Origin of the sequence: Brucella sp. 22210, from assembly GCF_052045675.1 — a bacterium.
Taxonomy (GTDB): Bacteria; Pseudomonadota; Alphaproteobacteria; order Rhizobiales; family Rhizobiaceae; genus Brucella.
Genome location: NZ_JBQEPD010000026.1, coordinates 1 through 47,211 on the forward strand (window position 1 = coordinate 1; position 47,211 = coordinate 47,211).

Sequence of the window (47,211 nt, forward strand, 5' to 3'; positions counted from 1 at the left end):
AGTTCATAGCGGCGACGTGACATCAAAGACCTCCAAATCCGAGGCCTTTCAATAACCAATCCATTCAAATAGCTAGCCTATTTATGAGTGCACGGCCTAGAATTCGAGATCGCCTACTTGGGCCAGATCAAAATTTGTCAGAGGCAAATTGCTGTCTGAGCCACTTTGCGGCGGGACCATGCGGACGATGCTTGTTCCAGACGAGTTCAAGCGCCACGGGATGGGCTCCACCATCAAACTGTAGTTTTGGAATGACAAGCGCGCCAGCCAAAGGTGAATCCCGCAGGATATGCTCAGGAATGTAAGCCCAGCCGATGCCCTGTTTCAGGATTTGCAGAATGACCCAGTGGCTTTCCACCCACCAGACTTCTGCGGCCACCCTCAGCCGGTGTTTTTCATCTTCGTCGCTACGTTTGCGAACCATGATCTGTCGATGGGTTTTCAAATCTTCCCAACTGACGGGCATGCTGGCGAGCGGGTGGTTTCGTCCGCATACGAGCACAAGCGGTACCCAGCCTATAGTCTGGAATCCAAGCTCAGATGGCATCTGATCGAGACGCCACATGACGCCAAGATCAACCTTGCCATCTTTCAAAAGACCGGCGATCACGGATGAGTGCGGAAACTGCAATTCGAGTTCAACATGGGGATATTGCTGCGCAAACGCGGCGAAAAGTGCGGCAACTGCCGGTTCTGGATAAAGCTCGTCCAGAGCAACCACCAATCTTGATTCAACATGCGCGTCGAAATTTCGCGCGACTGAAATCAGATGCTCACGTCTGTCCAGCATGAGGCGCGCTTCAGGCAACAGCCTTGCGCCTGCTTCGGTGAGCGCCGGGCTGCGCGTTGCTCGGCTGAAAAGTTTGACATTGAGGTCGTCTTCCAGAGACGAAATCAACACGCTGACCGCTGATTGTGCTTTGCGCAAATGACGTGCTGCTGCCGAAAAGGAGCCGTGTTCGGCGGCTGCGACGAATGCTTCCAGTTGGTCCAGTTCGACATTCATCTATCGCAAATCCAGATAGTATCTAACTTTTCAAATCTAGAATAGTAGATAGAAAGGGCGCACCAATATCAAGGAATAAATCAAAGTGCGTAGTTTTATGGATCGTGTTCGCCACGCGGCGATGTTTGAAATTATTGGACTGGCAATCTTCATCCCGGGCTCGGCCATTCTCTTTAACAAGCCGGTAGAAGCCATGGGCGTTATCGGGATCATATCCGCGACAACCGCAACCATCTGGAATTTTCTCTTCAATCTTGGATTTGACCGAGCCATGTTGCGACTGAGAGGAACGGTGCGTAAAACCATGCCTCTGCGCGTTGCGCATACCATCCTGTTTGAAGCAGGACTTGTTGTGTTGCTGATACCATTCATTGCCTGGTATCTGGGTATTTCGATTATCGCTGCCCTGATGATGGACGTCGTGATTGTGTTCTTCTACCTGGCCTATGCGTTTCTTTTCAATATCGCGTATGACTGGTTGTTTCCAATTTCTGCCCATAGGTCGTTGAAAAGCGCTGCTTAAAAATTTCGGTGAGGCGGAAGACCGCCTCACCGAAAGCTTCATAATATGCGCGCGTTTCAGAGCTGCTAAACCGGCAATCTGTGGCGCACCAAAGTCGTCCAATAGGAACATCCCCAGGCAATGACTTCATCGTTGAAGTCATATTTCGGGTGATGCAGATTGGCGCTCGGACCGTTGCCGATATTGATCATTGCGCCCGGAACTTCATTCAGCATGAACGCGAAATCCTCGCCGCCCAGCGTCGCGGGCATGTCGCGCGTGACACGCTCGGAACCTGAGACCGCCTCGGCAGCGATGGCCGCGAGTTCGGTTTCCTGCTCGTGATTGACGGTCACGGGATAGTTGCGCTGATAATCGAGTGTCGCCTTGGCTTCAAATGCGTCGGCGATGCCCTGTACTGCACGGGCAAGCTTTTTCTCGATGTGGTCACGCACTTCCTCGCGAAGCGTGCGGACCGTGCCTGTCATCCGGATTTTCTGCGGAATGACATTGAATGCATCGCCGCCCTGAATGGTGGTGATCGAAATCACCGCAGAGTCCAGCGGGTCGAGCGTGCGGGCGGTCAGTGTTTGGATAGCCTGAATGAGTGCAGCCGTTACCGGAATGGGATCGATGGTCTGGTGCGGTGAGGCTGCATGCCCTCCAACGCCTTCAATGGTGATGTCGAGCACATCGACCGAGCCCATGATCGGGCCGGAATTGATGGTGAAATGTCCAACCTCGAGGTTTGGACGGTTGTGCATACCGTAGACTTCATTGACCGGCCAGCGCTTGAACAGGCCGTCATCGATCATTGCCTTGGCGCCAGCACCGCCTTCTTCTGCAGGCTGGAAAATAACGATGACGGTACCGTCGAAAGCCCGGCTTTGCGCCAGTTCGCGTGCGGCGCCTAGCAGCATTGTCGTATGGCCATCATGCCCACAGGCATGCATCTTGCCCGGCACTTTCGACGACCATTCTGCGCCGGTTTCTTCCAGAATAGGCAGCGCATCCATGTCGGCGCGCAAGGCAACAGTGCGACCGGAATTATTGGTCTGTCCACGAATAACACCGACAACACCGGTGCGCCCGATGCCTGTTGCGACCTCATCAACGCCTGCTGCGCGCAACGCTTCGGCAACCTTGTCCGCTGTCCGGTTTACATCGTAAAGCAGCTCAGGGTTTTCGTGCAGGTCGCGGCGGAACGCTACGAGTTCGTCAAGCTGGTTCGACGTCCAGTTTTCAACCGACATATCAGGCTTCCTTCGTCGTTTCTTCGGTGGCGTCGAGGGTGTAGCGGAAATCGCAGTGGCTTGCGCCCTTCATGATGGTCTGCGTGCGTTCCAGCTTCATGGCAGGATTGTAACCGATGCAGAAATCACCGTCGCGATTGCAGGATAGAAGATGGCCAATATGACCGAGGCCCATCTCGCGATACATTTCTGAATATCGGCAACGCGTAACGTTGAAATCGAAATGGCTTTCGTCTCGCGAAATCACGTCGATTTCGAGTGCGTTTTCCTTTGTCCAGAGCGGCTGGATATCGGCAAAATCCTGAAGCGTCGGCGTGCGGCCGAGATCCTCGGCAAAGCTCTTGCCCTGTTCAATAGCGGAGCGGCTGACGGCTTCGCCCACGACAGTCTGCGCTTCTTCTTCACCGGAGCGTTCGCGCACGACATCGTAGATGTTCTTGATGACCATCGCCTCAATGCGGCGGCGTTCGAGAATTGGCAATTGATTCATGGATCTGACCTTTCACATGAACGTTGAATGAGCTGGCTTAGAGATTGGGCTCGGAGAGGTCCTTGCGTCGAAGCCAGGCGAGATAGAAGGGCGCGATCTTCCGCGCGACTTTATGAAAGGGTAGCGGCACCGGTTCTGAGACCGGCAAGGCGAGTTCTTGTACCGGCTCTCCATCAAGCGCGCGTGCAAATTCGCGGCCAAGCGAAGTGCCAAGCGCTACGCCGCGCCCGTTGCAGCCAATCCATACCCAGCCATTGGCGCCAAGTTGATGAACGCGTGGAAAACGGTCCCACGTCATGCCGATATAGCCGCTCCACACATGGGTGATTTCTGGTTCGCCCAATGCCGGGAAAGATTCAGCCATGTTACGCGCGGTCTTGCGCTTGACGCGTTCCGCGACGTTGAAATCGCCCATCACAATGCCACCGGTGATCAGCCTGTTGCGGGCATCGTAGCGGAAGAAGCGCAGGTCGCCGCGCGTATCGGAGACGGCTTGTCGTCCGGGCAAAATTGTCGCGCGCAGATTGTCGCTCACAGGTGCGGTCGCCATCTGCCACGAGAGTACCGGCACGATTGTACGGGCCAGACGCGGGGCGAGCTTTTCGCGCAACTCGCCAGTATAGGCATTGGTGGCGAGCAGAAAGCCTCTGGCGCGGACTGTTGCGTTGTCGGTTCGCACTTCCCAGTGATCACCGATCTGTCGATAGGAGGTGACAGGGCTTTGCTCATGTATGATTGCGCCATGACGTTCCGCAGCGGCGGCAAGGCCGCGCGCGAAAGCCAGCGGATTAATGTGGCCGCCGGTCGGGTTGAACATGCCGCCATACCAGAAATCTGTGCCGAGCAATTGCGATGTGGCCGCTCGGTCAAGAAATTCTGCTGGAAAGCCGAACCGCTTCCACGCTTCCACGCGCGATTGCGAAAGCTTCACGCGACCGGGCGAGTGAGCAGGCTGGAACCAGCCCTTCTGTTCGGCTTCGGCTTCGATATTTTCATCGCGCACGATTGAAAAGAGAATATCGGCGCTGTTGCCAATGAGCCTTGCAAAGCGTTCACCTGAAGCGCCATAGCGCTTGGCAATAGCATCCGGTTCGGCAGACGTCATCGTCGGGATGACCTGACCATTGTTGCGTCCAGACGCGCCCCAGCCAACAGCATTGCCTTCCAGCAGGATGACGCGCCTGCCGCGTTTTGCCAGATGAAGCGCTGCCGACAGACCTGTAAAACCACCACCGACTATAACGATATCGGCTTCAGTGTCACTGTTAAGCGGCTTGGCCGGTGTGCGGGGTGGCGCAGTGGAGGCCCAAATGGAGGGTGGGAATTCTACTTTTTGCATGGCTTCACGCGTTTTCAAGACGAGGAGGCGTCCAGTTCTTGCCGGGGATGGAGGCAAGAAGGCGCTGTGTATATTCGTGGCGAGGATTAGCGAAAACTTCCGCCGTTGGGCCGGTTTCGGCGATTTCACCCTTGGACATGACGATGATGCGGTCGCAAAGCTGGGCTGCGACGCGAAGATCATGGGTGACGAAAAGCAGTGACAGATTCAGCCGTTCACGCAGATCGGCCAGAAGTCGCAGAACCTGCGCCTGCACCGAGACGTCTAGTGCCGAGACCGGTTCGTCCGCCACAATGATCCGTGGTTCAAGCGCCAAGGCGCGAGCAATGCCGATGCGCTGGCGCTGTCCGCCGGAAAATTCGTGCGGAAACCGGTCGGCGGCAGCGGGCGAAAGCTCGACCAGTTCCAGCAATTCCCGTGCTTTCGCATGGGCCTGTGCTTTCGGCACGCCATGGACGATAGGACCTTGCGCAATCAGGTCAACCACACGGCGGCGCGGGTTGAGAGACGCCATCGGGTCCTGAAAGACCATCTGGATATCCTTGCGCATGGCGCGTACCTCACGCGGGCTTGCGCCCAGAAAATCCTTGCCGTTGATGTCGACCATGCCGCTATCTGCTTCCAGCAGACGCGTGACGATGCGCGAAACGGTCGTCTTGCCCGACCCACTTTCGCCCACGACGCCAAGGGTTTCCCCCTGACGCAATTCAAACGACAGATCTTTCACGGCGGGTACTGCGCCGCGTTTGCCGGTAAGCAATCCGCCCCGCGCCTTGAATGTTTTGCGTAAAGCGCTCGCCTTGAGAATAATCGGCTGCACTTCAACGGATGGCTTCGGCTCGGGCGGTGTGAGTGCTGGAACCGAAGCAATCAGCGCTTTTGTGTAGGCGTGCTGGGGATGGTTCAGCACTTCATTTGCCGGGCCTTGCTCAACCAGCTCACCAAGCCGCAACACGGCGACGCGGTCGGCAATTTCTGCCACGACGCCAAAGTCGTGTGTGATGAAAAGGATGCCCGTGTCGTGTTCGCGTTGCAGATCACGGATCAGTTTCAGGATTTGGGCCTGTGTGGTGACGTCGAGCGCCGTGGTCGGCTCATCGGCGATGATGAGACGCGGCTTAAGGATCAGCGCCATGGCGATCATGACGCGCTGGCGCTGTCCGCCTGAAATCTGGTGCGGATAGGCGTTATAGGCAGATTCCGGGTCTGGGATTTTCACTTCTGCCAGCATATCGAGCACGGCAGCGCGACGTTCCTTGCGGCTTAGCTTGGTGTGCAGGCGCAACACTTCATCGATCTGCCAGCCAACCGTTTTCTGCGGGTTGAGCGCAGTCATCGGCTCCTGAAAGATCATGCCTATGCGATTGCCGCGCAGCTTTTTCATGTCGGCTTCGCTGAGCGAATAAAGATCGGTGCCTTCAAGCTTGATCGTGCCGTGGGTTACGCGAACATGCGGTTCCGGCAGAAGGCGCATGATCGCGCCCGCCGAAAGCGATTTACCGGAGCCGCTTTCGCCAACGAGGCAGACGATTTCGCCGGGATTGATGGTCAGCGTCAGGTCCTGCAAGGCATAGGGACGGTCGGCGCCCTTCGGCAGCGCGATTTGCAGGTTGCTGATTTCTAGAACAGGTGCGGCGGTCATTATTTCTTCTGCCTCGGATTAAGCGCGTCGTTCAGGCCTTCGCCGAGCAGACTGAAGGAAAGAACGGTGAGCAGAATGGCAATGCCGGGAATGACCGAGCAGAACCAGTCGGTGCGCAATACGGCGCGGCCCTGACCGATCATGTTGCCCCAGCTGGCATAGTTGGGATCGCCGAGACCGAGGAAGGCAAGTGCGCTTTCCATCAGGATGGATGTGGCCATAACCACGGACGCAAAAACGATCACTGGCGGCAAAGCGTTTGGCAGGATTTCGCGGAAGATGATCGACATGTTGCCGACACCGAGATTACGCGCCGCGTCGATGAATTCGCGCTTGCGCAACGCCAGAAACTCGGCGCGCACCATACGGGCAGGGGCTGTCCATGACACGATGCCGATGCAGATAATGATGTTCTCAATGGATGAGCCGAAAATGGCCACCAGCGTCAAAAGCAGCACGAAGCTGGGCACGGTCTGGAAAGCTTCGGTGATGCGCATCAGAACATCATCCACCCAGCCGCCATAATAACCGGCAAGCGCGCCGATCACGATGCCGATGATGATCGAGATCAGGGTCGCGACGACGCCAATCAGCAGCGAGATGCGCGCACCATGGAAAATGCCAGCCATGATATCGCGACCGAGCTGGTCGGTGCCGAGCGGTGTTGCACCATTGATGAAGGGCCAGACAAGCGGATCACCAGCGCGGCGCAGCGGATCGCCGGGGACAATGAAATCGGCCAGAAGCGCGATCAAGACCACGGCGATGAAAAGGACGAGGCCTAGCACAGCGGCGCGGTTGCGGCTGAAACGTTGCCACAGAACTTTCGTGCGGGACACAGGCGGGCGAGAGAGGGAGAGGTCCTGGGATGTCATGACAGTTCGATCCTGGAATCAAGCCGCGCATAGATGAGATCGGTGATGAAATTCACGATCACCACCAGCACCGAGCACAGGAAAATAATGCCCATCAGCGTGTTGAGGTCACGCTTGATCACCGATGTATAGGCAAGCTGGCCAAGGCCGGGCAGCGAGAATATTGTTTCGATCACGACCGAACCGCCGAGCACGGTGGAAAACTGAAGACCAAGCAACGTCACGACGGGGAGGAAAGCGTTGCGCATGATGTGATGGAACATCAGCCTTGCGCCGCTGGCTCCCTTGGCGCGGGCCGTACGGACATAATCGAGATCGGCTACTTCGAGCACGCTCGTGCGCATCAGGCGCATGTAAAATGCAAGGTAGATCAGTGAAAGCGCCGTCGTCGGCATGACGAGGTGAACCGCAATATCCCAGACATTCTTCCAGCCGGTATAGAAGCCGCCCAGCGTTTTGTAACCGCCGACGGGCAGCCAACCCAGCTTGACGGAAAAGATAAACATCAGGATGAGGCTGAGGAAGAAACTCGGCATAGCGTAGAACACGAGGCCAAGCGTTGAAATGACATTGTCGGTCAGCGAGTAGGCCTTGCGTGCCGCAAAAGCGCCGAGCGCTATGCCGAAAATAAAGGCGACCGACAGGGAGGAGAGCATAAGCAGGAGCGTCGGCACAAGACGAGCCTTGAGCACATCCAGCACGGGCAGTTCATAGACATAGGACCAGCCGAAATCGAACCGAGCCAGCTTGGTCATGTAAATCCACAGCTGCACCCAGACCGGTTGGTCGAGACCATATTCGGTACGCAGATTGGCAACGAATTGCGGGTCTGCGCCGCCCATGTCGCCAACAAGTGCGTCAACCGTGTCGCCGGGCGCAAGCTTGATGAGCAGAAACGCCCCGATCATGATGAGGAGAATGACGGGGATTGCCTGCAAGATGCGGCGCAGCGCAAAGGTCAGGATTGGGGGCAGGGACATTGCGGATTATCCTGCAAGATATTCATAGTCAGCATTCATAAATGTGGGGAACCGCTGCCGGGTGGTCCAGCAGCGGTCTTATATCGCTTATTGATCGATCCAGAGATCGTACCAGCTCGACGAATCCCACCGCGGTGTATTGTGGTGGTTCTTGAGAACCTTGTTGGTCACGCCGACGAAAGGATGTTCGATGGCGAAGATGACCGGCAGGTCCTTCATTTCAAGCTGCTGGATCTGGTGATAGAGATCAGCGCGCTTGGCAGGGTCGAGCTCGCTTGCAGCCTTGTCGATCAGGCTGTCCATTTCGTCAGACTTATAGTCGAACTGGTTGGACCATGCCGTGCCGACCGGAGCGCCGGAACGCAGCCAGACGGTGGTCGAGACAGCCGGGTCAGAACGGAACTGGTGCCAGCCGCTCGCCGTGTCGAAGTCGTGATCGCGATAGACACCGTTCAGGAAGCCCGGCGCATCATTCGTCAGGATTTCGACGTCGATGCCGACTTCTTTCATGGCCTGCGCATAATATTCAGCCCAAAGCTGCGTATACTCGCCCCATGGAGCCGGACGATGGCGCAGCTTGAAGCGGATACCATCCGGGCCTGCCGGGTAGCCGGCCTCATCGAGCAGCTTCTTGGCCTTTTCCACGTCATACGGATAGGTCTGGACCTGATCGGTATAATTTGCGCCACCGGTGCTCGGGATCGGGCCGCGGCCCGGCTTGGCGTAGCCGCGCATGATCGTCTTGATCGCAAAATCGATGTCGAGCGCGTGATAGATCGCCTGACGAACCTTCAGATTGGCAAGGATCGGATTGCGCAGGTTGAACTCGATGGTCGAGTGGGCGACGTTGTTTTCGAAGCCTTTGGTGCCGGTGTCGAAGCGGCCATCCTTCTGGAGGCGCTCGGTATCCGACATGGAAATGCCGTTGAAGGCGGTTTCCCTCATTTCACCAGCTTCAAGCGCTGCGGCAGCCGCGGCCTTGTCTGGCATGAAACGCCAGATGATACGGTCGAGATAAGGATATTCCTTACCACGCCAGTAATCGTCATTGCGTTCGGCAATGATGTGCTGGCCGCGCTCATATTCGACGAACTTGAACGGACCCGTGCCGACCGGCGCGGAATTGTACTTGTTCTTCAGAATATCGGTGCCTTCATAAAGATGCTTCGGCACCGGATGGCCGAGATCTGGCATGGCGGCGACCAGCAATTCCAGAGGCATCGGCTTGGAATAGCGGAACACAGCTGTGTGCGGATCGGTGCAGTCGACAGCTTCGAGATTGGCCTGAAGCGTGGTCGAATAGTTGAGCAGCTTCTTCCAGAGGTTCATCGCGCTGAACGAAACGTCATCGCAGGTGAAAGGCTGGCCATCATGCCAGCGTACATTCTCGCGCAGCTTGAAGGTGATGGCCTTGCCGTCTTCCGATGAAGACCAGCTCGTTGCCAGAACCGGTACATAGCCCTCATAGGTACGGTCGATCAACGGCTCCATAATGCGGCCAGTGATCTGGTAAACGCCGGTGGAAGCGCGCAGCGCAGGGTTGAGTACGCCCTGCTCGGTATTCATATGGACAATAACCGTACCGCCGCGCTTCACTTCTTCGGCGTGGGATGACGCCGTCGCAAGCGAAAAGGCTGCGAGAAACAGGCCAAGGCCAGCTTTTCTGATATGCATTCTATGTTCCCCTGAAGGACGTTGAGGAGGGCTTTCCGGCCTCTTTTCCCGCACGTCCCGATATTGTTCAACCCCCTGAAAACGCTCTTTAAAGCAGCTCTCAAGGGTCTTTTTCTTATGCAAGCACGGTTATGCTAGAATCCGCTATGATTTTGTCAAGATAAACTAATTTGAATGATAAAATTAGTATAATTTCTCGATAACCATGCGTTAATAAATGTCGATTTTCTATATTGGAGTTTGTTGATGAGCCAGATTTCTCACGAACAGAACGAAAATGCGGGCAAAACCAAGCCAGGTGCGGTGTGGATCACGGGTGCCGGGTCAGGCATCGGCGCCGCAATGGCGCGACGGTTTGCAAGCCAGGCTGGCCTGTCGCTCTGACCGGCCGGAAAGCGGATGCGCTGGCGTCTATCGCTGATGAGATCACGTCCGCTGGCGGTGAGGTTCGGACGTTTCCTGCTGACGTGCTTGACCGCAAAGCGATGGCAGATACTGCGGAAGCCATCGTCGGCTGGGCCGGACGTCTCGATATACTCTGCAACAATGCTGGTCTTAATATCCCGCGCCGCAGCTGGTCTGATATCGATTTCGATTCATGGGATGATGTCATCGATATCAATATCAAGGGGGCGATCAATGTGATCGCGGCCGCACTGACCCCGATGCGCAAGCAGGGCGCTGGCCTGATGATCCATACATCTTCATGGGCGGGGCGTTTTTCATCACCGGCTGGTGGCGTGCCCTATGGCGCATCCAAACATGCGCTCAACGATTTGAGCGCGAGCCTGAACGCGCAGGAGGGGCAAAACGGTATTCGTTCCACGGTTCTTTGCCCCGGCGAAGTGGCGACGCCGCTTCTGGCGCGTCGCCCGGGTTTTGATCCTGCACGCATGGATGACGTCATCCAGCCGGAAGACATGGCTGAAACCGCACTCTATGTTGCCAATATGAACCCGCGCGTCACAATCCATGAGATTGTATTGGCGCCGACAAAGAAATAAGCCTCAATTCCTAGCATCTGATTTTATGAAAAAAGGAAACTCCGCATGTCTCATCCGGTAAAAGGCGTCGATCACGTTTTTCTGCTGGTTAACGATCTGGAGAAAAGTGCCGAGCAGTACCGTCGCTTCGGTTTTACGCTGAGCCCACGCGGGCTGCACAGCAAGGAGAAAGGTACCGGCAACTATACGATCATGTTCCCGGAGGACTATTTCGAGCTTCTGGGCATCGTTGCCGAAACGCCGGGCAATTTGCACCAGCGTGAGAAACTGGCCGCGCAAGGCGAAGGACTACATGCAATTGCCTGCCGGATCGATAATGCACGCGAGGCAAAGGCGGAGCTTGCAGCGCTCGATATAGCGACGGGCGAAGTCGGCGCCTTTCAGCGCCCCGTGCAATTGCCGAGCGGTGGCGAAGGCGTTGCAGCGTTTGAAACCGTATCCTTCGCGAACAGCGAAGTCCCGCAAGGCATGGTGTTCATGTGTCAGCATAAGACCCGTGAAACCGTCTGGTTGCCGGAATTGATCGAACATGAAAATGGGGCAATCGGACTATCTGCCATCGTGACCATCTCGGATGAACCCGCACAGTCTGCGAAAGGCTTTGCCCGTCTTTTTAAAGCTGGGGAAGCTGTTGAGCATAATGGTGGCTGGAAGGTTCTAACCGGACCAGAGTCCGCCGATATACTGGTTGTGGATCGTGAGAAAGCGGCTTCACTTTACCCAGAAGTTGATCTGAGCAAGACACCCGCCAGCGCATTTGCGGCGCTTCGCATACGGGTCAGCTCATTGGATAAAGCGCGTGCAGCACTGTCCGCACACGGCGTTTCCTTCGTGCCAACGTCGGCAGGCGTGGCCGTGAAGCCTGAGAGCGCCAGCGGTACAGTTCTGGAATTCTTAGAGCGCTAGGACCGCTTCGACCCGAATAAAGGAGAGGCGCGGTTTAAAATCCGCGCCTCTGTTATTGATTGTCCTGGTCGACGGTTCAAACGTTACGACTATTTCTCGCCGTAAGTGGGTTTGCCGTTCTCGCCTTTCGTCCACTCATAGACAACATAGTCCGGCCGGGTAATGTCTCCCTTTGCGTCATAGCTGATCTGGCCGATAACCGTGGGCCACGCTCCGCCGGATTTGATGGTCTCGGCAACTTTTTGCGCATCGTCAGCAGATCCAAGTTTTTCGATGGCCTGTGTAATGATCTGCATCGCCGCATAGGAATAAAGCGTATAGGCTTCCGGCTCAAAGCCCTGCGCGCGATACTTCTCAACGAGTTCTTTTGCCGCCGGGTTTTTGCGTGGGTCGGGCGCGAATGTGTTCAACGTACCTATGACCGCATCGCCCGCGATCGAGGCAAGCTCATTGGAGACCATGCCGTCGCCGGAAAAGAGCGTGGCCTTCAGCCCCTGATCGGCAGACTGGCGCATGATCAGCCCGGCTTCCGTATGGAGGCCGCCGAAATAGATCAGCGAAACGCCTGACTCTTTCAACTTGCTGATGAGTGCTGAAAAGTCTTTATCACCCTGATTAATGCCCTCATAGAGCACTTCCTTGACGCCAGCGTCGTTCAGCACCTTCTTGGCGACATCGACCAACCCGACACCGTAGGGCGTCTTGTCGTGAACGATGGCGATTTTTGCGTCCTTGAAATGCTCGACGATATAGTCGCCTGCCACTTTGCCCTGTTGGTCATCGCGACCGCACGTGCGGAATGTGTTCCAAAGCTCGCGCTCGGTATATTGCGGATTGGTCGATGCTGGCGAAAATTCCAGCACACCGTTTTCAGCATAGACTTCAGAGGCAGGAATTGAAACGCCGGAATTATAGTGGCCGATGACGTATTTGACGCCGTCAGCAGCAAACTTGTTAGCGACCGAGATCCCTTGCTTGGGATCGGAAACATCGTCGCCGATCTCAACCTTGATTTTCTGGCCGAGTGTGCCGCCTTTTGCATTGATGTCGTTCGCCGCCTGTTCCGCACCCTTTTGAAACTGGGCGCCGAAAGCAGCATTGGGGCCGGTGATTGGGCCAGCTACGCCAACCACGATATCCGCGGAGGCAGCACCACCGAGGGCGAGCATGACTGACAAACTGATCGCCGGAAGCAGTATCGGTTTCATGATAGTCTCCCATTTTATTCGCGGGCACAAACAATGTCCCTGCCTGCGCTGCCCACACGCGCAGCTTTCCCTTGTTTTCAGGACCTCTTGGGCCGGGCGGCGCGTGTCAGCGCGTCCCCCGGTCAAACACTTCCGCAGTCACGCCCCTTTTTTTAAGTTCACTGCGGGCAATCTTTTCCGTTGGGGTTCGCGGCAGCGGCCCATCGGTGAGTTCGATGTAACGCGGGGTCATATGACGCGGTGCCTGAGCGCGAAAATGCTCCACCAGTTCGGCTGGTGTGAGGGACGATCCCGGTCGACGCATGGCCACCAGCATGATGTCTTCTTCGGTAAACTCCGAGGGAACACCAAAGGCGGCGCTTTCGACAATGTCGGTATGCGCCTCGGCAATTGTCTCGACCTCGAACGCGGAGATATTTTCTCCGCGTCGCCGAATTGCTTCGTTCAGGCGGTGTTTGAAATAAAACCAGCCTTCTTCATCCTGATAGCCGGCATCGCCGGAGTGGTACCAGAGATTGCGTAGCGTCTGGACGGTTCTGGCTTCGGCCCGATAGTAGCCGGAGAACATGTACCAGTTCTTTTTCGGGCGCGAGACGATTTCCCCCACCACGCCCGCTGCTACGGGTCGGTCGTGCTCATCAACGATTGTCACTTCCCAGTCCGGATGAGCTGTGCCGCATGAACCGTCGCGGGTTGTGCCGGGCGTATCAAGAGTCACGAAACTGGTTTCGGTCTGGCCGTAGCCGGTAACGAGTTTCATGGCAAAGCGGTGTTCAAACGCGGCTTTATCAGGAACCATGGGAATGCATTGACAAACCCGAAGAGGATTGTTGCCATCGTCCGCTTTTGGTTCTGCCCGAGCTAGGATGACACCCATGGCGCCGAGCAGGTTCGTGGCTGTCGCGCCGCTGGTGCGTACCTGTTCCCAGAAGCGCGATGCACTGAAACTTTCGACCAGAGTGGTTTGCGTTCCAAAGATGAGCGGCAGATAGACGCCAAACATCTGCGCGTCGGTATGAAAGAGGGGTAAGGTACAGAAATAGCTGTCGGCAGCGGTGTAGCCAAGATTGAGTGCCATCGCCATGGTCCAGCAATAGCAATGATGATGCGACATCAAAACGCCCTTGGCAGGGCCGGTGGTGCCAGACGTATAGAGGATCGCCATTGGATCAGAATAGTGGACCTCAACCGGGTCAAACTCATCCGATTGGGTCATGCATTCGTCAAAAGTGACGATTTGCTCGATGGTCACACCGGCTGCTCGCGCGGCAGTGGCAGTCGTATCGATCAGAACGAGCGTTTCGATAAGCGGTAACTGGTCCTGAATATTGGCAAGGTCGCTCAGCCTTTTCGCATCGGCAATCAGCACTTTCGCGCCGCAATTGTTCAGATTGTGGCTTAAAAGCTCGCCTTTAAGGTCTGGATTGTTCGGGGCTTCGATAGCACCCAGTTTTGCAACGGCAAACCAGATCGCGACAAATTCAAAACAATTGGGCAGCAAAAGTGCCACACGGTCCGATCTTTCGACGCCAAGAGCGTGCAGGCCATTGGCGAGCCGGTTCGAAATGCGGTGCATATCCCGGAAGCTGGCTTTGCGACCACAGATGTCGATAAAGGGCCTGTCGCCCAGTATCTCTGCCTGATGCGCGAGAATTTTGGGCAGTACCCGCATATCGATAGCACTGTCGCTTTGTCCGGGAAGAACCGTTTGCAGGGGGATTTGATCCATCGCCAGCCCCATCTGCTTAATAGTGCTTCGCGCGCATCTGCGCGTCAGGCGACAGAAAGCCGGAGACAGTGGCACGCGTTTCGCGCGCCATGGCCTGTTCGAGCGACGAATGGAAACCTTCGTTGATTGCTTCTTTGATTGCGGCTACCGACGCTGCCGGACGGTCGGCGATTTTTAGCGCAAGTGCTCGTGCTTCCTTCAACAATTCTTCGTCCGGAACCACTTTCCAGGCGATGCCAACTTGAAGTGCCTTGGCCGCATCGTGACGCTCGCCCAAAATAATGAGTTCCTTCGCAGCCTGCGGGCCGATGTGCTTGGTCAGCAAGGCGGTGACGCCGCCGGTAACAAAGAACCCATAAGTGACTTCAGGAAAAAACCAGCGTGCTGTTTTTGTGAAGATCCGGAAGTCGCAATTGATCGCCCATTCGAGCGCGCCGCCGACGCACCAGCCGTGAATGGCGGCAATGACGATCTTCTTCGACCCCATGATCTTCAAAGTGATGGCCTGAATGGATTCAACCCACGCCTGTGTGGCATCAGCCGACGTGGTCTGATTGTCGAGATCTTGCAGGTCATCGCCTGAGCAGAATGCACGCCCTTCGCCGTGCAAGATGACCGCGCGTATTTTCTCGTCAGCCTCAATATGATCCAGTGCAGCAGCAAGATCATTCACCAGAGCCTGGTTCATGGCATTCAACCGGTCGGGTCGGTTGAGCTTGACCCAGGCAATGACGCCATCCACATGAACGACAACAGTATTTCCCATTTTGTGTCTCATACGATCATTGGTTCGTCATAAGCGCCCCAGGTGTCGCGCAATGCGCGACATATCTCGCCGAGCGACGCCTTGGCTTTCACGAGTTCTATGGTTTTCGGTAAAAGGTTCACGTCGTCGGTCTGTGCTTGTGCAACCAGTTCCGCCATCAAGGTCTTGATATGTGCGTTATCGCGGCTCGTGCGCACGGCGTTGAGGCGGTCGATCTGAACCTGGGTGCATTCCTCGTCATAGGGATGGATGTCGACATCGGCGCTTGTGGCCGTCTCATCGACATAGCGATTGACGCCGACCGAAACCTTTTCTCCTGTTTCGATCTTCTTGAATGTCGCATAAGCGGAATCGGCCAGCTGTTGCTGGAACCAGCCTTCCTCAACAAGCTTGAATGCACCGCCGCGCTCGTCGACCTTGTTCAGGACCTTCCAGATTTCCTCTTCCATTTCGTGCGTCAGCCGCTCGACGAAAAAGGAACCGCCAAGAGGATCAACCACAGACGTTACATTGATCTCGTCACGAATGATCTGCTGGGTGCGGATGGCGAGTTTCATGGCTTCTTCGGTCGGAATAGCAAAAGCTTCATCCAGCCCGTTGGTATGCATGCTCTGACATCCACCCAGAACGGCACCGAGTGCCTGGATTGCCGTGCGTACCAGATTGTTCTGGTGCTCGACCTTGGTCAGGCTCATGGCAGCGGTCTGCACATGCACACGCAACCGCATCGACTCCGCCTTCTTTGCGCCGAAACGTTCAGCCATCAGCTTCGCATAGACCCGTCTTGCCGCACGAAACTTGCAAATCTGTTCGAAGAAATCCTGCTGGCTGATGAAGAAGAATGAGAGGCGTGGCGCAAAGTCGTCGATGTCCATGCCGGCGGCAATTACTTCTTCGCAATAGGCTGTGGTGAAGGCCATGATGAAGGCGATCTCCTGGATCGCATTGCCGCCGACGTCGGAAAGGTGATAGCCGCTGAGACTTATCGGATTGAGCTTTGGCGTGACCTTCGCGCTATACATGATCAGGTCGCGCAGCAACCGCACGGCAGGGCGAACGGGATAGATCCATTCCTTTTGCGCCACATATTCCTTCAGTGGGTCAGCCTGCAAAGTACCTGCAAGCTTTGTCAGATCGTAACCCCGGCTTTCTGCAACCGCCACATACATGGCATAGATGACCCAAGCCGACGGGTTGATTGTCAGTGATACCGAGATTTGTTCGAGATCGATCCCGTCGAACAGGCGGTCGACATCATCAATCGTATCAATGGCAACACCGCACCGGCCCACTTCGCCAAATGCCATCGGATCGTCTGAATCGAGGCCGAGCAATGTGGGCAGGTCGAAATCGGTGGAGAGGCCTGTCTGCCCGGTCTGAACCATATATTTGTAGCGCTGATTGGTCGCTTCAGGATTTCCGAATCCGGCAACCTGCCGGATCGTCCATGGACGTCCCCGATACATGGTGGGATATGGTCCACGCGTGAACGGATAGGCTCCGGGAAAACCGAGCGCATCGGCAGGGATATCGGCAACATCTGCCGCCGTATAGACACGCTTCAGCGGAATCCCGCATTCGGTTTCATATTCCGCTTTTTCCTCTGGCCGGTTGGCAAGTGTGGCCGCAAGTTCATTGGCTTCCCATGTGGCCTGTGCCGCACTGATGCTTCCGATTGCTTCTTCCCGATATAGTTTTGTCATTTCAAAGCCTCTCTGCGGCTGAGAAGGGTGCGTGCAGCCGTCTCCGGATCGTCTCGCCGCTCCAACACCGATTGCAGCAGGTTTTCGATCTCGGTTGCACCGGTTACGAAACGCTTGTGAAACAAGCGACGGGCGGCACCCAATATTCGTGTCATGCAAATTTTTCGTTGGCGGGCAGCAAGCTCGCCGGTTTCATTGAGATGGACCCAATGTTGCTGGATCAGATCTTTAAGTTTGTTCACCTTGTCACCTGTTACCGGGCTGACCGCGAAAACGGGAACAGTCCAGGATGTCTGTTCTGCCGGTCCCCCTAGGGTCATCATGGCTTTCAGCGCTGCGAGTGTCGCTGCTGCCTCGGGCTTGTCTGCCTTGCTGACCGTATGGATATCGGCGATTTCTAGAATGCCGGCCTTGATCGCCTGAACGTCATCGCCAAGACCTGGTGCGGAAAGCACTACAACCGTATGCGCCGCTGAAACGACCTCGACTTCATCCTGACCGACACCGACGGTCTCGATGATGATCGGTGAATAGCCTGCGGCATCGAGCACATCGACAGCCTGCAAGGTGGCGGGTGCAAGCCCCCCCAGATGGCCGCGTGTCGCCATGCTGCGGACGAATGCGTTGTTCGCCTGAGCATTGTCACTCATGCGCACGCGGTCACCAAGGATCGCGCCGCCCGAATAAGGACTGCTGGGGTCGACGGCAACCACGCCGACCTTGTGACCCTCAGCGGCAAATGCCTTTATGAGTGCCGAAACGAGCGTCGATTTTCCAGCGCCCGGTACACCGGTGATGCCGATGATATGGGCCTTACCCGCATGCCGGTAGATATCCGCCAATGCAGTACTTGCTTCGGCAATTCCTGTCTCGGCCCGCGAAATCATCCGGGCGATAGCCAGAATGTCTCCGGCAAGCACATCGGCGACGAATTCCTGCGATGGTTTGTAGGTGGCTTTCGTCCGTGTGGTGGCTTGAGCGACTGCTGTCATATGCGGCCACGGGACGTTACAAGATCGGTGATGGTTGTAACGATTGTCTCCACACGCGCTTCCGGTGGCACAATGGCGTCCACACCGCCATCGATCAAAGCTGCGTAGTCCTGCTCCGGGATCACGCCGCCAGCAACGACAAAGATGTGTCCCGCGCCCTGTTCCCTCAGGCAGCGGCCGAGTTCGCGAAACAATGGCACGTGTGAGCCTGAAAGCAGGCTGACGCCGATGACGTCAACGTCCTCCTGAATGGCAGCCTGAACGACTTGGAGCGGCGTTTTATAAAGTCCGGTATAGATCACTTCCATACCGGCATCGCGCAGAACACGCGCTACTACTTTTGCGCCGCGATCATGGCCGTCGAGGCCAAGTTTTGCTACCAACACGCGGATTGTCTGCGGCTGTTCTTGTTCCGCAGGAACTGGTGTCGCCGCGTTCATCATTCTGCTGCTGCCTTTTGATCTGTCATGAGTTCGTGTTCGATGGATTGGGCGATGATATCGAGGCCGAGATCGATTTCTTTTTCGGTGATGATCAATGGCGGTGCGATACGGAAGACGGCGCCCATGCCCGGCAGCTTGACGATGTTCATGTTCAAGCCGCGATTGAATGCTTCTTTCGCGATACGTGCGCCAAGTTCATGGTCCGGTTGCCGGCTCGTCCGGTCCTTGACAATCTCCATGCCCACAAAGAGGCCGCGCCCGCGAACATCGCCGACACATTCGTAACGCTGCTTGATGGTATTGAGGCCATCGATCAGCCTCTTGCCGAGGTGACGTGCGCGCTCGACCAAATCCTGTTCGGCGACGACATCCAATACCACCAGACCGACCGCTGCGGGCAGTGGGTCCGAGACGTGGGTCGTATAGAAGAGGAAGCCGCGCTCAAAGGCCTCCTGTTCGATCTTGGTTGTTGTCAGCACGGCTGACAGCGGCAACCCCGCACCGATTGTCTTGGAAATGGTCAAGATATCCGGTGTTACACCATCGCGCTGATAAGCGAACATTTCGCCGGTGCGGCCAATGCCCGTCTGGGCTTCGTCAAGGATAAGAAGCATGCCGCGTTCGTGGCATTTATCTCTGAGTGCGCGGAGATACCCTTCAGGCAGTTCCAGCATTCCGCCGCTGGAGAGGATCGGCTCTGCGATAAATGCGGCTAGGCTTCCGATTGACTGGGCATCGACCAGCGCAAAAGCGTCATCAAGTTCAGCATGCCAATCAATGGTGCCGTCGGCCTTTTTGAAGCGCGGGCGGAATGTGTTGGGCGCCGGAACAGTGATTGATCCGGCCATTGCGGGACCGTAGCCTTTGCGCCCGGCGGAATAGGTCGCAGAGGCGGCCGCACCCGTCATGCCATGCCAACTCTTGGAAAACGCTACAATTTCGTGTTTGCCAGTCACCAGCTTTGCCATGCGAATGGCAGCTTCGTTCGATTCCGCGCCGGTGGAGAGGAGCAGCACTTTGTCGAGACCGGGTGCCAGAAGTGCTAGCCTTCTTGCAAGCTCGACCACGGGTCGTGAAAGCATGCCGCTGAACAGATGTGCGACGGTCTCAACCTGTCCTTTTACTCTCTCGACGATTGCCGGGTGAGAATGGCCGAGCAAAGCGCTCATTTGCCCGGATGTGAAGTCGAGAATAGGTCTGTCGTCGGCATCGTAAACGAAGCAGCCTTCTGCCCGCTCGATGATCGCCGGGTCGAACACACCTCCATATCGGATCAAATGCTTGTCGACATTGGCCCAGAATTCAGGTTCGAGGTTGTTTGACATGACGGTTCTCCGGCCAGATTTTGATCAACCATTGCAGCTGGATAGTTCGAAGTAAATTTGATAATAATGCCGTTAAGTTATAAGGAAAATTGATATGCAGGCATCCTTGGACCCTCGCTTGTTGCAGACATTTGTTCGCGCCGCACAAACCGGCTCACTCAGCACGACCGCACTTCAGGTTGGGCGAACACAATCGGCTGTGACCATGCAGATGCAGCGGCTTGAAGAGGCGCTTGGGCAAACGCTTATGCACCGCAGCGGAAGTGGTGTTCGGTTGACGAGCGCTGGAGAAAAGTTTCTCACCTATGCCGAGCGCATTCTCAAAGCACATGATGAAGCGCTAGCGGCTTTCTCGGATCATGGTCTTAAGGGGTCCATCGTCTTTGGCTGCCCGGAAGACTATCTTCTGGCTTTTTTTCCAAAGATTTTCAGAAGTTTTGGCACCAATCACGGCAATGTCGACATCAAGGTTGTCGCTGCCCCGACAGTCGAATTGCGTGGTTTGCTGCATTCAGGGCAAGTCGATCTTGCCTTGATCTCGACACTCAACCCGAATGACGCCCAAGATATCATACGAACCGAGGCGATGGTCTGGGTCGGCGCTAAGGCGACGCTTGAAGAACATGAGTTTGGTGACAGGATACCGCTTGCACTACCAGCTTCCAACGCGATGGATCACCGCGCTGCCTGTGACGCCATGACGAAGGCCGGGCTGCAATATAGTATCTCTTACGCCAGCAACAGTATTGCCGGCCTGATCGCGGTGACGCGCTCGGGGCTCGCCATAAGTGTGATGACCAAGAATGCGGTGCCACCGGATTTGCATATCGTGCGCGAGCCGATGCCTTCATTGCCACTTCTTGGAATGAAACTGGCTCTCCCAAGTTCTGAAGTGTCAGCCGCAACGCAGGCATTCATGCATCATATCACGACGAGTCTCGGCAGCGGACGCTAGGCCCAGTCATGGATGCTGCTGATGGAGGGAGCATGGTCTCGCTTCCACGATACTGAAATAATCCCTTCGGCATTATTCAGCTGGCTATTTTTTAATCAAGCCTCAGGAAATATTACACTTTTAGGTGTGGTGATCTTGATCGATAGCGCGCTATACGTTGTCTGACGATGCCATTTCAGGACGGTCGTGCTTTAAAAGTGAGCGTATCCGTTCCTTTCGCACAATTAATGCTTAATACTTATTCAAATTGGTCAAATTTTATTCTAGAGAGTGACCGTTATGAGATTACATACCGACTCTGGAGATGAAATTTTGGTCAACGTTCATGAAAAGCTCGAGCCCATTCTCGAAGACGTCCTCCATCGCAACGCAGGTGAAATTGAGTTTCATCAGGCTGTTCGAGAGGTGCTGGAAAGTGTTGGGCGCGTCATTGCGAAACGACCATATTATGCCGACAATGCCCTGATTGAACGTATTTGTGAGCCGGAACGGCAGATTATTTTCCGCGTGCCGTGGGTCGATGATCAGGGGCGTGTACAGATTAATCGTGGCTTCCGTGTACAGTTCAACTCGGCGCTCGGACCCTATAAGGGCGGCATTCGCTTCCATCCATCTGTTAATGTCGGGATCATCAAGTTCCTCGGTTTCGAACAGACCTTTAAAAACGCGCTGACCGGCATGCCAATTGGTGGCGGCAAGGGCGGTTCGGATTTCAACCCGCGCGGTCGTTCCGATGCCGAAATCATGCGTTTCTGCCAGTCCTTCATGACCGAACTTCACCGCCATATCGGCGAATATGTCGACGTACCGGCTGGCGATATCGGTGTCGGTGGACGTGAGATCGGCTATATGTTTGGCCAGTACAAGCGCCTGACCAATCGCTATGAGGCTGGCGTACTGACGGGCAAGGCGCTGTTCTACGGCGGTTCGAGAGCGCGCAAGGAAGCAACTGGTTATGGCGCGACCTATTTCGTGCAGCGTATGCTTCAGGCGCGTAAGCAGGACTTCGACGGCAAGCGCGTCGTCGTGTCCGGTTCGGGCAATGTCGCCATCTACACGATGGAAAAGGTGATCGAGTTTGGCGGTAAGATCGTCGCCTGTTCGGATTCCAACGGCTACATCGTTGACGAAAACGGCATCGATCTTGATCTCGTCAAGGAAATCAAGGAAGTGCGCAGAGAGCGTATTTCCGAATATGCACGCCAGAAGGGCCAGTCGGTCCATTATATTGAGGGCGGCTCGATCTGGGATGTGCCTTGTGACGTGGCCATGCCATCGGCAACGCAGAACGAACTGACGGGCAAGGACGCCAAGACGCTTGTGAAAAATGGTGTCATTGCTGTGGGCGAAGGCGCGAATATGCCATCCACACCGGAAGCAGTGAAGATTTTCCAGGATGCGAAAGTTCTCTTCGCTCCCGGCAAAGCGGCCAATGCTGGCGGGGTGGCAACCTCGGCTCTCGAAATGCAGCAGAACGCATCGCGTGACAGCTGGACTTTCGAACAGACGGAAGCGCGGCTTGCCGAGATCATGCGCAATATCCATGATCTTTGCGCTGAAACGGCTGAAGAATATGGCACGCCGGGCGATTATGTTCTCGGCGCCAATGTTGCTGGTTTCGTGCGGGTGGCAGAAGCCATGGATGCTCTCGGCATCATTTGATCCTTTAAAAAGAGGGCGGGGCCATATGGCTCCGCCTTCAAATATTCCGCGCATCTGATGATCCGTGGCCGCTATTGCTCTTGAAGCGCAGCTCATTATTCCCATTCAAATTGTGTATCGCTCTTAGCCGGCTTTCAGTCTCGCCGGGCTGGGTAATTGCGCTTATAGTCGGTTTCGTCAAACCGTCGGCAAGTTCGTCACTTTGCTCAAGTTGCTCCCAAAAAATTTGTCAAATCCACGGCTTGAACGGTTGATACATCAGTGGAACTCTGCTCAATAGTTCTATGAAAGCGGTAACTTAGGGAGGGGATCGCTGAATGTCTGTAATGCCCGAAATGCGTGCTGATACCATAATTTATAACGGCACGATCTGGTGTGGATACGAAGAGGGCACAGTTGAAGCCCTGGCAATCTGGCAAGGCAAGGTGCTTGCCACGGGTACTAAAGATCAGCTCTGGGGCCTTAAGGGCGACAAGACACGGCTGATCGATCTGAAAGGTCGTTTCGCCACACCGGGATTGAACGATTCTCACCTCCATCTCATATCGGTCGGGCTTACGCTTAAATGGCTTGACGCAACCGCCCACGCCGCACCCACGCTCGAAAGCCTGCTCAGCGCAATCCGTGAAAAGGCGGCGACGGTTCCCCCTGGCACATGGATCAAGGCGCGTGGTTACGATCAGACCAAGCTTGATGTTGGTCGCCACCCGTATAAATCGGAACTCGATGCGGTTGCGCCAGACCATCCTGTCATGCTGGTGCGCGCCTGTGGCCACGTGTCGATCTTCAATTCGAAGGCTTTTGAGCTGGCCGGTATCGACGAAAACTCGCCCGTGCCGGATGGCGGTCTGATTGAGCAGCAGAACGGTGTTCTCACCGGTATGGTTGCCGAGAACGCACAAGGCGCAGTTCGCAAGGCTATCCCGACTGCGACCACTGAAGAAATGATCGAAGCTATTGAGGCTGCGGGCAATCTGCTGCTTTCCTATGGCATTACAAGCGTCATGGATGCGGCGGTCGGTCAGGTTGCGGGCTTTGACGAAATTCGCGCCTACAACATTGCAAAGCTGCAAAAGCGGCTGCCCGTGCGCACATGGCTTGTTCTGCTGGGCGACCCAGGCCCTTCAATCGTTGAAAAATGCTACGAAGCCGGACTGGTCTCTGGTGTCGGCGATGACATGTTGACCGTTGGCGCGGTCAAGATATTCCTCGATGGTTCTGCTGGCGGTCGCACCGCCTGGATGAGCAAGCCCTATCTCGGTGATGACAACAATATTGGCGTGCAGATTTTGCCGACTGCGGAATTGGAAGCACTGGTGCTGGATACCCATAAGAAGGGATATCAGCTGGCCTGCCACGCCATCGGCGATGCGGCTATCGGGCAGCTCATCACCGCTTATGAGAAAGCGCTTGCCGCCTATCCCGACCCGAACCGCCGTCATCGTATTGAACATTGCGGGTTTTCGACGCCAGAACAGCACGAGCGTATGAAGAAAGCCGGTATTTATCCATGCCCGCAGCAAGTCTTCATCTATGATTTTGGTGATGCCTATATTTCCGTTCTGGGTGAGGAGAGGGCGCTTTCAAGCTACCCGCTCAAGACGTGGAAAGACCTTGGCTTTAAACCGGCGACGGGAAGCGATGCGCCGGTCTGCCATCCAAATCCTTATCCCAACATCTATTCGATGCTGACGCGCGAAACGGGTAAGGGCACGGTCATGGATGCACGTGAACGCGTGACCATTGAAGAGGCTCTTCAGGTCTACACCGAATATGGCGCCTTTTCGCAGAAGCTTGAAAACGTCAAAGGCAAGCTGGTTGCGGGACAGGCGGCGGATATTGCGGTTTTCTCGCGCAACATGCTCACGGCAAAGCCGGAGGAAATTCTCAACGATACGCATTGCATGCTCACCATTCGCGAAGGCGACGTGGTGTTCGAACGTTCATAGGGAGAACAGGCAGCGACGCTTCGGTTGCGCTGCCTGAATACGTTCATTCATCGGGTCTACAAAAAACAAAAGGGGAAGATCATGAGGAAATTTGCGTTGCTTGCGGCGGTGTCCGTCGCATTGCTGTCGGGAACTGCGGCTTTTGCCGATGACGCGCCGCGCTCTGGCGGTGTCATCAACTTTGTCGCGCCATATGGCGATAGTTTCTCGACGCTGGATATCCAGTCCTCGCCTGCAACACAGGATGAATTTTACGCCAAAGCTATCCATCGTTCACTTTATGATTGGGATGCAAATCAGAGCAAACCCGTATTGGGTCTCGCAACGGATGTAAGCGTATCTGACGATAAACTCGTCTATACCTATAAGCTACGTCAGGACGCATTTTTTCATGATGGCAAGCCGCTGACGGCAGACGATATCATCTGGAGCTATACCCGGATGATGGACCCGAAGAAGGCCATGCCTCCGGCGCGTTACATTGCCGAAATCAAGGGTGCGGACGAATATGCGCAGGGCAAGGCCAAGGAAATCTCGGGCCTGAAAAAGATTGACGATCATACGCTGGAAATCACGCTCAAGCAGCCAATCGATCCCGGCTATCAGTTTATGTACAACAACACGGCGATTTATCCGGCCGGACGGGGCGACAGCGAGGAGTTTCAGCGTCACCCGATCGGGCTTGGACCTTACAAATTTGCCGAATATGTCCCCGGATCCCGTCTGACGGTTGAGAAGTGGGATAAGTACTACGACAAGGGCAAACCCTATGCCGACAAGATCAATATTATGATCATGGGTGATGCGGCTGCACGAGACGTTGCTTTCCGCAACAAGGAAATCGACGTGGCGGTGCTCGGACCAGCACAATACAGCACCTATCGCGCGGACCCGGAACTCGCGAAGAATATGCTGGAAGTGGCCGAAGCCTATACGCGCGCAGTCGGCTTCAATCCCGATTTCAAGCCGTTTCAGGATAAGCGCGTTCGTCAGGCGATCAATTACGCCATTGACAGCGATCTGATCATCAAGCGTCTCGTCAAGGACAAGGCCTACCGTGCGGTCGGCTGGCTTCCGAACTCGTCGCCTGCATTTGATAAGGATGCGAAGCCCTATCCTTATGACCCTGAAAAAGCAAAGGCGCTGCTCGCAGAGGCCGGTTATCCGGATGGCTTCGAATTTGAGCTGACTGCAACGCAGAATGAAAGCTGGGGCTTGACCATTGTTCAGGCGATCATCCCGATGCTGGCAAAAGTCGGCATCAAGGTGAAGGCAAAGCCTGTCGAAGCATCGGTGCTTGCAGATGTCGTCCCGGCAGGTAACTTCCAGGCCTATATGTGGTCACTGGAAAGCGGCCCGGACGCACTGACCGCGATGCAGTGCTTCTATTCCAAGACGCCGCAGTCGGCCTGCAACTATCAGAAGTTCTCCAATGCGGAATTCGACAAGATTGTCGATGAGGCGAAGGCTGCCAAGACTGAAGAAGAGAAGAATGAACTTCTGAAGAAGGCCAATAATCTGTTGCAGGAAGAAGCGCCGGTCTGGTTCTTCAACTACAACAAGGCCGTCCTTGCGCATCAGCCATGGTTGCATGGTCTACAGCCGAATGCGGCGGAAATTGCTGTTCAGTCCTATGAAAAGCTGTGGGTCGACGACACGGTTCCGTCCGGTCGCTAATTCCGGTTCACATTGATCGGCCCGCTCGTTAACGAGCGGGCCACATATCCCCTTTGCTCCAGCGTTTCGTCGCTGATCCGAAAGGAGGACTGCGTGCTCTATTTCATTGTGCGCCGCGTCTTGCAGATGATCCCGACAGTTCTGGCTGTGTCATTGCTGGTTTTCGTCATATTCAGTGTTGTTCCCGGCAGCATCGCGACCGGCCTTGTTGCCAGCGGCAAAGGCATGAGCGACCCGAAACTGGTCGAAAAAATCACGCAGGAATTCGGCCTCGACAAACCCGTTCACGTGCGCTTCGGCAACTATCTCGTTCAACTCGCCAAGTTCGATCTCGGCACGTCCTATCGCTCAAGACAGCCGGTCGTTACGCTCATTCAGGAGCGCATGTGGCCGACCTTGAAACTTGCCTTCGCAGCAATGGGATTTGCAATCTTGATCGGCGTGCCGCTGGGGTTTCTCGCCGCACTCAAGCCCGGAAGCATCCTTGATAGCACGACGATGATCGGTGCGGTTTCCGGGCTTTCAATGCCGCAATTCTGGCTCGGCCTGCTGGCGATGTACCTGTTTGCACTAACGCTCGGCTGGCTGCCCAGTTTCGGTTATGGCGACGGCGGCATACGCAATATCATTCTGCCCGCGCTGACTTTGGGTGTAGCACCCTTGGCTCTGCTGGCGCGAACAACGCGCGCTGCAGTGCTGGAAGTGATGGGCGCTGATTTCATGCGCACCGCACGCTCGAAGGGCATGAACAGCTTCAGGCTTGTGAAATGGCACGTGATGCGCAACGCGCTTGTGCTGATCATAACGACAATCGGTCTGCAATTCGGCTCGATGATGGGGCAGGCCGTCGTCGTTGAAAAGCTCTTCTCGTGGCCCGGCCTTGGCTCCTTGCTGATCGATAGCGTTTCACTGCGCGATATTCCTGTTGTGCAAGGCGCAATTCTCGTGATCGTCTTATGGTTCCTCGTCATCAACACGATCGTCGACATTCTTTACGCGGTCATCGACCCGCGCATCAGCCACGAGTAAGCCAATGAAGCTGCGTTTTAATCTCATATTCGGCGGGCTCGTATGCATCATCATTCTGACAGCGGCAGTCTTTGCGCCGCTGCTGGCCCATTATCATCCGGTTCTTGATGCCGATCTCATGAATGCCGAATTGCCGCCCGATGCCCAGTTCTGGTTCGGGACAGACGCGCAAGGTCGCGACGTTTACTCACGTATCCTTTACGGCGCGCAGGTGTCGCTGACAGTCGGCATTGTCTCGCAATGCATCAACACAGTGATCGGTCTTGGCTTCGGCATTTCGGCTGGCTATTTCGGTGGCTGGTGGGATGATTTCGTCAACGGCTTGACCAATCTCATGTTGGCAATCCCGTCACTGATCTTTGCGCTGGCCATTATGGCGGTTCTCGGCCCCGGCCTGCCCAGCCTCTTGCTGGCGCTTGGTCTGACAAACTGGTCCTGGACATGCCGCATCGCCCGCAGCTCAACGCTTTCACTCAAGAAGCAGGGTTACGTGCAGGCTGCAAAAATGCTGGGCTATAGTGATATCCGCATCATGATCACGCAAATCGTGCCCAATATGATCGGCCCGATCCTTGTCATTGGTACGCTTGGTATGGGCGACGCCATTCTCGCCGAGGCCGCACTGTCCTATCTCGGGCTTGGCATCAGTCCGCCTGACCCAAGCTGGGGCAATATGCTGACCGACGCGCGCGAGCTTATCGTCAACGCGCCATGGGCAGCTATTTTCCCCGGCGTGGCGATCTTCCTCACCGTGCTTGGCCTCAATCTCTTCGGCGATGGCCTGCGCGACTGGCTCGACCCGCATATGAGGACACGCAAGGTATGAGCGAAAAAGCACTTTTGGAGGTGGAAAACCTCCGTATCGATATCGTGTCCGGCTCCACCAGTCACAATGTGGTTGAAGATGTATCCTTCACCATTGGCGCGGGAGAAACCTTCGGTCTCGTCGGTGAATCCGGTTGCGGCAAGAGCATCACCGCGTTGTCGATGATCGGCTTGCTACGCAAACCTCTGTCGGTCACAGGCGGTGCCATCCGCTTCAACGGACAGGATTTGAACAGTCTGTCATCGCGCGAAATGCGCAAACTGCGCGGCAGTCGCATCGCGATGATTTTTCAGGAGCCAATGACCGCGCTCAATCCTCTGTCTCCTGTCGGGCGGCAGATTGCGGAAATGTTTGTACTGCATCAAGGCGCGACCTGGCATGAGGCCGAACGTAAAGCTGTTGAAGCGCTGGCAAATGTGCAGGTTCCTGCACCCGATCAACGCGTGAAGAACTATCCGCACCAGATGTCGGGCGGCATGCGCCAGCGCGTGATGATTGCGATTGCACTGGCTTGTGATCCTGATCTTTTGATTGCAGACGAGCCCACCACAGCGCTTGACGTGACCGTACAGGCCGAAATCCTGCGTCTGATGCAGGAGCTTTGCGCTGAGCGGGGCACGTCCGTGCTGATGATCAGCCATGACCTTGGTGTCATCGCCAAAATGTGCCGCCGTGTTGGTGTCATGTATGCGGGGCATCTGGTGGAGGAGCGCATAACTGCTGGTCTGTTCCAGCATCCGTCGCATCCTTATGCGCACGGCCTTCTGGCGTCGCTGCCTCGGCTCGGCTCGCGCCAGAAGGAAGGACAACGCCAGTTGCAGGAAATCGAGGGCGTTGTGCCATCCATCTCCGCCTTTCCAAAAGGATGCCGGTTTGAACCGCGCTGCACGCGCGCAACAGAACTATGTCGCGCCGAAAAGCCGGGATGGACGCCGCTGCAGGATGCGGGTGTGGTGAGGTGTTTCCATCATGAATAACATGCATTCGACCCGAACAACGCAACCGCTCGTCACCATAGACGATATATGCGTTTATTTTCCTGTCTCGGGTGGCGTCTTCAGCCGTTCCAGACAGCTGCTGCGCGCCGTCAACAATCTCAGCCTGACGCTCAACAAGGGTGAGTGCCTGTCGATTGTGGGTGAATCCGGCTGCGGTAAATCCACCCTCGCGCTTTCGATCGTGGGGTTACAGAAACCGACCAGCGGCGAGATTTACTTTGAAGGTCGCCCGATCACGGGCAGAAACGAACCATCGCGGCTTGAACGCGCGCAGATGGCGCAAATGGTGTTTCAGGATCCGTTTGCATCGCTCAATCCGCGTCAGACGGTATATACCTCGCTTGCCGCTCCGTTGCGGCTTCATGGCGTGGCATCGCGCAGCGAGGTGGATGGGCGGATCGAGGAGATATTGCGCCTCGTCGGTTTGAAGCCTGAGCATGCGAAACGTTTTCCGCATGAATTCTCCGGAGGCCAGCGTCAACGCATCGGGATTGCGCGGGCGCTTTTGCTCAATCCGAAGGTAATTGTTCTCGATGAACCTGTCTCTGCGCTCGACGTCTCTATTCGTGCACAGATCATCAATTTATTGCTGGAGCTGAAGGAAAGGCTGGGCCTATCCTACATCATGATCAGCCATGATCTGAGCGTCGTGGAACATATGAGCGACCGGGTGGCGGTCATGTATTTTGGACAGATCGTCGAAAGTGGCCCTTGGGACCGGATTTTCTCCAATCCAACCCATCCTTACACAAGACGATTGATTTCAGCCATTCCCGACCCAATGACCGAGCTTTCCGGAGGGCGTCTTCTGGATGACAGAACCGCTCCCGAAGCACCCGAAGGCTATGCTTTCTATCCGCAGAGTTTCGGCAAACATGATGTTCATGAGGTGCCGCCGCCCACGCAATTCATCGATATTGGCGGTGGACAGCATATTCGCGTTATTGAGAGGGGATAAGCTAATGACTGCGCGCCAATTCGCGATGCAGCTCTTATAACTGTCGTAAAATTGCCGGAATGGCCGGGCTAAGAATTCGAATTCTTCATGGCTGAAGGTTAAAATCTTGCGCGTCTTACTTGTTGAAGATGACATTATATTAGGGCGTTCTCTCTCTCAAGTACTTGAGAAACATGCTTATGGCGTCGATTGGGTTCAGGACGGCGAGGCGGCGGTCGAGGCCTTGGCGACGCTCGACTACAGTATTGTGGTGCTCGATGTTAATTTGCCGAAACTGAGTGGCATTGATGTTCTGCGGAAAGTCCGGCAAACCGGCAACAGCATACCGATCCTTTTATTGACGGCTCGAGATCTGCCACAGCAACGGGTCGAGGGGCTGGACAGTGGCGCCGACGACTATCTCACCAAACCATTCGATCTGGAAGAACTGCTCGCCCGTTTGCGTGCGGTGATGCGACGGCGCGACGGTCGTGCAGACAGTATTTTGAAAAGCGGTCCGATTGAAGTTGATCCGGCGGCAATGGTTGTTCGCGGAAGCGATGGTCCAATTCCCGTTACCGCGAAAGAGTTTCAGCTTCTGAAGTTGTTGATGGAACGCGCAGGTAAATATGTGACCAAGCGCGATATCGAATATGCGCTTTACAGTGCGGGAAGCGCGATTGAAAGCAACACGACCGAGGTGATTATCTACAATCTGCGCAAGAAATTGGGATCGGAATTCATCACCTCGATGCGCGGTGTCGGATATATGGTTGAACGATGAAACAGCCCACTTTGACGTGGAGCCTGTTCATCCGCGTTGTTCCGACAATACTGATCGCACTGGTTATTATCGGCGTGTTCGCTTTCCAGAGCGCGCTGCGCGAAATCAATCATATCTATGATGCGCAGCTGATCAACGATGCCAATGTGCTGTGGAATCTGCTGCAGAAGCCGCTGCAAAAGCACAATTTCAATGAGGCGCGTCAGTTCAAGGACCTCGATTTTGCCATGGGGGATCAGCTGGCGTTGAACGAAGACGTCGACGACTATGCGGATGCGCATATGTTTCGGGTCTGGAAGAACGGAGGGATCGCTGTCTATTCTACAACGGCATTTCGTCCCGAACAGCCCTTGTCGGGAAGCGGTTTGTCCGATGTCGTCTATGACGGGGAACTCTGGCGGATTTATACGCTCCAGATACCGGGGGACCAGTTTGTCGTTGAGGTTGGTGAGAAAACCGAACTGCGCAATACACTGGTCTCCAACATTCTGCTCAATCTCGTCATCCCGCTGCTGATCCTTGTTCCCTTGATCGGATTGTTGATGTGGTTCGGCATCCGGCGCGGATTGCGGACGATTTACGGACTCATCAATCAGATACGCAGCCGTTCATCGGACGATCTCTCGTTCATCCCAACGGATGGATTGCCGCGTGATCTCACGCCTCTTGGACGGTCCGTCAACCAGTTGATGAGCAAGCTGGATCGCTCTTTGACTGCCGAACGGCGTTTTGCTGACCATGCTGCGCATCAGCTCCGCACGCCTCATGCAGGTTTGAAGTTGTTGCTCCAGATGTTGCAACAATCGGATAATGAAGATGAGCGGAAAGCCATCGTCGCCAGCCTCGTGCAAAGCAACGAAAAGGCAATGCGTTTGATTGAACAGCTTCTGCAGGCCGGACGTGTCAGCTACCAACAGGTTCAGTATAGTCGGTTCAATCTCTATGACATGGCCGCATCCGTTCTGGCCGAACTGGGGCCGGTCATTCGACAAAAACGTCTCGAGATCACCCTGGATGGTAGGGAAGATGCATGGGTCGATACCGACGAACCACTGTTACGATTGCTTATTGAGAACCTGATCGAAAACGCCACCAAATATACGCCGGAGGAGGGCGACATTCACGTTTCGCTCCATGAAGCGAGTGAAACGGAATGGCTGTTGACGATCTGTGATACTGGATCTGGTATTCCATCGGAACAACGAGAAGCCGTGTTCCAACGGTTCTACCGTGTTGGCTCCCCGCAGGAGGAAGGAACGGGACTGGGGCTCGCCATCGTCGCGGATATTGCTGCGCGCCTTTCGGTGAAAGTGTCGCTGGATGTGCCTGCAAATGGCCGGGGTTTGCGCGTCGACCTCGTTATTGGTAAAGCGGCTGCGGCCTCGTCCCGGCGCTGAATTTCTTTGCATAAAATGCAGATTTTTTAAGAAAATAGGCGAGATTTCAGTTTCGCTTCATTTTCCCATCAGCATCGCCTCAGTTACGGCTGCTAGAAGCCCTGTCAATTAGCAGAGGCCGATTAGATGCATGTATATTGTGACTTTGACGGAACGATTTCGACGCATGATGCAACGGATTATGTTCTGTCTCGTCTTGCCGATCCATCATGGGAAGAAATCGAGGCACAGTGGGCTGCGGGCGAGATCGACTCCGGTGCCTGCATGCGCCAGCAGATTGCCCTGATCGATGCGCGTCGTGATGAACTCGATGCGGTCCTGGATGAAATCGAGATCGATCCCGGTTTCATTGCATTCGTCGCCTTCTGCCAATCGGAAAACTTAGCCGTTACCATTGTCAGCGATGGTGTGGACTACTTTATCCGGCGCATTCTTTCGCGGATTGGCCTCGACTCATTGCCCGTGATCGCCAACCGCTTTGTGGTAACCGAACATGTCGGACGTGATAGCTACGCGCTCCTTTCTCCTTACGCCGACAGTGGATGTCGGGCTGCATCAGGCGTCTGCAAATGCAGAGTTCTCGATGTTGCCGTCCCTCGCGTCTACGTTGGCGATGGTCGGTCGGACTTCTGCGTGTCCGACCGACCAGAACTAATCTTCGCCAAAAAAGCCCTGGCGGATCACTGCCGCAACCAGAATATCCCGTTCATAGCCTATGACGGCTTTCATGATGTCACGCGAAGTCTGCGCGGCCTGTTGCCCGCATTGCGGGAAGAGGAGTTCCCCCAGAGGTTTGCTGCTGCTTGAGTAATCACCTGTCTCGCTGAGTTCCCAGACCTATAAGTCCCAACCTTCGTAACGGCAAATCTGCTCACGAGCAGCAAGTCGACGCTCAAAATGCGCCTGTTGCAAAGACAATCACTATCATTCCCAGAAAGCACATCCATGAACAAGACTGTGACTTCCAATTCGTCCCAACCCTATTCGGTTGTTGCTGAAACTGAAAGCGATCTGCGTCTGCTTGAAGAGCTTTATTGCTCGCATGGTGACACGGTCCATTACTCGGAAAATCCCGCGTTTTTCACCGGTTGCGAAGGATCATTTCTGTTCAACGAGCAAGAGACGCCATTTCTCGATTTGCAGATGTGGTATTCGGCAGTCAACTTCGGCTATCGCAACCCGCGCTTGAATGCAGCTGCACATCGCCAGCTTGATACGCTGCCGCAGGTCGCCTCGCAGTATCTCCACCGCGAGAAGGTGGAACTCGCGGCCTTGATTGCGCAGGACGCGCAACGCAAGTTCGGCACTAAAGGCCGGGTACATTTCAATGTCGGCGGATCGCAGGCTGTCGAGGATTCACTCAAGCTGGTGCGCAATTTCAGCGGCGGCAAGAGCCTGATGTTTGCCTTTGAAGGCGGCTATCATGGACGTACGCTGGGTGCGTCGTCGATCACATCGAGCTATCGTTATCGCCGTCGTTACGGCCATTTCTCTGATCGCGCGCAGTTCATCGAGTTTCCGTACCATTTCCGTGGCCCCAAGGGTATGAGCAAGGAAGAGTACGGGCATTATTGCGTTCAGAAATTCGCTCGTTTGTTCGAAAGCGAGTATAATGGTGTTTGGGATCCGAAGGCTGGCAAGTCGGAATTCGCTGCCTTCTATGTGGAGCCGATACAGGGCACTGGTGGCTATGTTATTCCGCCGATGAACTTCTTCAAGGAACTGAAGAAAGTTCTCGATGAACACGGCATCTTGCTGGTGGTCGATGAAATTCAGATGGGGGTCTATCGCACCGGTAAACTGTGGTCGATTGAACATTTCGGTGTCAATCCGGATGTCTTGGTGTTCGGCAAGGCAATCACCAATGGCCTCAATCCGTTGTCAGGTATCTGGGCGCGTGAAGACATGATCCATCCGGGTGTTTTCCCTCCCGGTTCGACTCATTCCACATTTGCAAGCAACCCCATGGGCACGTCTATTGCGCTTGAGACGTTGCGGATGCTGGAAGAAGAGAAAGACTATGGCGCCACGATCATGGAGAAGGGCGCCTACTTCCTCGATGGACTGAAGCAGCTTCAGGCAAAACACAAGACAATCGGCGAAGTCGATGGTCTCGGCCTCGCGCTCCGGTTGGAAGTTTGTCAGGAAGACAGTTACACGCCAGACAAAGCCACGCTTGACTGGATGTGCGATGAAGGCATGAAGGGAGACCTTGCTGTTAATGGCAAGAACTATGGTCTCGTGCTCGACGTTGGCGGCTACCACAAGAATGTTATCACGTTGGCTCCCAACTTGCTGATTTCCCGCGAAGAGATCGATCTAGCGCTGACACTGCTCGATCAGCTCTTCGTGCGCGCAGCAAAGCGGTAACAAAAATGCAGCTCCATCTTCTTCATCTCGATGACGCGCTGGAGCTGCAGTCCGACTTTATGAGGACGTGCTGCGATGCTGGCGCGTCCGAAATCATGGCTAAGGCTGAAGGCGACTTGCTTCGCCTTTGGGCCCGCCCGGATGACTTGGCCAAGTTGAAGAAGCAGCTATCGGATGCTTTCTCAAAGCGGGGTGGAGAGGCTTCCCTGTTCTTCATGGGCTCTGGTGATTTTCATCACGTCACATCTCTGTTGCTTGAACTTGCGCTGGAACAATCGCGTCAGCCGATCACACTGATCCATTTCGACAATCACCCCGATTGGGTTCGTTTCAAAAATGGTGTGCATTGTGGGTCCTGGGTCAATCGGGCTGCTGCAAATCCTCTGGTGAAGAAGATCATTACCCTGGGTGTGTGCAGTAGCGACCTGAACCTACCGGAATGGAAAGGTGCCAATCTGTCACTTTTGAGGGACGAGCGGCTCGAACTTTATCCCTACGACCATGCACCCAGCCGTGTCTGGTACAATTATGGTGCTGGAGCGAGCCATTCCCACAGAGGGGGTTACATTGATTGGCGAACGATTGCCGATTGTGGAGAGACGGAATTCTTACCGCGTCTGATCTCGCGTGTTGGGACTGAGGCTGTCTACATCACCATAGACAAGGATGTTCTGGCCCGCGACGAGGCCGTTACGAACTGGGATCAGGGGCAGATGCGGTTGCCGTTTCTGTTGGAGGCTCTGCGGGTGATCAGCGGACGTCATCGCATCGTCGGGGCTGATGTGATTGGTGATTATTCGCGCCCCAATTATCGCGGATCGTTTGCCCACCGGATCGCGAAAAATATCGAGGTTATGCTTGATCAGCCCGCCGGGCCCGATGCCATGGAGCACACAATCGCGGTCAACAGCGCACTCAATCACCAACTTCTGCATGCATTGAGCGGGATGATGGTGCAATGACCGGAACGCTTTCCTTGTCGATGCTGGCACTGGTGATTTTCTGCATCCTTACGGAAGTGGGGCGTGAAGTCTGCTTCAAGTTTGCGGCGGATCGCGCGCCCGACATGTGGCGAACCCTTTTGCTGCCGGTCACGTGGCTGGGTGTGATTTTCTGGGCGGTGGAATTGTTCTGCTGGATGCTGGTGCTGGAACAGGTTCCTCTGTCAATCGCCTTTCCCTTGATGGCGTTGAGTTACGCGGCGATGGTCGCTGCCGGGTCCTTATTCTTTTCCGAAAAGATCAATCAGCGGCACGCCTTCGGAGTTTCTCTGATCACAATTGGCGTCGTTTGCGTCGGCTTCACAGGGCTTTGAGAAAGTAGAATTCATGAATCTCTCCGATCCGTTTTCATTCTTTATGCCGGGAACAAACGGGCAGGCCGTGTTACTGGTTCACGGCATGACGGGTGCTCCGGCGGAGATGCGCCTGGTCGGGCGCCTTCTCAATCGACGGGGCTTTATGGTCTATGCGCCTCTTCTTGCTGGACACGGAGAAAGCGAAGCGTCATTTCGCAAAAGCCATTGGCGCGACTGGCTTGATAGTGTCGATGAAGCGACGGAAAAGCTGAAAGCCTATGCGGACACCACCTATGCAGCTGGTATTTGTGTGGGGGGAAAGCTGGCGCTTTTGTCTGCGCATCGCAATCCAGATTCCATAAAGGCTGTCGCACTTTATTCTCCGTGCTTTCATTATGATGGCTGGGCGGTGCCCTTCTTCTATCCATTTCTATCCCGGCAAATCGGCTGGCTGGCGCATGTACCCTTTCTCAATCGCCTGAATTTTTCCGAAACTCCGGCAATGGGCATCAAGGATGATCGGTTGCGCCGCCTCATGACAGGCATGTCGGCAGAAGGTGTGCTGGAACATTTCCCCGGGACCGGGATCATTGAAATGTATCGTCTGGGACGAGCATTTCGACAGCAGCTTCCTGCCATTCGAACCCCGACACTCATTCTCCACGCGCGCGAAGATGATCTGAGCAATCCACGACAGGCAGAATATATCTCTCGGCATCTGGGAGCACCAAACAGTCTGCACTGGATTGAGGACAGCTATCACATGATTCATGTGGATCGGCAGCATCGCTCAGTCGCGGATTTCACCGCCAGCTATTTCGAGGGGCAGAATGCTTGCGAGCTTGTTTGACGGACTGCCAGCGTGCACGCCTGTACTCATCGGCAAGACTGCGCTTGCTGAAACGCGCGTTGTCGCCTCCATAGCCCATATCGGTCGCGAGGCCTGGAATGACTGTTTTCCCAACGAAATCGAAAACTATGACTATCTGCTAGCGGTCGAACAGGCTGGTATTGAGGGTTTCCACTGGCGATATGTCACGATTGTTCAAAACGAGCGCATTGTTGCCGCAATGCCCGCTTTTCTGACGGAGTATCAACTCGATACGACATTGGAGGAGGGGCGTATGCGCCGGCTGGTGCGCGGCGTCAGGCGGTGTTGGTCGAGCTTTCTCACATTGCGTCTCGCCTGTCTTGGCTCGCCCTGTACCGAAATTGGAACCCCCGGCTTTCATATGTCCGTCGTACCGGAGATGCAGCCGGTTTTGCTAAAGCAACTCCTCGAAGGCTTTAACCGAATGGCCGATGCTGAAGGCTGCGCCCTTCGTGGCATCAAGGATGTGCCTGAAACACTTCCCGTTGTCTTGCAAACGGTGTTTGCAGCGGGTGGTTATGCCGTCATGCCCGGTCTGGCAACCGCGTGGCTGGACATAGACTTTGCTTCGATCGAAGACTATCTGGCGCGGCTTTCACCTGGAACACGCAAGGATATGCGCCGCAAATTGCGCAGCCGTGATCCAGTTACTGTTGAGTATCACTCGGATATTACCGATTTTTTGCCACGTTTCATGGAGCTTTATAATCACACGCGGGAACGAAGCGAGTGGCAGTTTGAAGCGCTCACCAGCGCCTATTTCACGGGAATATTACGGCAGATGCGCGGACGGTCTTTCTGTGCCGTCTACAAGGTGGAAGAGCAAATTCTAGCAGCGAACATTTTCGTTTGCGATGAACAGGTGCTGATCGACAAGTTCTTCTGTATGGATGTAGAGGTTGGACGCAAATACAATCTCTATTATCTCAGCTGGTTCAACAATCTGGAATACTGCCTCAAGCACGGTATGCGCCGCTATCAAAGCGGGCAGGCGTACTATGAGAACAAGGTCAGGCTTGGCAGTCGTCTGACGCGCAATACGATGTTTTTCCGGCATCGCAATCCCATAATTCAGGCCGTGTTGAAACTGGTTTCACCGATGTTTGCCATCGATGAAACACAGGAGGCGAAGTCGTGAAAAGTCACGTCTCGCTCTGGATCGCCATTCCGGTCTTCAACACATTGGCGCAGATTTTCGTCAAGTTTGCAGCCGAACATCTAGATGAGATCACAACGGCAGGCTTTGGGTGGGTAATCGCTGCGGCAACTTCGCCATGGATGCTGGCGGCCGTGGCGGTGGAAATTGCGTGCTTCTTCTTCTGGATGAAAGTGCTTGCCGATTTCGATCTCAGCAAGGCTTTTCCGATTTCAGCCATCAGCTATGTGGCGGTGCTCGCCGTCAGCTGGCTTTGGTTTCAGGAACCGACCAATCTTTTGCAGATAGCGGGAACCATCCTCATTCTGTCAGGGGTCTGGCTGGTCTCCACCGCTGAACAGGTTGAAGAAGAACTATCAGAACCGGAGCTCAAATGACCGGCTCAATATGATGCCGATGGAATTTTGATTGGGTGATCCGCCTTGCGTGACAATTGGACTGTCGGCGGCATCGCTCACCAGCCGTTCAAACTTGTCATAAGCCTGAATGCTCATAGTATCGGTTAGCTGGTAAGTGACACTTGCCACAACGCCAACCGATTTCACACCTCCGCGTGCATCATAGGCGGGCAATAGAGCCCCATTTGCCACTTCATTAGCGCTCACGCCGAAATTGTTTTGCATATAGGTTGCGTTGGCAAAGGAAAGGCGAGGGCCCACCGAGAAAATCAAATCCTTGCCCGCGCGTTGAAACCAATCGGCCCCCAGATCGGCTACAAAGCCGTCATCATGCCGTAATCCCTGTCGGGCTTCGACACGAAAGCGCAGTTTGTCCTGAATGGCCCAATATTGTGCGAACGCGCCTGCATCCACGCTCCAGCGGATTTCGTGCAACCCTTGCAGGCTTGGGTCGTCAGAGGGTTTGCGATTGCCGCGAAGACTGACAACCGGTCCGATCTCGACGCCACCCAATTCAAACAGCGAATAGTCGATATTGTCGTCGGGAGCGCTGAGGTCTGCTGCTTCACCAAGGCGACGTATATCGAAGGAGGGCACAAAGCTGAACGACTTATCGTGCGCGCCTTCGTAAGACGGGCCATACTCGGTGCCAGCCCCGAGTGTAATGATCCAGCCGCGCGGTTCTAGCGGAGCGGAGGAAGTTGATTGATCGGCAGCCATGACATTGGAGGTCACAAACAGGCAGGCCAATGCTACCCCTCTGTACACACAACGATTGATCTGCCTCATCGGCCTGAAACTCCTTACGCCAAGCCGTCACAAATCTGCATCGGACCTTAATTCCTTGCAGTCTACCACAAATGGATAGGCAATCCACGAGGAGTTTTCTGCGGTAAGGTTGCCTTTCCACATCTCTGACGAACTGGTTAAAGGCATCGGCAGGTCGCCCGCTCCGTCTGTAGTGATGAAGCGGGCAACCATTTCTAGCTACTTTGGCGGAGCCACTGCAACATAGACGGCGGAATGTCCGTTATACTTCGGCTCGAACCAGTTTCCGTTGCAATCCTTGTAGTTTATTCCGTTGACAGCAACATTGGTGCAGTCTGGCGGAACATTGGCGATGACCGTGCCAATAGCGACGGCTGCGGCGGTGCCAACTATGGCCGCGGCTGCCGGATCCCAACCTCCATTCCAATAACCCGGCCAATATGGACCTGGCGGTGGGGGAGGCGGGGGCGGCAAAGGATGCGGCCCAGGTCCGGGTGGAACTGGCCCGGGACCCGGGTGTGGAGCAGGACCCGGCCCGGGATGTGGTTTCGGTGCCGGATGAGGTTTTGGATAGGGGCCGGGATGTGGAGCCGGCACCGGATGATGCGCTGGATGCAGGCCCGGCGCCGTTCTTGCATGCGGAACATTGCCACCGCGAGGGCGCGGCACCGATGGATTGAAGCGGGGCTCAAAATGTGCTGGCCCGTTAAAGCCGCCCATCCGGGGACCATGAAAGCCTCCGCCACCACCGAAGCCATGCATTCCGCCGCCGCCCAAATTCATGCGCGGCATGCGCCCGCCAAAGGTTCCACGAGCCTCGGCAATCTGGGGGGCAATCATAGCCGTGGCGAACAAAAGTCCTATCGTGATACGAAATAGTTTCATTGCGGATTCCCCTCTTCCAGGAAGCGGAGCTTTTGCGCGTTGGGCGGTGGCGTGAATTCAAAAACACTCGCCTGAATATCGGGCGTTTCGTTCCAATTGAGAACAGCTGTCATACGCGGGCGGGTCTGATCGTCACGATCCACAAGCGAGACCTTGAGGGGCAAAGGTGGGCCGTCTGAAGCAATCCAGACTTCGAAATCCTGATCACTGGTGCGGTAAGCCCAATGATCCGTTGGCTTGCCATTCACCGTTGCATTACCAGCGTGAAAGCCTTCGACAATCTCTTTGATAGGCGCGTCTGGTGTGCCCCAAGCAAATAAATCCGCCAATGGGAAAGTCAGATGATATTTCTGAGCGGCTTCTTCAAGCGTTTCCTTGATCGTCGCGGGTGCTGGAGCCTGAGCATAAGTATTGCTGTTTGGCGAAACGTAGGTGAACGTCGTTCCGTTATAAATGAACTCACCCTGCACCACATCGGTTTTCAGATCGATACGGAGTTTGTTCGGTCTTTCAACCTCATAAGTAATCTCGTCACCAATCTCCAGTTTCTGGTCGGTATCCAGAACGGCGTCCACACTGGTTTGAGATTCGAGGGAAAATTTCTGCAAGGATTGCAGATGCTTCCCCATATTCTCTAAGGCTTGAATCGAAGCGGGTTCGATCCTGTCGGAAGCAGCCTTGCCGTCTTGTGCGGCAGATATAGCAATCATGCCGAGCAAGAATAGCCCGCTGACTGTACATCGGAGAATGCGCCTGTTGATCGGCATTGGAGTCCTCCTTGAGTGTTTATGGACTGCAGATGATGGCACGTGGAATGAAAGGTCATTCGAAGGCATAGACCTTCTTCCAATCATTCTTCATGTCGACGATGACCCAATTTCGTTTCGGCGCTTCGGTCAGAGCCTTGTCCAGCTTGCCGAATGACGACTGCCGATCATAGGCATATTCCCGGTCTCCGTCGGTGTGATGGATGAGGATGCCGAGGCTGTTGGGAGAGGTGGTGCCCCAACGCAGCATTTCGTAATCACCATCGGAGTTGCCTGCGATAAAAATCGGTTTCTTGCCGATGATGCGATTGATGCCCACCGGTTTGCCGGGACCATCATCGATGAAATCGACCTCCGGCAAGCGTTTCAGGACGGGCTGTTCATTCTCGACAGCATATTGGGTTTTGATACTGCTGCCGATCACCTGCTCAGTGGGAATGCCATATGCCTTTTCGGTCATGGGACGCATGAACTCCACGCCACCGCCAGACACGATGAATGTCTTGAAGTCATGAGCACGCAAATAATCAAGCAGCTCGCGCATGGGCAGGAATGTCATTTCCGTAAAGGGCTTACCTGTCTTTGGGTGTTTTGCCGTTGCGTACCAATCCGTGACAATCTTGTTGAACTCGTCCGTTGTCATGCCGGCATGGGTTGCCATGCCAAGCTCCACCACGCCCTTCTCGCCACTTTTCGCGATGCCTGCCAGATCGCCGTTGAGGATGGATTTGAACGGCTCTGTCGTCTTCCATTCCGGATGATCGGGAGCCAGTGCCTTGACGCGGTCCAGCATGAAGGCCAGCTGAAAATAATAGGGTTGCTCCGTCCAGAGCGTACCGTCATTGTCGAACACGGCAATTCGGTCAGCAGGTGCTACATAATCTGTATTGCCTTCCTTCGTTACCTTCTCGACGAAGTCAACGATCTGCTGTCTGGATTTACTGTCATTCCAGTTGGAAAGCTCTGCGGCCCATGCTGATGTAGATATCTGCGATGTGACGATCAGCACTAACAGCGTAAGAAAACGCATGAACTTCCCCCTAGTTCGTTGGCCTTTTCACACACCGAAATCCGACATGGCTTGTGGATGTGTCTTCGGGTTCTGCATGGCGCGCAGCCGGACGATAGCGGCGGCAATAATCAGGTGAGCAGAGGTGAGAGCCGCCCTTCAGCACACGTCTGGCGATGCGGATATCGGGTTGTTGTGGGTCCAAACTCGCCAATGCTTCGCCCCCACGGGGGTTGCTGGGTATGCAGCAGGGACTTGCAGCCGGTTCCGCATGTCGCGTTGTCCAGTAATCATTGGTCCATTCCCAGACATTGCCGATCATGTCGTAAACGCCATAGCCGTTCGCGGGGAATGACCGGACTGGAGATGTTCGCTCACGCCCTGCTGGTTTCGTGCTTTTCACGGGAAATACGCCTTGCCACGTGTTGGCCATGGCAACGCCATCTGGCATCAATTCGTCGCCCCACGCATATTCCACGTCCTCTTGCCCGCCTTTGGCTGCGAACTCGAATTCTGCCTCGGTTGGCAGATCAAGCCCTGCCCATTGGGCATAGGCAAGCGCATCGCAATGGGCAATGTGAACGACAGGATGATCGAGCTTGCCGCGCAAATCGCTGAGCCCGCCCAATGGCTTGCGCCAGTTTGCTCCGAATTTGAATTTCCACCATTGGCCTATATCGCGACCTTCGATCCGCTTTGGCGGCGTGAACACAAGTGAGCCCGCGCGCAGCATTTCGGGCAGGGCGCCGGGATAGTCATCAGGATCGGGTGCTTTCTCTGCCATCGTGATATATCCCGTTTCTTCAACGAAGCGGGAAAACTGGCGATTGGTGACAGGTGTTGTGCTGATCCAAAATCCGTCCACCTTTACCGGGTGTCGCGGCGCTTCCTCGGGATAATGGTTGTCCGACCCCATCTGAAACGTCCCGCTTGGTATCCAGGCCATTTCATCTGAAGCCTGCTCGGAATAACGTTTGCTCGAAGCGTTCATACCCATCGTCATCCTCCGCGAAATTGTACAGAGGTTGCCTTTGTGCCTCTCTGACGGGAAGTACGTTACGGTAAATCAGGAAAGTGCATCAGGGGTTCAACGCGACGAGGGCAGGTGGCTTTGTGGTGCTTTTACACGATATACGGTTCTCAACGCCGCGAGCCAGGATACGGCGATCAATCTCTTCCGGGGCGCTATTTCCATAAAGCTGTCGTTGTAGGATCTCGACTTGCGCAACCAGTGACGTGTCACCTGCTGCCCGCGCCCAATCTTCAAGGGAGGCGTATCCCTTGCGACGAGTCCAGGCTTCCAGCGCAGCGTTGATTTGTGGATAATCCCCCGTTTTGATAATGCGAAGTGTCTGTCGTCTCTGCCTGCCGATCGAGTTTCGCCGCCGCTCATTCCATTTGTGCAGATGCTTCGAAAGCCGCGCCCGATATCGCATAGCGATGGCCAGAACGACAGCGATCATAAGTACGGCTAACGCCAATATCCAAAGCACCTGCCGACTTGGCATGTTCTTGTCTGCGGGTTCAACGGATGTCGCAGATTTCGCTGTATTTGGAGCGACCGTAACGGTAGCCGCCGGTAAAGTTGCGATCTGAACCTGCTGTGATTGCACATCAAACCAGCGATAGGAAACCGCCGGTAGCGTGAAAGTGCCAGGCTTGGAAGCCGTGTAGACGATGGTTTCGACACGTCGACTTGCTGTTTGTCGCCCCGCTGCAACATTGTCCGTCACAGTGGCCGGCTTTACATACTGGTCCAAGCCTTGTGAGGCGCCAACATTGACAGGCGGAATGGTGATCGCCACCGTATCCGTTGCGGTAATAGTAAGTGTTCTGACCAGAGCGTCTCCGGTCTGCAATTTATCCGGTGGCCTATCGAAACTTTGTGTCAGTTCCAGAGACCCGGCAGCAAATTCAGGCTGTCCATCCTGTTGGGCAGCGCCGACGCTGAAGGACAGCGGTGCGCTCGTCACGGTTGTGTGCTTGCGATTTCCATCCTCAAGATAGTCGAACGAAATCTCGATTGCGGGAATGCTATAACTCCCGCTGACTTGGGGTATAATAGAATAGCGCTTTTGAATACCGCTGAACTGAACGCCATTTATGGTGTCTGTGACGTTCTGGGATCGTTCATCAGGCAATGTCACCAGAGCGTGCGGCAGTGCGAACAGGGGGAATTGTGGGGGCGAGGTGAAGAAACCCGGAGCAAGCACATTCAGAACGAGATGAACTTGCTGGCCTGGCACGATTGTGCCGGTTTCTTCGATCTTGGCACGTATGATGGGTTCCTGCGCTGCGGCATCACTGACGAGAAATCGGGTTGTCAGAAGCAGGCCGAAAACGATGAGACGAAACAGAATCCTCATTTGGTCCCGCCTTCTGCTTCAATCGAAAACCGGCGTGCCAGCATAGCGGCCGGGCTGACGGCAATGTTTTTGATCCACATCTGAGAAGTTTGTTCAGACATGGCAATTTCAACATCTTTGCCTTGTTTGCCCTTGTCATCAAACTGGACACTATCAGGCTTCAAATCGGGATCTTCTGTCTGATCCTGCTCCTCTTTCTGCAGTGCTTGCAGGAGACGTTTTGCCGTCGCGAGATTGGCCTGAACATCTTCCGAATTTGGGTTTGCCTGAAGTGCTTTCTCGTATGCGGAAATAGCTTCGGCGAATTTCTTCAGATGCACCAACGCATTGCCTTGGTTGTACCAGCTCTGCGGGCTGTCGATGACGGCAAATGCATTGATGGCTTCCTGATAATTCCCGGCCCGGTATTCGGCGACACCACGCCACATAGGATTGCGAAACAACTCTGCAGCTCTGGAAAAATCTTTGTTTTGAAAAGCAATTCGTCCCTGCTGGTCCTGTGTCAGCCACATATCTTCGAAGGAGCCAGCGTTTGCCGGATCGTTTCCGATTAAATAAATGGCAATGATCACGCCGCCTAGTCTGACAACCCAGCCGCGTCGGAACGTGAGGGCAAACAGCAGCGCTGCCGGGATGAGAAACCACCATCCGCTGTCGCGCCATCGGCTTTCCTTATCCGATTGTTGTTGTGCAAAGTTTCCCTGTATCTGTGCCGTAATCCATCGAACATCGGCATCGTCGTCAGTGACGGTTGTGACTGCAATAGTGTTTGAGGCGCGCAGTTGCGCCATGCTTTCAGTATCGAGTTTGGTAACGAGGCGCGTACCACTGTCTGATGAAAGAAAGCCGCCGTCGCCGGTCTTGATCGGCCCACCATCCGTCGTACTGATGATCAACACCACAACGCCATTATCCCGTTCATCGCCCAGCGATTTGATGGCTGAGGTTTCTACTCCGTCTGTCATGAACAATATTGTTCCGGAAGAACCGTCATCTTTCAAAAGTTGGGCTGCGCGGGTAAGTGTTGCACCCGTATCCTTTCCGGGACGCGGCATGATGCCCGTTGAAAGCGCATCGGTATAGGATTCAATCAGATCGGCGTCATCGGTGAGGGGCAAAACCAGATGTGCTGTGCCTGCGTAAGCGATCACAGCTGTTCTAGCCCCGGCGCGACTTGCCAGAATATCGTGGGTTTTGAGCTTGGCCCTTTCGATGCGGCTGGGGCTGACGTCAATGGCATCCATTGTTTGTGAAAGATCGACCGCGATCACCAGTGATGCCGTGTCATGCACGAAAGGTGGTGTTTCCTTATCCCAGCTTGGACCGGCGATTGCGAGGATCATGATGACCATAATGAGAGCCAGAAGTGTCGCTGGCTGAAAACGCCGCTTGCTGTCTCCTTCGATAACCAGTCGCTCGAGCAGATGTGGAGCAATCATGTTCTTCCACTTCTGCTTGACGTTTGAAGACCGCGCGGCAAGCCAAACCAGGACAAGCGGCAGTATCAATAAAATTAGCCAGGCGGGGCGCAGGAAGTGAAAGTCGGAGGTCATGTCGCTGCTCTCCGTACCATTCGTGCCTGTGCAACACTAAGGCAAAGAGAAAAGATCAATATCATCAATGAGAGTGCTGCCGGATACTGGAACAGCTCCCGACGCGGTCGCCATGACAACTCTTTCTGTTCCTGTGGCGTTATACTGTCCAGCATATCGTAGATGGCGGCCAGACTGGTCTGATCCTGACCGAAGGAATAGCGCCCACCCGTTTGCGTGGCGATGGCCTGTAATGTCTTTATGTCGACCTTATCCTCGCCGGTGGCGTTTGGGTCACCGATTGCGACAGTGTGAATAACGATGTGGTCGTCTTTGGCGATTTCTGCGGCTTTTAGAGGCGGCATCTTGCTTGCAGTATCGTTGCCATCGGAGAGCAGGATAAGCACTTTCTCGGGCACATTCGATTTCTCGAACATGCGAATAGCAAGGCCGATGGAGTCGCCCATTGCGGTTCTGGGACCGGCTTCGCCCGGCACGAGAGAGCCGATCATTGTCCGTATTAAATCGTGGTCCATCGTGAACGGCGCTAGCGGATAAGGGGCGTCGCCAAAGGCGATCAACCCCAGCCGGTCGTATGCCCGCCTTGCAACAAAGTCGGCTACCACTGTTTTGACGGCATTGATCCGCGTGTCCAACGCACCGCTTGGTGTCGCAAAATCGCGCGTATCCATCGATCGGGAAAGATCGAGCGCTAGCAATATATCGCGCTGCGGTATCGATTTGGTAATCGGCGGTTCGATGAGTTGCGGCCGGGCAAGCGCCAGAACCAGCAAGCCCCAAGCTAGTAGATCAAGGACGATCTGCCACCAGCTTCGCCGCGGAATGATCGATCCCACCGTTGGTTCAACACCTGCTGCTCGTGCGACATCTTTGAAGAAGGGCAGTCTGATTGAAGCGGTCGATACCCGATGGCTTGGCAGAAGCCACCAGAGAAGCAGCGGTACTGGCAACAGAAGCAGAAGCCATGGATGATCGCGTTCATACATGATGCCTCTCGATCCACAGTCGTGCCTGACCGACGATCACAGGCAAGTCCTTTGTCGGTCCCGGTTCATATTCCTGACCCGTCAGGAGTGCCTTCAGATCATCGCCGAGCGGCTCTGAACTGTGTTGCTCGAGGAAACAGACCCAGCGACTGCCAGATAGAGTTGCGACGTCGATGCGAGGCCATGCGGATAGTGCCGTGCGCTTCAGCAGTTCGGCAACTTCTATCGCCGGTGACCGTGCTGAGAGTGTATTGTTGGAAATTGGAGTGCACCCCGTTTCGCCGGACACGTCGGCTAGGTTGATTTAGCCCTGATGAACTGCCGAGGGGAAGCCATCTTGAGCGCGGAATGGGGATGAATTTCATTATAGTCTTCAATCCATCCATCGATGAGACGGAGCGCCGTTTCGGCGTCCGGTAGTGCCGAGATACGGATGTAATCCCGCTTCAGGGTTTTAACGAATGCCTCGGACATTCCGTTCGACTGCGGGCTGGCCACGGGCGTGAAGCAGGGCGTCAGATTGAGTGCTTGAGCAAACAGCCTCGTGTCCCGCGCGGTATAAGCCGAGCCATTGTCAGAGAGATGCTCGATAGCATGCGGGGCTCGTGTTGCATGGAAGCGTTTCTCGACCGCCTCCAACATCATGTCACGCACGTCTGAGCCGGAAATGCCTGCATTGGCAACCGCCGTCCAGGCGATGATTTCGCGGTCGAATGCGTCGATGACGAAGGCGA

46 protein-coding genes are annotated in these 47,211 nt (G+C 55.0%); 21 read left to right on the top strand and 25 right to left on the bottom strand.

The window, feature by feature from the left end:
• Positions 1-127: 127 nt before the first annotated feature.
• Positions 128-1,006: a LysR family transcriptional regulator gene (locus ACTJKP_RS21560; RefSeq protein ID WP_440632107.1), complete on the bottom strand. Its 879-nt coding sequence runs from the start codon at positions 1,004-1,006 to the stop codon at positions 128-130.
• A gap of 85 nt (positions 1,007-1,091) precedes the next feature.
• Between ACTJKP_RS21560 and ACTJKP_RS21565 the strand changes: the two genes are divergently transcribed.
• Complete coding sequence (locus ACTJKP_RS21565; RefSeq protein WP_440632108.1) at positions 1,092-1,529, top strand: PACE efflux transporter; 438 nt, start codon at positions 1,092-1,094, stop codon at positions 1,527-1,529.
• A 65-nt stretch (positions 1,530-1,594) separates the two neighbouring features.
• Here ACTJKP_RS21565 and ACTJKP_RS21570 read toward each other — a convergent pair whose 3' ends face one another.
• The 7 genes from ACTJKP_RS21570 to ACTJKP_RS21600 all read right to left on the bottom strand — a co-directional run bounded on the left by ACTJKP_RS21570 (position 1,595) and on the right by ACTJKP_RS21600 (position 9,761).
• A complete protein-coding gene (locus tag ACTJKP_RS21570; RefSeq protein WP_440632109.1) occupies positions 1,595-2,761 on the bottom strand; it encodes a M20 aminoacylase family protein in 1,167 nt (388 codons plus the stop codon).
• 1 nt (position 2,762) lies between these two features.
• On the bottom strand, positions 2,763-3,251 hold the full coding sequence (locus tag ACTJKP_RS21575) for an L-2-amino-thiazoline-4-carboxylic acid hydrolase (RefSeq protein ID WP_138785473.1): 489 nt from the start codon (positions 3,249-3,251) through the stop codon (positions 2,763-2,765).
• Positions 3,252-3,288: 37 nt separating this feature from the next.
• Complete coding sequence (locus ACTJKP_RS21580; RefSeq protein ID WP_440632110.1) at positions 3,289-4,590, bottom strand: NAD(P)/FAD-dependent oxidoreductase; 1,302 nt, start codon at positions 4,588-4,590, stop codon at positions 3,289-3,291.
• 4 nt (positions 4,591-4,594) lie between these two features.
• Positions 4,595-6,232 carry an ABC transporter ATP-binding protein gene (locus tag ACTJKP_RS21585; protein ID WP_440632111.1) on the bottom strand — a complete coding sequence of 546 codons (1,638 nt, stop codon included), beginning with the start codon at positions 6,230-6,232 and terminating at the stop codon, positions 4,595-4,597.
• On the bottom strand, positions 6,232-7,107 hold the full coding sequence (locus ACTJKP_RS21590) for an ABC transporter permease (protein ID WP_440632112.1): 876 nt from the start codon (positions 7,105-7,107) through the stop codon (positions 6,232-6,234). Before ACTJKP_RS21590 ends, ACTJKP_RS21585 begins: the two co-directional genes overlap by 1 nt.
• Positions 7,104-8,087, bottom strand: coding sequence for an ABC transporter permease (locus ACTJKP_RS21595; RefSeq protein WP_078340684.1), 984 nt, complete (start codon positions 8,085-8,087; stop codon positions 7,104-7,106). The genes ACTJKP_RS21590 and ACTJKP_RS21595 overlap by 4 nt, the downstream gene beginning before the upstream one ends.
• Positions 8,088-8,174: 87 nt before the next feature.
• Complete coding sequence (locus ACTJKP_RS21600) at positions 8,175-9,761, bottom strand: ABC transporter substrate-binding protein (RefSeq protein WP_440632113.1); 1,587 nt, start codon at positions 9,759-9,761, stop codon at positions 8,175-8,177.
• A gap of 246 nt (positions 9,762-10,007) precedes the next feature.
• Here ACTJKP_RS21600 and ACTJKP_RS21605 point away from each other — a divergent pair, with 246 nt between their 5' ends.
• From ACTJKP_RS21605 to ACTJKP_RS21615, 3 genes are read left to right on the top strand one after another with little or no spacing between them, the layout of a single operon-like run.
• Positions 10,008-10,145, top strand: coding sequence for a hypothetical protein (locus tag ACTJKP_RS21605; protein ID WP_440632114.1), 138 nt, complete (start codon positions 10,008-10,010; stop codon positions 10,143-10,145).
• A gap of 29 nt (positions 10,146-10,174) precedes the next feature.
• Positions 10,175-10,765: an SDR family oxidoreductase gene (locus ACTJKP_RS21610; protein ID WP_440632144.1), complete on the top strand. Its 591-nt coding sequence runs from the start codon at positions 10,175-10,177 to the stop codon at positions 10,763-10,765.
• Positions 10,766-10,810: 45 nt separating this feature from the next.
• Positions 10,811-11,671 carry a VOC family protein gene (locus tag ACTJKP_RS21615; protein WP_440632115.1) on the top strand — a complete coding sequence of 287 codons (861 nt, stop codon included), beginning with the start codon at positions 10,811-10,813 and terminating at the stop codon, positions 11,669-11,671.
• A gap of 89 nt (positions 11,672-11,760) precedes the next feature.
• Here ACTJKP_RS21615 and ACTJKP_RS21620 read toward each other — a convergent pair whose 3' ends face one another.
• The 7 genes from ACTJKP_RS21620 to ACTJKP_RS21650 form a co-directional block, all read right to left on the bottom strand.
• Entirely contained in the window at positions 11,761-12,879 is a 1,119-nt protein-coding gene (locus ACTJKP_RS21620; RefSeq protein ID WP_440632116.1) for a branched-chain amino acid ABC transporter substrate-binding protein, read from the bottom strand.
• Between the two features lie 106 nt (positions 12,880-12,985).
• On the bottom strand, positions 12,986-14,608 hold the full coding sequence (locus ACTJKP_RS21625; protein WP_440632117.1) for an AMP-binding protein: 1,623 nt from the start codon (positions 14,606-14,608) through the stop codon (positions 12,986-12,988).
• A gap of 16 nt (positions 14,609-14,624) precedes the next feature.
• Positions 14,625-15,374 carry an enoyl-CoA hydratase/isomerase family protein gene (locus tag ACTJKP_RS21630; protein WP_440632118.1) on the bottom strand — a complete coding sequence of 250 codons (750 nt, stop codon included), beginning with the start codon at positions 15,372-15,374 and terminating at the stop codon, positions 14,625-14,627.
• Between the two features lie 8 nt (positions 15,375-15,382).
• On the bottom strand, positions 15,383-17,077 hold the full coding sequence (locus ACTJKP_RS21635; protein ID WP_440632119.1) for a methylmalonyl-CoA mutase family protein: 1,695 nt from the start codon (positions 17,075-17,077) through the stop codon (positions 15,383-15,385).
• Positions 17,074-18,069, bottom strand: a complete 996-nt coding sequence (gene meaB, locus ACTJKP_RS21640; protein ID WP_440632120.1) for a methylmalonyl Co-A mutase-associated GTPase MeaB — start codon at positions 18,067-18,069, stop codon at positions 17,074-17,076. Before meaB ends, ACTJKP_RS21635 begins: the two co-directional genes overlap by 4 nt.
• On the bottom strand, positions 18,066-18,512 hold the full coding sequence (locus ACTJKP_RS21645; protein ID WP_440632121.1) for a cobalamin B12-binding domain-containing protein: 447 nt from the start codon (positions 18,510-18,512) through the stop codon (positions 18,066-18,068). Before ACTJKP_RS21645 ends, meaB begins: the two co-directional genes overlap by 4 nt.
• Positions 18,509-19,837: an aspartate aminotransferase family protein gene (locus ACTJKP_RS21650; RefSeq protein ID WP_440632122.1), complete on the bottom strand. Its 1,329-nt coding sequence runs from the start codon at positions 19,835-19,837 to the stop codon at positions 18,509-18,511. Before ACTJKP_RS21650 ends, ACTJKP_RS21645 begins: the two co-directional genes overlap by 4 nt.
• Positions 19,838-19,931: 94 nt before the next feature.
• Here ACTJKP_RS21650 and ACTJKP_RS21655 point away from each other — a divergent pair, with 94 nt between their 5' ends.
• The 17 genes from ACTJKP_RS21655 (at position 19,932) to ACTJKP_RS21735 (ending at position 38,122) form a co-directional block, all read left to right on the top strand.
• Positions 19,932-20,792, top strand: coding sequence for a LysR family transcriptional regulator (locus ACTJKP_RS21655; protein ID WP_113534851.1), 861 nt, complete (start codon positions 19,932-19,934; stop codon positions 20,790-20,792).
• A 279-nt stretch (positions 20,793-21,071) separates the two neighbouring features.
• Positions 21,072-22,454 carry an NADP-specific glutamate dehydrogenase gene (gene gdhA, locus ACTJKP_RS21660; protein ID WP_139364437.1) on the top strand — a complete coding sequence of 461 codons (1,383 nt, stop codon included), beginning with the start codon at positions 21,072-21,074 and terminating at the stop codon, positions 22,452-22,454.
• Positions 22,455-22,780: 326 nt separating this feature from the next.
• Positions 22,781-24,403 (top strand): amidohydrolase, encoded by a 1,623-nt coding sequence (locus tag ACTJKP_RS21665; RefSeq protein ID WP_440632145.1) that lies wholly within the window; start codon positions 22,781-22,783, stop codon positions 24,401-24,403.
• Positions 24,404-24,484: 81 nt separating this feature from the next.
• Positions 24,485-26,080 (top strand): ABC transporter substrate-binding protein, encoded by a 1,596-nt coding sequence (locus ACTJKP_RS21670; RefSeq protein ID WP_440632123.1) that lies wholly within the window; start codon positions 24,485-24,487, stop codon positions 26,078-26,080.
• Positions 26,081-26,173: 93 nt separating this feature from the next.
• Positions 26,174-27,109 (top strand): ABC transporter permease, encoded by a 936-nt coding sequence (locus ACTJKP_RS21675; RefSeq protein WP_440632124.1) that lies wholly within the window; start codon positions 26,174-26,176, stop codon positions 27,107-27,109.
• A 4-nt stretch (positions 27,110-27,113) separates the two neighbouring features.
• On the top strand, positions 27,114-27,935 hold the full coding sequence (locus ACTJKP_RS21680) for an ABC transporter permease (RefSeq protein WP_078340669.1): 822 nt from the start codon (positions 27,114-27,116) through the stop codon (positions 27,933-27,935).
• Complete coding sequence (locus ACTJKP_RS21685; protein ID WP_440632125.1) at positions 27,932-28,912, top strand: ABC transporter ATP-binding protein; 981 nt, start codon at positions 27,932-27,934, stop codon at positions 28,910-28,912. The genes ACTJKP_RS21680 and ACTJKP_RS21685 overlap by 4 nt, the downstream gene beginning before the upstream one ends.
• Positions 28,905-29,891, top strand: a complete 987-nt coding sequence (locus tag ACTJKP_RS21690) for an ABC transporter ATP-binding protein (protein ID WP_440632126.1) — start codon at positions 28,905-28,907, stop codon at positions 29,889-29,891. The genes ACTJKP_RS21685 and ACTJKP_RS21690 overlap by 8 nt, the downstream gene beginning before the upstream one ends.
• Before the next feature lie 106 nt (positions 29,892-29,997).
• Entirely contained in the window at positions 29,998-30,654 is a 657-nt protein-coding gene (locus ACTJKP_RS21695; protein ID WP_113534845.1) for a response regulator transcription factor, read from the top strand.
• Positions 30,651-32,051 (top strand): ATP-binding protein, encoded by a 1,401-nt coding sequence (locus ACTJKP_RS21700; protein ID WP_440632127.1) that lies wholly within the window; start codon positions 30,651-30,653, stop codon positions 32,049-32,051. Before ACTJKP_RS21695 ends, ACTJKP_RS21700 begins: the two co-directional genes overlap by 4 nt.
• Positions 32,052-32,177: 126 nt before the next feature.
• Positions 32,178-32,858 (top strand): MtnX-like HAD-IB family phosphatase, encoded by a 681-nt coding sequence (locus ACTJKP_RS21705; protein ID WP_440632128.1) that lies wholly within the window; start codon positions 32,178-32,180, stop codon positions 32,856-32,858.
• Positions 32,859-32,996: 138 nt separating this feature from the next.
• Entirely contained in the window at positions 32,997-34,421 is a 1,425-nt protein-coding gene (locus tag ACTJKP_RS21710; RefSeq protein ID WP_440632129.1) for an aspartate aminotransferase family protein, read from the top strand.
• A gap of 5 nt (positions 34,422-34,426) precedes the next feature.
• Positions 34,427-35,383 carry an arginase family protein gene (locus tag ACTJKP_RS21715; RefSeq protein WP_440632130.1) on the top strand — a complete coding sequence of 319 codons (957 nt, stop codon included), beginning with the start codon at positions 34,427-34,429 and terminating at the stop codon, positions 35,381-35,383.
• Entirely contained in the window at positions 35,380-35,736 is a 357-nt protein-coding gene (locus tag ACTJKP_RS21720) for a permease (protein WP_440632131.1), read from the top strand. Before ACTJKP_RS21715 ends, ACTJKP_RS21720 begins: the two co-directional genes overlap by 4 nt.
• 13 nt (positions 35,737-35,749) lie before the next feature.
• Positions 35,750-36,568 carry an alpha/beta hydrolase gene (locus tag ACTJKP_RS21725; protein ID WP_440632132.1) on the top strand — a complete coding sequence of 273 codons (819 nt, stop codon included), beginning with the start codon at positions 35,750-35,752 and terminating at the stop codon, positions 36,566-36,568.
• The gene (locus ACTJKP_RS21730) at positions 36,549-37,727 is read left to right on the top strand and encodes a GNAT family N-acetyltransferase (protein ID WP_440632133.1); all 1,179 of its coding nucleotides are present in this window, start codon (positions 36,549-36,551) and stop codon (positions 37,725-37,727) included. The genes ACTJKP_RS21725 and ACTJKP_RS21730 overlap by 20 nt, the downstream gene beginning before the upstream one ends.
• Positions 37,724-38,122 carry an EamA family transporter gene (locus ACTJKP_RS21735; RefSeq protein ID WP_440632134.1) on the top strand — a complete coding sequence of 133 codons (399 nt, stop codon included), beginning with the start codon at positions 37,724-37,726 and terminating at the stop codon, positions 38,120-38,122. Before ACTJKP_RS21730 ends, ACTJKP_RS21735 begins: the two co-directional genes overlap by 4 nt.
• Here the strand turns inward: ACTJKP_RS21735 and ACTJKP_RS21740 are convergent.
• The 10 genes from ACTJKP_RS21740 to ACTJKP_RS21785 form a co-directional block, all read right to left on the bottom strand.
• Positions 38,102-38,932, bottom strand: coding sequence for a MipA/OmpV family protein (locus ACTJKP_RS21740; protein ID WP_440632135.1), 831 nt, complete (start codon positions 38,930-38,932; stop codon positions 38,102-38,104). The genes ACTJKP_RS21735 and ACTJKP_RS21740 overlap by 21 nt on opposite strands.
• Before the next feature lie 198 nt (positions 38,933-39,130).
• Positions 39,131-39,796 (bottom strand): hypothetical protein, encoded by a 666-nt coding sequence (locus ACTJKP_RS21745; RefSeq protein ID WP_440632136.1) that lies wholly within the window; start codon positions 39,794-39,796, stop codon positions 39,131-39,133.
• A complete protein-coding gene (locus ACTJKP_RS21750) occupies positions 39,793-40,563 on the bottom strand; it encodes a DUF2092 domain-containing protein (protein WP_440632137.1) in 771 nt (256 codons plus the stop codon). Before ACTJKP_RS21750 ends, ACTJKP_RS21745 begins: the two co-directional genes overlap by 4 nt.
• Before the next feature lie 55 nt (positions 40,564-40,618).
• Positions 40,619-41,593 (bottom strand): HAD family hydrolase, encoded by a 975-nt coding sequence (locus tag ACTJKP_RS21755; protein WP_440632138.1) that lies wholly within the window; start codon positions 41,591-41,593, stop codon positions 40,619-40,621.
• A gap of 10 nt (positions 41,594-41,603) precedes the next feature.
• Positions 41,604-42,569, bottom strand: a complete 966-nt coding sequence (locus ACTJKP_RS21760) for a formylglycine-generating enzyme family protein (protein ID WP_440632139.1) — start codon at positions 42,567-42,569, stop codon at positions 41,604-41,606.
• A gap of 82 nt (positions 42,570-42,651) precedes the next feature.
• Entirely contained in the window at positions 42,652-43,818 is a 1,167-nt protein-coding gene (locus tag ACTJKP_RS21765) for a BatD family protein (RefSeq protein WP_440632140.1), read from the bottom strand.
• A 116-nt stretch (positions 43,819-43,934) separates the two neighbouring features.
• Positions 43,935-45,491, bottom strand: a complete 1,557-nt coding sequence (locus ACTJKP_RS21770) for a vWA domain-containing protein (RefSeq protein ID WP_440632141.1) — start codon at positions 45,489-45,491, stop codon at positions 43,935-43,937.
• Positions 45,488-46,477 (bottom strand): VWA domain-containing protein, encoded by a 990-nt coding sequence (locus ACTJKP_RS21775; protein ID WP_440632142.1) that lies wholly within the window; start codon positions 46,475-46,477, stop codon positions 45,488-45,490. The genes ACTJKP_RS21770 and ACTJKP_RS21775 overlap by 4 nt, the downstream gene beginning before the upstream one ends.
• A complete protein-coding gene (locus ACTJKP_RS21780; protein WP_440632143.1) occupies positions 46,470-46,766 on the bottom strand; it encodes a DUF4381 domain-containing protein in 297 nt (98 codons plus the stop codon). The genes ACTJKP_RS21775 and ACTJKP_RS21780 overlap by 8 nt, the downstream gene beginning before the upstream one ends.
• A 5-nt stretch (positions 46,767-46,771) precedes the next feature.
• On the bottom strand, positions 46,772-47,211 hold a 440-nt coding region (locus ACTJKP_RS21785; protein ID WP_440631580.1), incomplete at its 5' end, for an integrase core domain-containing protein.

Excerpts from the sequence above, each read along its gene's own strand:
- ACTJKP_RS21590 (WP_440632112.1), bottom strand. The coding sequence starts at position 7,107 with ATGACATCCCAGGACCTCTCCCTCTCTCGCCCGCCTGTGTCCCGCACG.
- ACTJKP_RS21580 (WP_440632110.1), bottom strand. The coding sequence starts at position 4,590 with ATGCAAAAAGTAGAATTCCCACCCTCCATTTGGGCCTCCACTGCGCCA.
- ACTJKP_RS21725 (WP_440632132.1), top strand. The coding sequence starts at position 35,750 with ATGAATCTCTCCGATCCGTTTTCATTCTTTATGCCGGGAACAAACGGG.
- ACTJKP_RS21635 (WP_440632119.1), bottom strand. The coding sequence starts at position 17,077 with ATGACAAAACTATATCGGGAAGAAGCAATCGGAAGCATCAGTGCGGCA.
- ACTJKP_RS21750 (WP_440632137.1), bottom strand. The coding sequence starts at position 40,563 with ATGCCGATCAACAGGCGCATTCTCCGATGTACAGTCAGCGGGCTATTC.
- ACTJKP_RS21720 (WP_440632131.1), top strand. The coding sequence starts at position 35,380 with ATGACCGGAACGCTTTCCTTGTCGATGCTGGCACTGGTGATTTTCTGC.
- ACTJKP_RS21700 (WP_440632127.1), top strand. The coding sequence starts at position 30,651 with ATGAAACAGCCCACTTTGACGTGGAGCCTGTTCATCCGCGTTGTTCCG.
- ACTJKP_RS21650 (WP_440632122.1), bottom strand. The coding sequence starts at position 19,837 with ATGTCAAACAACCTCGAACCTGAATTCTGGGCCAATGTCGACAAGCAT.
- meaB (WP_440632120.1), bottom strand. The coding sequence starts at position 18,069 with ATGACAGCAGTCGCTCAAGCCACCACACGGACGAAAGCCACCTACAAA.
- ACTJKP_RS21755 (WP_440632138.1), bottom strand. The coding sequence starts at position 41,593 with ATGCGTTTTCTTACGCTGTTAGTGCTGATCGTCACATCGCAGATATCT.
- ACTJKP_RS21560 (WP_440632107.1), bottom strand. The coding sequence starts at position 1,006 with ATGAATGTCGAACTGGACCAACTGGAAGCATTCGTCGCAGCCGCCGAA.
- ACTJKP_RS21615 (WP_440632115.1), top strand. The coding sequence starts at position 10,811 with ATGTCTCATCCGGTAAAAGGCGTCGATCACGTTTTTCTGCTGGTTAAC.
- ACTJKP_RS21570 (WP_440632109.1), bottom strand. The coding sequence starts at position 2,761 with ATGTCGGTTGAAAACTGGACGTCGAACCAGCTTGACGAACTCGTAGCG.
- ACTJKP_RS21760 (WP_440632139.1), bottom strand. The coding sequence starts at position 42,569 with ATGGGTATGAACGCTTCGAGCAAACGTTATTCCGAGCAGGCTTCAGAT.
- ACTJKP_RS21680 (WP_078340669.1), top strand. The coding sequence starts at position 27,114 with ATGAAGCTGCGTTTTAATCTCATATTCGGCGGGCTCGTATGCATCATC.
- ACTJKP_RS21605 (WP_440632114.1), top strand. The coding sequence starts at position 10,008 with ATGAGCCAGATTTCTCACGAACAGAACGAAAATGCGGGCAAAACCAAG.
- ACTJKP_RS21690 (WP_440632126.1), top strand. The coding sequence starts at position 28,905 with ATGAATAACATGCATTCGACCCGAACAACGCAACCGCTCGTCACCATA.
- gdhA (WP_139364437.1), top strand. The coding sequence starts at position 21,072 with ATGAGATTACATACCGACTCTGGAGATGAAATTTTGGTCAACGTTCAT.
- ACTJKP_RS21730 (WP_440632133.1), top strand. The coding sequence starts at position 36,549 with ATGCTTGCGAGCTTGTTTGACGGACTGCCAGCGTGCACGCCTGTACTC.
- ACTJKP_RS21595 (WP_078340684.1), bottom strand. The coding sequence starts at position 8,087 with ATGTCCCTGCCCCCAATCCTGACCTTTGCGCTGCGCCGCATCTTGCAG.
- ACTJKP_RS21575 (WP_138785473.1), bottom strand. The coding sequence starts at position 3,251 with ATGAATCAATTGCCAATTCTCGAACGCCGCCGCATTGAGGCGATGGTC.
- ACTJKP_RS21655 (WP_113534851.1), top strand. The coding sequence starts at position 19,932 with ATGCAGGCATCCTTGGACCCTCGCTTGTTGCAGACATTTGTTCGCGCC.
- ACTJKP_RS21710 (WP_440632129.1), top strand. The coding sequence starts at position 32,997 with ATGAACAAGACTGTGACTTCCAATTCGTCCCAACCCTATTCGGTTGTT.
- ACTJKP_RS21670 (WP_440632123.1), top strand. The coding sequence starts at position 24,485 with ATGAGGAAATTTGCGTTGCTTGCGGCGGTGTCCGTCGCATTGCTGTCG.
- ACTJKP_RS21600 (WP_440632113.1), bottom strand. The coding sequence starts at position 9,761 with ATGCATATCAGAAAAGCTGGCCTTGGCCTGTTTCTCGCAGCCTTTTCG.
- ACTJKP_RS21770 (WP_440632141.1), bottom strand. The coding sequence starts at position 45,491 with ATGACCTCCGACTTTCACTTCCTGCGCCCCGCCTGGCTAATTTTATTG.
- ACTJKP_RS21625 (WP_440632117.1), bottom strand. The coding sequence starts at position 14,608 with ATGGATCAAATCCCCCTGCAAACGGTTCTTCCCGGACAAAGCGACAGT.
- ACTJKP_RS21645 (WP_440632121.1), bottom strand. The coding sequence starts at position 18,512 with ATGATGAACGCGGCGACACCAGTTCCTGCGGAACAAGAACAGCCGCAG.
- ACTJKP_RS21620 (WP_440632116.1), bottom strand. The coding sequence starts at position 12,879 with ATGAAACCGATACTGCTTCCGGCGATCAGTTTGTCAGTCATGCTCGCC.
- ACTJKP_RS21685 (WP_440632125.1), top strand. The coding sequence starts at position 27,932 with ATGAGCGAAAAAGCACTTTTGGAGGTGGAAAACCTCCGTATCGATATC.
- ACTJKP_RS21745 (WP_440632136.1), bottom strand. The coding sequence starts at position 39,796 with ATGAAACTATTTCGTATCACGATAGGACTTTTGTTCGCCACGGCTATG.
- ACTJKP_RS21630 (WP_440632118.1), bottom strand. The coding sequence starts at position 15,374 with ATGGGAAATACTGTTGTCGTTCATGTGGATGGCGTCATTGCCTGGGTC.
- ACTJKP_RS21705 (WP_440632128.1), top strand. The coding sequence starts at position 32,178 with ATGCATGTATATTGTGACTTTGACGGAACGATTTCGACGCATGATGCA.
- ACTJKP_RS21715 (WP_440632130.1), top strand. The coding sequence starts at position 34,427 with ATGCAGCTCCATCTTCTTCATCTCGATGACGCGCTGGAGCTGCAGTCC.
- ACTJKP_RS21665 (WP_440632145.1), top strand. The coding sequence starts at position 22,781 with ATGCCCGAAATGCGTGCTGATACCATAATTTATAACGGCACGATCTGG.
- ACTJKP_RS21740 (WP_440632135.1), bottom strand. The coding sequence starts at position 38,932 with ATGAGGCAGATCAATCGTTGTGTGTACAGAGGGGTAGCATTGGCCTGC.
- ACTJKP_RS21585 (WP_440632111.1), bottom strand. The coding sequence starts at position 6,232 with ATGACCGCCGCACCTGTTCTAGAAATCAGCAACCTGCAAATCGCGCTG.
- ACTJKP_RS21775 (WP_440632142.1), bottom strand. The coding sequence starts at position 46,477 with ATGTATGAACGCGATCATCCATGGCTTCTGCTTCTGTTGCCAGTACCG.